We start from the raw sequence: 43,705 nt of genomic DNA on the forward strand, positions 1-43,705 counted from the left end.
ACCAGCTCATTGGTCTTGCCCGACATGGCCGAGACAACAACCGCAACCTGATTGCCGGCATCGACTTCGGATTTCACCCGGCGCGCGACATTCTTGATTTTATCGACATCGGCGACCGACGTGCCGCCAAATTTCATGACAATACGGGCCATGAAGTATCCCCGCTATGCTCGCCGTCCATCGGCTGTCCGAACGTGACGGCATGTGATCCGGTCTCAGCTCAGGATAGCATGCCGCACTCGCAGCGCTTTCCCTGATCCAAGCGGCGTTATCAATACTGCCATAATCCACATGAAACAAGCGTCAAGGATGCCGATAAATTGCGCAAACGCGATTTTTTTGGCCCGAAAATGTCCCGAGTTACCCAAACACGGCAAATTGCATCGCATATACTGCGAAAACTACCCAATATCCCTGAGCGTAGAACGATCTTTCCCGGGTGCCATTTGACAGCTCGGTATTGCCTTGCCGGTCGCGCGCGCGTAAACAGGGCATCATACAGCTAAAGTGTTTTACGCCTTCGGAGCCACACCATGTCGGACGCATCCGCACAAACCAGCCGCACCGCCAATGCCGATGAAATCGCACGTTTTTCTGCGATGTCCGAAAAGTGGTGGGATCCGAACGGTGTGATGAAGCCGCTGCACAAGTTCAATCCGGTGCGCCTGCAAATCCTGCGTGACAATATCTGCGCCCATCTGGGCCGCGATCCGGAAACCATCGAACCGCTCAAAGGCATCGAGATCATCGATATCGGCTGTGGTGCGGGTCTTCTGTCAGAACCGCTTGCCCGCATGGGCGCAAAGATGACCTCGATCGATGCATCGGAAAGCAATATCGAAGTCGCCAAAATCCATGCCGCGCAATCCGGTCTTGAAATCGACTATCGCTGCTGCACGCCGGAAATGCTGGCCGATGAAGGCAAACAGTTCGACATCGTCCTGAATATGGAAGTCATCGAGCATGTCGATGACCCGCAATTTTTCATGCAGGCCTGCGCATCGGTTCTTAAGCCCGGTGGCCTGATGTTTGTCGCCACACTGAACCGCACGATCAAGTCACTGGCATTGGCCAAGATTGGTGCGGAATACATTCTGCGCTGGCTGCCGGCCGGGACCCATGACTGGCGCAAGTTTGTGAAGCCGTCGGAAATGTCGGGATATCTGCGTGGTGCGGGTCTTGATCTTTGCGATATCACGGGTGTCGCCTACAACCCGATCAACGATACCTGGTCGCAAGCTCCGCGTGATCTTGATGTGAATTATATGGTGATCGCCCAAAAGCCCGACTGATCCGGAAACGCCTTATCAGTTCTTTTTGGTCTCGTCATCCCAGGGCAGCGCCATGACGTCGATGCCTTCATCGACCAGTTCGGTGGTTTCCTCGATCGAGGCCTGACCATAGATGCCGCGCTTTTCGGTTTCACCGTAATGGATTTTGCGCGCTTCTTCGGCAAACTTGTTGCCGACATTTTCGCAATTGCTTTCGACCTGTTTGCGGATTTCGGCAATGGCTTTTTGCTGCTGCTTTTCGGCGGCGACTTCTTTTTGGCGTGACGTGCGCAGGCGCGGCGCCATCAACGCCTTGCCAACATTCGACGTACCACATACCGGGCAGGACAAATCACCGCTTTCGGCCTGCGCCTCATAGGTCGCACCGTCCTTGAACCAACCTTCAAATTCGTGATCATGTTCGCATTTAAGCTGGAATAGAATCATGATGGTACTTGTATAAGCCGAACCTGTCGCAAAACGATAAGCATATCACATAGACATGATATGGCCCGCCTTGGCACAAATCACCAGTCCACGGGCGTCACACTGAATAAACAAGATTTACAAAAATGTCATCCCAATTGCCATCAAACTGGATCACACAGCATTGCCCTGCCCCAACGCTATCACGCAATCGCGCGCTTGATCTGGCATGCGGCAAGGGACGGCACAGTTTCTGGCTCGCCGATCAGGGATGGCAGGTCACAGCCCTTGATCGCGACCTTGCCCAAACGGACACCGATGCAAACCTGGCTATCAACTGGTTGGAAGCTGACCTTGAAACCGGTCACTGGCCCTTGGGCGATCAGCAGTTTGATCTGATCATTGTCACCAATTACCTGCACCGGCCGCTATTTGCCAAGCTGCGCGATGCGCTTCGCCCATACGGCATTCTGATCTATGAAACCTTCATGCAAGGAAACGAAGCGTTCGGTCGTCCCCGGTCACCTGCATTTCTATTAAAACCCAACGAACTGCAAACACACTTTCCCGGGTGGAATATCCTCGCCTTCCGGCAAGGGCAGGTGACATTTGATGGCACAGATCAGGTAAAAGCGGTCAAACAATTCATGGTCGTCCAGAAGCCCGATTAAAGTATTACGTTATAACATAACGATCACAATCACCTTACAGAACTTCTGGCATCTTTCATGGGCTATGTCAGCCTTTAGCCATGAGAGAGACAACCATGAACGATCAATACGAAATCATTGAAGACAGCGACGATATCCCGTCCAACCCGACGCACAACCCGCGCATTGATGACATGATCAATGCCCGCCTTTCGCGGCGCGGTTTTTTCAAAGGCCTGATGGCGACCTCCGCCGTTGTTGGCGCCGGGATTGCGACCCGGGGCATTGCAAAGGCCCAGTCGGCATCGACCCTGACCTTTAAATCAATCCCGCAGAAAATAACGCAAACCCACGCGGTCGCCGATGGCTACGACGCAAGCGTAATGATCCGCTGGGGTGACAAGGTTGTTGCCGATGCCCCGGCTTTTGTCGCGGGCCAGGTCGACGCACAAGCCCAGAACAAACAGTTCGGCTATAACTGCGACTATGTCGGCTATATGCCGCTTCCCGTGGGGTCGAACAATTCCGACCACGGCCTGCTGTGCATCAACCATGAATACACCAATGCTGAACTGATGTGGCCGGACCTGAAAGATAGCATGGATGCCACCGAAGAACAGGCACTGCATGAAATCGCCGCCCACGGTCATTCGGTCATCGAAGTCCGGAAATCGGGCAACAAATGGGAGGTGGTTGACGGTTCTGATTTCGCACGCCGCGTCTCCGCGCTTGACACTGAAATGCAGATCACCGGCCCGGCTGCCGGTCATGACCGCCTGAAAACCAAAACTGATCCGACCGGCACGCGCGTCATCGGCACCCTGAACAACTGCGCGGGTGGCAAAACCCCGTGGGGCACCATCCTGATCGCCGAGGAAAACTTCAACGGTTACTTTGGCGGCGACATTGCCAAAACCAGCGAAGAACGCAACTACAAGCGTTTGGGCATCAGCAAGGACAGCTGGTATTCATGGGTTAAGTATTTCGACCGCTTCAATGTCGAAAAAGACCCGAATGAGCCGAACAAGTTTGGCTGGATGGTTGAGCTTGATCCCTATGACCCGACCTCGATGCCCAAAAAGCGTACTGCTCTTGGCCGCTTCAAGCACGAAGGTGCCACGGTTATCATCAACAAGGACAACTCGGTCGTTGCCTATTCCGGTGATGATCAGCGCTTTGACTATCTTTACAAATTCATTGCTGCGAACAAATACAATCCTGATGACCGTGCTGCGAACATGGACCTTCTGGAAAACGGCACTCTTTATGTTGCCAAATTCCATGAAGATGGCAGCCTTGACTGGATGCCGCTGATCTTTGGCGAAGGGCCGCTGACCGTTGAAAATGACCTCAACAGTCAGGCCGACGTTCTGATCGAAGCACGTCGTGCGGCCGACCTTCTGGGTGCAACCCAGATGGACCGCCCGGAAGACGTCGAACCAAACCCGGTCAATGGCAAGGTCTATGTCATGCTGACCAACAACTCCAAGCGCAAGGAAGGCAACGCACCGAACCCGCGTGCGGCCAACCCGCATGGTCACGTGCTTGAACTCACGCCTCCGGGTGGGCGCGGCAAGGATGCCGATCACACAGCAAGCCGCTTTACCTGGGACATCATGATCGCTGGCGGCAACCCGTCGATTGCTGATGATAAGGCCGTATACCATCCAGCGGCAGAATCCTGGGTTTCCTGCCCGGACAACATGGCAATCGACCATCGTGGCCGCCTGTGGATTTCCACTGATGGCGCACCGAAGTCCGATATTCCTGATGGCATGCATGCCACCGATGTTGACGGCCCGGGCCGGGCTCTGACCAAGTTCTTCTTTGCCTGCCCGGTTGGGGCGGAGATGTGCGGCCCGGAATTCACCCCGGATGGAAAAACCCTGTTTCTGGCGGTTCAGCACCCGGCGGATGGATCGACTTATAACGAACCGAGCACCCGCTGGCCGGACTTCCAGGCGTCTTTGCCACCGCGTCCGTCGATTGTGGCTGTCACCAAGTCCGATGGTAACGAAATCGCCGGTTAACACTCTAAGACGGGTTGCTTCGACGCGCGGCGCAACCTGATCTGAACACAAAACCCCACCGGCGATGTTGCCGGTGGGGTTTTGTTTTTAATCAAACGCGGTCATTTGAATGCGCCTAGCCCCGGCAGCACCTTGCCTTTAATGCTGGTGCCCGGCGTGACTGTGGTTCTGGGCATCTTGCGCCTCAATGGCGACGACAATCTCGATCTCGTCGTCGCCAATTTCGACATGCATGTCGAAATGATCCCCGCGCACAAGTTCCTGCGAAAGGCCACTTAACCGAAAAGCAAGCCCTTCTGGGGCCAGCATCATATCACGCCCGGCCGGAACAATGACCTCGCCAAGCGGGACATAAACCGGGTCACCGTTTTGCATCTGAAAACCGACCAGAACTGCTTCCTCGGCAATATGAGACTCTGCCCCGGAAATGGTGACGTCATGATCGCCTTTGTTTTCGATTTCCACGAACACCAGCGCTTCGTCATCTGACGTCGCCCGGCTCCAGGCATGGACAAAGCGAACATCTTCGTTTTCTGCCACATGATCGGAACCGTGGTCATGCTCATGCTCATGCTCATGCTCATGCTCATGCTCATGCTCATGCTCATGCTCATGCTCATGCTCATCATGATGTTCGTCCTGTTTGTGATCGTCCGCAAATGCAGGCGATGTCATCAACATGCCCAAACAGGCAATCCAGGCCACTTTCATTTTCAAGGTCTCCTGATCTGACAATAAAATGGGGATCGGCACGGGACAGGTGGATTTACCCCCGCAAACCGGCCATTACCGATCGTCGCATGGTTAAAAAGGCCGGCAAAAGTGCCAACACCGACGTCAAACTGATAAAAGCAGCAACGATATGAAGTTCAGGCCAGTCCAAGGTCGCTTGCACCAGAATATCGGTGCGGGCCGTAATCGCCTGCGAAATCCCCCAACTTGCCAACACGCCAAGGCCAAGCCCCGATGCCGCACCAATCACAATCAGGAAAACCGCATAACTCCAGGTCAGGGCAAAAACGAACCTGCCCGGTGCCCCAAGGGCACGCAGCAGCGCAAGACGACGCGACAGCAATCGGGTCAGCATCATCAAACCGGCCAGAACACTTGCCGTAACAAGAACCTGTGTGATCACAGCCAGAACCGACATCAACTGGCGCACATCACCCATCAATGCATGGAGCCGGGCCAAAATGGCGCCCGGGAAAAAGGCCATCGTTTCGTCATTGTTAAAGGTGGCCTGCAATCCATAGGTCGATCCCAATGAATCCGCGCGCACCAGAACCGCCGGCGTTCCCGGAAAATAAGCCGGATCAAACGGCGGGCCAACAACGCCATCCCATTGCGGATCATGGCCAACCGCAAGACCATGCACCCCCCAGACGGCTTCGACCGGCACCAGAATGGCCCGATCCCAAGGCGTACCCGTCAGTGGCATCTTTCCGGTAATCGTATAAATCACACCTTGATGCGCATCGCTTTCAGCCGCGTGCCCGACACCGTGGGTCGGTGTGAATTGATCACCAACAGACAAAGCTACACGCGCACCGGCGATGGCCTCTTCCTCTCCGGCGAACATTCGGCCTTCGGACAGAGTTTCGCTCAGATGTCTCACAAATTGCGGTGTCGTGCCGACAACGGGCGCGTCTTTCCAGCTATCACCAAAGGCAATCGGCGCCACCAGCCGGGCACGGGGATGGCTTTCAATCGCGTGATAGGTTTCCCCGTCAATCAGCGGCATGTCGGATGCCTGCAAATAAACCGCTGCCAGCATGGCGGTGATTTCGCTGCCCGGTGCGGCCACGATCAGATCAAACTTGTCGGCTGCGCGTGCCGTCCCCTGCCGAAGCCCGCGTTCTTGTGCGATCAAGCCGACACCGATCCCGACTGATACCGCAATCAGGGCGACAAAAACGATGCTAAGCCAAACCTGCTGACGCACAAGCGCCATCAAAAGCGGCCGGATTTCAAAGCCCCGCAGAACAACCGCACCCAGCACAATTGCCGGCAACAACAGCACCAAGCCAACCAATCCGTCCTGCACAGCCACCGGCAGGTCATACCAGAATGCCATCATGCTGCGCTGTCCTGTATTCTGCCATCGACGATATCAATCACCCGATCGGCTTGCGCATGCATCGCCGGGTCATGTGTCACCGCAATCAGGGTACGACCATGATCGCGCGCAAGACGCATCAGATCAGCAGCCAGCCGATCCGCATGGTCCCGATCCAGGCTTGCGGTCGGCTCATCGGCCAGAACAATCGCCGGGTCTGCCGCAAGGGCGCGGGCAACCGCGATGCGTTGGCGTTCTCCACCGGAATAGGTCCCCGAAATGCGATGCTCGCCAGCAGACAGTCCAAGCTTTTCAAGCTGTTCTGTTCCGGTATTGCGAATGTCTGCCCGACGGTGTTTGGGCGCATAAAGGGCGGCGATACTGGCATTGCCAAACGCGCTTAGTTCTTCGAACAACAAGTGGTCCTGAAAGACAAACCCCACCTGATCACGGCGAAAGGCCGCGCGCGCGGGATCGTTCATGTCCGAAAGAACCTGATCCCCCCAAAGAACCCGGCCCGTCGTGATCGGCAGGATGCCCGATATGGCATAAAGAAATGTCGACTTGCCCGCACCTGACGGCCCGCGAACAGCCACCGCGGTTCCCGGCTCAATCGACAATGTTGGAATTTCAAGAAGGGTGCGACCGTCCTCACCCGATACGGTCAGCCCTTCGATCCGCAGCTGTAAGCCTGCCATCAAACCAGCTCGAAGGTTGATTTTTCAAGGCGCACCCGGCTGACAAACCCGGTTTCCGGATCCTTGTATCCGCCAAGCGACAAAACCCCGGAAACCGAAATGCGCCGGTTAAACGGCACGACGCGAAAGACGCGCTGGGTATAAACCGCCATGATGTCATCGGGCCATTCCGCCTCGGTCTCGCAGAACGGGCAAACAGCCATCGGACGTTTGGTCAGGACGAAAAAGGTACTGTCAGCCTTAAGCGGCGGCGCCATAAAGCCGTTTACCGTGATGCGTTCGCCTTGCAGTTCTTCGGCAAGCGGGGTGAAGCTTTGGTCTTTTTCGTAAAAATCACGCATCCGAAGTGCATCCTCGGCCCGAAGCAGGGTCGGTGTTGCCATAAAAGCGGCCCCAAGGGCGATGAACTGACGTCTTTGCATGATCATGTCCTGTTCGTATCTCCGGCCACCGCAGGCCAGTCTTACTTCAATCCGGGTAAATGGCGGAAAGGGCCAAGAATGGCCCTTTCCTTAAATCCTTGCGACAGGTGCCAACTTAGTTGGCGGTCGCGGCATGGTGCATCACATGGAAAATAACGTTCTGTTCGATCGTCCCTTCCAGAAGATGCGCCCACGGGCCTTTTGCATAAACAGCAACGTCTTCACCCGAATGGGTTTCAGACGATTTCGGGATCAGCGCCTGCTGGAGATATTCCAGATCAACAGCCTGTTCCTGGGTTACTTCCGGACGACCACCGTAATAGTTGCCATCCGCCTGTTTGGTCAGAACCGAACCGGCACCGTTCAGGTAACCTGCAACGGTGTAAGGCTTGCCATCGTCGGCCAGAAGCGGTTCACCGGTGTTTTCGGTCTTGTCGTTGCTGATATCCATGCAAAGGCCAAGGATATCGGAACCACGGCCGCAATAGCCGTTAAAGGCAATCGCATGTTCGTGGTCGGCGGTCACAACGATCAGGGTGTCTTCATCGTTGGTCAGCTCATCGGCAATCGCGATGGCTTCCTGGAAGGCAACGCCGTCACGAACGGTACGTGCAAGGTTACCGGCATGGTTTGCGTGGTCGACACGACCGGCTTCAACCTGCAGGAAGAAACCGTTCTGGTTGTTTGACAGCGACTTGATGGCCATTTCGGTCATCTGTGCCAGCGACGGCTCATCCGCACGGTCGGCTTCGTATTTCATGTGGCTGTCTTCAAACAGACCAAGGATCGGCTTGCCCGACAGTTCCAGTTTGCCTGCGGTCTCATCGTTCCAGGCATACTGAACGCCAGCGTCTTTCAGCTCGGCAATCAGGTCCTTGCCATCTTTACGGCGGCCTTTGCCACCTTCGTCGGTCTGTGCTTCTTCAGAAACGAAGAAACGACGACCGCCACCCATTGCCAGGTCAACGGTGCCGTCTTTCATTTTGGCAACCAGCTGCTGTGCAATGTCGGTCTGCTGGGTGCAGCCTTCCGGAACGCTGCCTTCCCAGTTACGGTCAGCCGAGTTGGAGTAAGCCGATGCCGGGGTGGCGTGGGTGATACGTGCGGTCGAAATGATACCAACCGACTTGCCTTTGGCAGCCAGGATATCGGAAATCGAGGCCAGCTCGTTACCGGCAACGGTCGAGCAATCGCCACGGACAACATTGGCATTCACACCAAGAACACCGGCCTTGGTTTTAACACCAGACATCATGGCGGTACCGGTACCGGCACTGTCCGGGGTCTGCGCGTTGGTGTTGTAGGTTTTCACCAGTGCCAGATACGGGAATGTTTCGTGCGGTCCAACGAACTCGTCACCATAACCACCGGCCTGCTGGCCTGCGAAAAGGCGGGTCGCATAGTTGGTGCCAACACCGTTACCATCGGCGATCAGAATGATGACGTTTTTGGCGCGGTTGGTAATCGGCTGTTTGGCGATTTCCTGCTGGATACGATCCTGAGCAGCGGTGAACCACTCGTTATTTGCCTGCGGAATTTCCTGCGCAGTCGCGGCCGTTGCAACCATGGTTGCAGCCAGCGCGAGAATTGACGGCTTCATGAGAACTTCTCCATTTCAATGCATATGCAGCGACAAGCCCATTTGCCCCTGCAGCCCAACTGCATTCCCCCCTACGGAAAGCAGGTAATGACAGCGGGGAATAGTTTTCTCGCGCAGGTGGAAAAGTCCAAAGACGGTTTGATGACAGTTGATGTTCAAATGAACATAAGTGGCTGTGACGCAGGGAAAACCTGATCGTCAACGCAAGATACCCCCGACACGCAAACACCCCGGCAGGTTAACCTGACCGGGGTGCTTCGTTGGGGCGCAGAATGTCTTATTTGAGCGGGGCTGCCATGTCATAGGTGCCGTCATTATCGTTAATCGCCATCCAGCTCTTATCTGATGCCGACTTGGCTTCGAGTCCCGTCCAGTTGCCTTCGGCGGTATCGATAAATCCGTCGATATCTTCATTCCAGAAGCCGACCACGGCTGGCGTGATGTTCAGATAAAGCTGCCCATCGACAATCCGCCAAAGGTTCGGGTTGGCAGGCACCTTACCGCCCTTGGCGATGCCGTATGCGCAGTGCCCGTCATAGGCCGGTGCATATTTGGCCGGGTCGGCCAGAAACATGTCGCGGTTTTCCTCGGACGCGAATGCCCAGGTCGCGCCGTTATAGTCTGCTGTGATATCTGCGCGGCCCGGAACGGCGTGGGGTTGGGTCATGCCGACATCCTTTTGCGCCAGACTGAAATAGGCGACCGCATCATATCCGCTGATGGCATAGCCGGTTTCATCAACATATTGCTCGCCAGCAATCGCAGCACCCGAAAGGCCGAACAAAACCGCTGATCCGATTAAAAACTGCTTGAACATCATCCTTGGTTCTCCGGTTGAAAATCCCTGATGCCCCAACTGTGCCCGGACAAGCTCAAAAAGCGAAATGACGTTGCGACACTGTTTCGTGAGCACGCGTGAGGATGCGACAAACACCATCATGCTTCCTATATGAAGCAAAGGGAATTGGCCCTTGACCTTAACCATTGTTGAGGAATTACGACGAAGGGAAACTAGAGACAAATCCACAAGAACAAGGAAACGCCATGAGTGCTGCATTTCTCGAACATGTGAATTTCACGGTCGCAGATCCGGTCAAAACCGCTGCCAACCTTTGCAAATGGTTTGGCTGGCATATCCGCTGGCAGGGCCCGGCCATTCATGACGGGCTGACCTATCATGTCGGCAATGATGACAGCTATGTCGCAATTTATGCCCTTGGCACGCCCAAGAACGGGCAGGAAAATTCCTATGCCACGATTGGCGGGCTGAACCATCTCGGCATTGTCGTTGAGGATTTGGACGCGACCGAGGAACGCATCAAGACGGACGGCATCAAGACCTTTAACCATGCCGATTACGAGCCCGGCCGCCGGTTCTATTTCCGGGATGAAAATGACATCGAATTCGAAGTGGTCAGTTACGCCTGACCACTTCGACTAAACCGGTTTAGCAGGGTTTATATTCCCGATCATTGCCAAGAGATGGCACCATCCGGCGGATTTCATCAACACGCGCGAGATCAATCTCGGCGGTAACAAAACCCGGATCGGTGCCACCATCGGCCAGAACCTGCCCCCACGGATCAATGATCAGCGAATGGCCAAAGGTCTGGCGATCGCCGGGATGATCACCGCACTGGGCAGCCGCAATCACAAAACAACCATTTTCAATCGCGCGCGCTTTCAAAAGCGTATGCCAATGCGCCTGCCCGGTTGTGCGGGTAAAGGCAGCCGGGATGCTGAGCATCTGCGCACCGGCCTTGGCGTAATCGCGAAACAGATGCGGGAAACGCACGTCATAGCAAATCGACACCCCGACCTTGCCAAATTCGGTCTCGGCCAGGCGGGCGCTATCGCCGGGTCGGAAGGTCTTGCTTTCGCGGTAGCTTTCGCCATTGGCAAGATCGACATCAAACATATGGATCTTGTCATAGGATGTAATGACCTTGCCATCCGAGCCAATCACGAAGCAGCGGTTCGCCACCCGGTCCTCACCCGGCACTTTGACATGCAACGACCCGACAATCAGGGTAGCTTTCAGCTCCTCTGCCAGATCGCAGAAGAAAACCAGACCGGGATGCTCATCCTCGGGAAAGGCGGCGGCTCGGACATTGGATCCGCCAAACGACATCATCGACACGTTTTCGGGAAAGGCGATCAGTCTGGCCCCGGCAGCACGCGCATCGCGGGCATAGGTCGCCGCACGCGCAAGGTTATCAGACATCACATCGCGCGAATTGACCTGAACACAGGCCGCAATGAAACGGGTCATGACGCAGTCTCCTTTTTATCGTTATCCATTGTCATGATGGGCACGACATCCCGCCCCGGCAATAGACAATTGGGATAGCGACGCGCGATTTATCAAGGGATGCACGGCCTTGGTTGCATTCCCCTGCCCCCATCAAAACCCAAAGATCACGATGCGAGCGTTTCCGATCCTGATTCAATTCTTTCCAAACCGGAAATTAGTGCATACAGTATTCCGTACACCTAACGAGGATCGAAGATGGAACCTCTTTCCGGCCGAAAAAGTCTGACTGACGAAGTGCATGACCGCCTGGTTGATGCCTTGTGTTCTGGTGCTCTCCCTCCCGGAACGCCATTGCGTCAGGAAGCCCTTGCCGAGGAACTCAATGTCTCGCGGCAACCCGTGTTGCAAGCTCTGGGGCTGCTGCGTCGTGACGGACTGGTTGAACCGATGGGTCGACGCGGATATCGCGTCGCACCTGTGGACGGTGATCTGGTGCGTCACGTTTATGACCTGCGAGAAGCGTTTGACGGGCTTGCCGCCCGTCTTGCAGCAGAATCCATGGCATCGGATCGGGAATCGGCTTTGCGGGCTGCCATCCAACAGGGACACCACGCTCTGGGCAGCGGCGACACCGCAGAACTTGTTGCAGCCGACGTCGCATTTCATCAAACGATCTACCGTTTGTCGGGCAACCCCCTATTGCCCGAAGCATCCGCTGCAGTCTGGCTTCAGATCAGACGCGTGATGCATGCCTATCTCCAGATCGGTTACCCCCGTGATCCGATCTGGACCGAACATCAGGCCATCGCCGATGCAATCTGTGTCGGCGATGGTCCTCTTGCCGAGAAACTGGCGCGTGATCATGGGCGCAATGCACGTGATCGTCTGATTTCCTGCATGGAAAAGCCAAGCTGACCTCCCCTCGCTGCCACCAACAGCCCCTCGCACCACCAAATCTGCTATAACGATACCAACTGCCAACGCTCCAACGTGGGCACAAAAGGCGGAACCATAAAAGAACGATAAAATTCCTGTCCGGGAGGAATTCCAATGAACCTTGATACAAAGCTGCGCCAGCGCGCTGATGATGGCAACCCCGTGCGGGTTGGCATCATCGGTGCCGGCAAATTCGGCTCGATGTTTTTAAGTCAGGCCGGGCATCATCCAGGCTATCACGTTCTGGGCATTGCCGATCTGAGTATTGACCGCGCCAAGACGGCCTTGCGCCGTGTGGGCTGGTCTGATGATCAGTTTGCCGCAAAGGACAGCGCATCGGCCTATCGCGATGGCACCACCTGGATTACCGAGGATGCCGATGCACTGATTGCCGCTGACGGGCTTGAAGTCATCATTGATGCCACCGGAAGCCCCGCAGCCGGCATTCGCTTTGGCCTTAAGGCTATCGAACATGGTCGCCACATCGTCATGGTCAATGTCGAGGCCGATGTTCTTGCCGGTCCCCTGCTTGCCAAACGGGCCGAGGCCGCCGGTCTTGTCTATTCCATGGCTTATGGCGATCAACCGGCTTTGATTTCGGAAATGGTTGATTGGGCACGTGCAATCGGTTTGCCTGTGACCTGTGCTGGCAAGGGCACGAAATACCTTCCGATTTACCATCATGTCACACCCGATGACGTCTGGCATCACTATGGCCTGACACCTGAACAGGCCCAGGCGGGCGGCATGAACCCGCAGATTTTCAACAGCTTCCTTGATGGCACCAAATCCGCCATCGAAATGGCAGCTGTGTCGAATGCCTGCGATCTGGTGCCGCAGGATTGCGGCCTGCAATTTCCGGCCTGCGGGGTGGATGATTTACCGCGTCTTTTGTGCCCACGTGAAAGTGGTGGGATCCTTGATCGCAAGGGCACGGTCGAGGTGGTTTCAAGCCTTGAACGTGATACCCGCCCGGTGTATCGCGATCTGCGCTGGGGCGTTTACGTGACGTTTGAGGCCCCCAGCGACTATGTCGCGCGCTGCTTTAATGAATATGGCCTGCTGACCGATCCAAGCGGTCAATATTCCACCATGTACAAGCCCTATCACCTGATCGGGCTGGAGCTTGGCATTTCGGTCGCATCCGCCGCCCTTCGCGGAGAAGCCACCGGTACGTCACGCGCGTGGTCGGGGGATGCGGTTGCGACGGCCAAGCGTGATCTCAAAGCCGGTGAAATGCTCGATGGTGAAGGTGGCTATACGGTCTATGGCAAACTGACCCCGGCCCAGACCTCCAAGGCGAACAATGCATTGCCGATCGGGCTTGCCCATCACCTCAAGATCAAGCGTCCGGTGGCGATGGATCAGACGCTCACCTGGGATGATGTCGAGTTTGATATCAAGGACCCGGCAATTGCCTTTCGCAAGGAAATGGAAGCCACCTTCAGTTGATCCCCAAATCATCAGACCAAAGAAAAACCCCGGCCAGATTGGCCGGGGTTTTGTATGTCAATCGCCATTATGCGATCAGGCAGAAAGCTTGCCTTCAAGCTTGTCCGCCGCTTCGAGCGCCATCAGCTCGTCACAGCCGCCAATATGTTCGTCATTGATGAAGATCTGCGGCACGGTGTGTTTGCCGTTGGCGCGATCCATCATTTCCTTTTTACGACGCGGTTCCATCATCACGTCGATCAGCTGGTATTTGGCACCCTTTTCTTCCAGCAGCTTGCGCGCACGCTTGCAATACGGGCACCATTCGGTGGCATACACTTCAACTTTTGCCATGTGGCATACATCCTTTCTTGGGCAACCGATCATCGCTAATGCCCCGGATTATCGGGTTTTCTGCGCTTAATACGGTGCGGAATTTCACTTAGATGAAGGCTGTATAACAGAAATCTTGCAGCGCGTCATCGCACGACACGTGCAACTGTGATCACAGATACGTGCATGGCGCCTGAACGCTTCAACGCCCGGACACAGGCATTGGCCGTTGCCCCGGTTGTCAGCACATCATCGATCAACACAACCCGCGCTCCGGCAAGGTTGCATTTGATGGCACGCAGTTCATCCACGTCAAACGCCCCGCCAACTTCGCGCTTGCGTGAAGATGGGCCAAGCCCGCCAAGACTTCGAGTATTACGGGCCCGCCTCAAAACAAGCCCGTCCCATGGCACACCGGTCATGCGCGCAAGCTTTGCCGCCAGAAGCCCCGACTGGTTATAGCGCCGTTTGAGCAACCGTTTGCGATGCAACGGCACCGGCACGATCAGATCGGCCTGATCCCAAATGCCTGCGCCGGCCTGATATAGCCAGCGCGCCAAAAGCGGCGTCAGATCACCACGATCGGCATGCTTGAACCGCAAAAGATAATCCCGGCTGTGATCATCATAAACCAGGGCGGCACGGGCCTGATCAAAGGCCGGTTTCCTTTGCAGGCAATTGCCACACAGCATCTGTCCGGCTTCTTGGGAATTACCGAGTGTGTTAGCCCTATCATCAAACTCGAACGGATAGCCGCAACAGGCACATTGCGGGGCAGAGATAAATCTTAACCCCGCCCAGCAATCCGCACAGACCGCATGGGTCGTATCGGTCACATCGCCACACCCCCCGCAACGCGGCGGCAGAATGGCGTTGATGCCAATACTTGCAACAGTGCGCACCCATTCGATCATCTGCAATACGACCCACGATCACCTCAAGGAAGGCACACCATAACACACGCAAGGATTGAATTAGCGGGAATCAAACAACACATTCGACCTCAACTCCGCAACGGCAAGATCGACAAAGCATCTCACCTTCGCCGGGGCCGTTTTGCCTTCTGGATAGACCAGATGCACCGGCACCGGGTCGGGGGCATAATCATCAAGCACGGAGCAAAGCTGACCCGACGCAATATGGGGGGCTGCCTGATAGGATAGAATGCGGGTAATCCCCCAACCATCAATGGCCGCATTACGTGCGGCCTCAATCGAATTGGTTTCCCAGCGGGCATTTGGCGAAAACTGCACCATCTTGCCTCCTGCACGTGTCGGCTTGAATTGCCAGTCAAGCCGTGCAGAGGAACCGGTTGTCGATATGATTTTGTGATCAGATAAATCAGCGGGCGTTTTCGGCCAGCCCTGATCCACCAGATAAACCGGTGACGCACAAACAAGCGGTTGCACCTGCCCGACCTTGATCGCGGTGAGCGATGAGTCAGAAAGGTGGCCAATTCGCACGGCAAGGTCGATGCCCTCTTCTGCGATATTGACGAAACGATCAAAAAGCAGAAGACGTGCGCGTATGTCAGGATATTGATCCAGATACTGACCAACAACTGGTGCGACATGCATCTGCCCGAACTGAACCGGTGCGGTGATGGTCAGCATTCCGCTTGGCTTGGCATAAGCCCCACCTGCTGCAGCTTCGGCTTCCTGCAGATCGGCAAGCAGCCGCTTGCAGTCAGTGTAATAGCGCGCACCGGTTTCCGTCAGTGTCACAGACCGGGTTGTACGGATTAAAAGCCGCGCGCCTATCATGTCCTCAAGAAAGGCAACGGCCCTTGTGACAGCTGGTGGACTTTGTCGCAACTCCCGGGCTGCAGCGGCAAAGCTGCGTGCTTCGACCACATGCACAAAGACATTCATCGCCTGAAAACGATCCATCACACAGCCCTTAGCCATTCCATTTAGTGGAATAGTAAATTCCAAATAAAGATAATTCTATCCCCAAACAGAAACAATCATACTACATCGTCGCGTTCATCCCATTTGAACGCCCCAAACGGAGGACGTCTTAATGAAACTGCATTATTTTTCACTTTCCGGACACGCCCATCGCGCTCATTTGTTCCTGAGCCTTCTTGGCATTGATCACGAGATCATCAATGTCGATTTTGCCAATGGCGCAAATAGATCCCCTGAATTTCTTAAACTGAACCCATTCGGTCAGGTTCCTGTTCTTGAAGACGGGGATTTTGTCATCTCTGATTCCATCGCGATCATGGTTTATGCTGCAAAAAAAGTCGGGGCCACCGAATGGCTTCCTGAAACCCCCGAAGATGCGGCAAAAGTTCAGCAGTGGCTTTCGGTCGCAGCGGGTCAGATCGCTTATGGTCCCTGCGCTGCACGTCTTCTAACGGTATTCGATGTTCCATTTGATGCAGACGAAGTGATCGAGCGTGCACATGGCATCCTAAAATTGATCGAGGATCGACTGTCGGCGAATGACTGGATCGCACTTGCACACCCGACTGTCGCCGATATCGCGCTTTACAGCTATATCGCTAACGCGCCAGAAGGTAATGTCGACCTTTCCGCGTATGCGAATGTACGCCGCTGGTTGACTCGCATCGAGGCATTACCGGGTTTTGTACCGTTTGAACAGACGAACGCCGGACTTCGCGTCGCTTCATGACACACCATCACGAATTGTGACAGACCATGATGATGGATTGGGCCGGTCATTTACGTCATTTCACCCTTTTCGCGACCTTTGCAAACCACACAGACCGGCCCATCAGAATTTTTATGCTAAGCAGGCCCAAAATGAACACGCCCGTCATAACATCATCCACATTTGCGTCAGAAGATAACGAGGAAGGCCCCTGGCACCAGGGCGAAATCCGTATGCAGGAACTGGCCGGTGTGCGAGAAGAAATGGTGGATGTCGGAAAACGCGTATTCCGTAATCACCTGATCGAACAACATCGTCAGTTTTATCCACAACTTCCCTTTGCCGTATTTGGCACGGTGGATGAAAATGATGATGTCTGGGCAACATTGCGCGCCAATCATCCCGGCTTTCTGATTTCAGAGGACCCAAATCACCTGATTGTCAAACTTCCCCGCGACTCAAGCGACCCGGCAAATAGCGGCATGGAAGATGGTCAGGCCATTGGTATGATCGGGATCGAGTTACACACACGACGGCGCAACCGGTTGAATGGCAAAATTATACGTCAATCAGATGACCAGTTTGCAATTCGCGTCGGGCACAGTTTTGGCAATTGCCCGCAATATATCCGGCGGCGAAATTTTAAATTTGTTGGCGATCCCTTTACGGTTCCATCGTTGCATCCTGAAACATCGACGGAATTAACGACGCGGGCACGCGATATGATCGCAAAGGCCGATACTTTTTTCGTCGCGACCTTTGTGGACCGTGATGGCAAAACCCGCGAAATCGACGTATCCCATCGTGGCGGAAAACCGGGCTTTGTCCGGCTTGATTCCCAGGGAACACTGACCATTCCCGATTTTGCAGGCAACCTGTTTTTCAACACATTGGGCAACATTCTATCCAACCCAAAGGCCGGGTTGGTCTTTGCCGATTTTGCCAATGGTGATCTGCTACAACTAACCGGTGATGCAGAAGTCATCACCGAAGGCCCGGAAATTGATGCCTTTTTGGGGGCAGAACGCTTATGGCGGGTTTTCCCACGCAAAATGGTCTGGCGGGAATCTGCGTTGCCGATTCGTTGGCATACAACAGAAAACAGCATATCCCCCAACAGCCTTCTGACCGGTGATTGGGAAAGTGCCGAAAAGAGGCTATCCGCCGGTAAAGCTGGAAATGCCTGGCGTTGTTTTCGAATTGCGCAAATCTCGCAGGAAAACCATCTGATCCGGTCCTTTCATCTGGAACCTGCAGATCAGGACGGCACTCTGTCCTTTCAGCCCGGCCAGCATCTGCCAATCCGGGTCAACCCGCAGGGTCATGACAAACCATTGTTGCGAACCTATACGCTTTCAAGCTCTCCATCTGATGAGAAATATCGTATAAGCGTGAAACGCGAAGGTGCAGTATCAAGCCATCTGCATGACAAACTGAATATTGGCGATACAATCGAGACAGGCGCTCCTTCCGGCGACTTTTTCCTAAAAATAGCGATAGAACGACCAGTGGTTTTAATGGCTGGCGGCATTGGTATCACACCCATGATATCCATGATACGTCACGCTGTTTATGAGGGGTTGCGCACACGTCATTTTCGCGCAATCTGGCTGTTTTATACTGCCCGCAACATTTCTGACCGTGCTTTTGATGATGAAATCACAGAACTCGTTAACGCGGCACAAGGAAACATTCGCCTCATCCGTGTTCTTCACGACACCAATGGCGCGACACCGCGCAAGGATTACGACGCATCCGGCTTTATCGACATGAACTTGTTGCGGTCGGTATTGCCGTTTGACGATTTCGATTTTTACCTGTGTGGTCCGCCGCCTTTTATGCAAGGCATTTATGACGGCCTTCGTGGTTTAAACATCGCCGACAACCGCATTCACGCAGAGGCATTTGGCCCGGCCTCACTGACACGCACACCCTATCGCGACGATGGCCTGCCCGATCTGCCGGTTGCCAGTACGAAGCCAGTATCGGTCGAGTTCACGCAATCAAGAACCTCCGCAGTTTGGCAACCGGATGCAAACAAGACTTTGCTTGAACTCGCCGAGGATGCGGGCCTTGCACCTGAAGCAAGCTGTCGCGGCGGAAGCTGCGGCACATGCCGAACCAAAGTCACCCAAGGTAGCGTAACCTATAAAAACCGGCCAAGCGCAAATGTTGGCGTGGACGAAGCTTTAATCTGTTGTGCCGTACCGGCAGAGCCGGAAGATGGGAGACACACACCTTTGGTTCTCTCCATATAGGCTGATCAGATTTGCGGTTCTTCGATTGCAGCAGCGGGATCAAAGCTCTATCTAGTGTCAGAACCTATTACAATGATTTTAGCCGGAGCTTCCCGCCCCATGGCCGATCCGATCACTGTCTTTGATCGAGACATCCTGAAACTGCGCCGCGACCGCGCGGCAACCAAGGCGCAGGACTATAACTTCCTGTTTGCCGAAACGGCCGAACGCCTTGCCGATCGCCTTGATGACACCACCCGCAAATTCCCGCTCGCCGTCGATCTTGGCTGCCATAGCGGGGAGCTTGGCCAGATCATTGGCCAACGCGGCGGCATTGAAACCATTTATCAGAGCGATATTTCAAGCGGTTATGCTACAGCTGCACGGGCCAATAACGCCAAGGGCACCCTTGTCGCCGACGAGGAATTCCTGCCCTTTGCCGAAGGGTCGCTTGATCTGATCATCTCAAACCTGTCACTCCATTGGGTCAATGATCTGCCCGGCATGTTGCTTCAGGCGCGCCGTGCGTTGAAACCCGATGGGTTGTTCCTTGCCTGCCTGCTCGGCGGCGAAACGCTCAAGGATCTGCGCGAGGCGCTTATGACAGCAGAGGCCGAAGAAGAAGGCGGTGTCTCGCCGCGCGTATCCCCGTTTGTCGATGTGAAGGATGCCGGGTCGCTTCTGCAACGCAGTGGTTTTGCCCTGCCGGTGGTCGATGCCGATGATATCTATATCGACTATCCCGATGCGCTGAAACTGATGCGCGACCTTTCGGGAATGGGTGAAAGCAACCTGATTGCCAAACGGTCCAAGAAATTCACCAAACGCAGCACCCTTGCCCGCGCTGCCGCCATCTATCACGAACGCCACGCGCGCGCAGATGGCCGCATCCATGCCAAGTTTCAGGTGATCTATCTGACTGCCTGGGCCCCGGATGAAAGCCAACCCCAACCGCTGCGTCGTGGATCAGGGCAGGTCAGTCTGGTTGATTTCCTGGGTGATGACGCGAAGAAGCAGTAACGCCAGATCACAGGATCATTTCCCAGCCGACGCCATATCGCGGATCTTGGTCGCCTTTTCAAAGTGATCAAGTTCGTGGGTCTTGATCCACCATGTTGCGGCCTCCATCAAGGTATCCGGATCATCATTGCGATTGGCAAAGAATGCATAGAAGGACAGGCCAACTTCCGGCCCCTTTTGCGCGATTTTCCGATCACAAACAGCAATGATTTTTTCGCGCAAGCTTTGACGCATGATGGCTCCGTGAAAGGCTTATGGCTTCAAGGGGTTGATGTATGACCGGTTTGCCGCAAAATTGGCAGCCTGATACCGCCCCTCACATGACAGTTTCTGTCAGGACAGATTTGCGAAGGACCCCAGATGCATCTCCCAAGCCCGCTGATCCACGGCAAGCTGATCAAGCGTTACAAACGGTTTCTGGCCGATGTCGAACTTGATAGTGGCGAGGTGATCACAGCCCATTGCGCCAATCCGGGCGGCATGATCGGGCTTAAGGAGCCCGGCATTGATGTCTGGCTGTCGCAGTCCGACAACCCGAAACGCAAACTGAAATACAGTTGGGAGCTTTGCCAGATCGGGGATGCCTGGATCGGTATCAATACCGCGCACCCTAACGCGATTGTCGAAGAAGCCATCCTTGCCGGCAAAGTCCCGGAACTCGGGGGTTATGAAAACCTCAAGCGCGAAGTCAAATACGGCAAGAACTCGCGGATTGATATCCTGCTGTCTGATCCCGAGCGCGGCCTTTGTTATGTCGAGGTCAAAAACGTCCATCTCAAACGTGATGAAGATGTCCCCGGCCTTGCCGAATTCCCCGATGCTGTCACCGCACGCGGGGCAAAGCACCTTGATGAAATGGCCGATATGGTCGCCGAAGGCCATCGGGCGGTGATGTTTTATCTGATCCAGCGCACCGATTGTGACCGCTTTACCTTGGCCACCGACATCGATCCGCATTACGGCGAACGGTTCAAGGCGGCGCGTGACAACGGGGTTGAGGCCATTGCCTATGACTGCGCGATTGATACCAGTGCGGTGACGGTGCGCGACGCATTACCCATCACCGGATTATAAGCATCAAACCCCGCGCATATCAGCCAATCCTTGCCAATCATGGCCGGTGGCTTTATGTCATTGGGCTATAAAACAGTTATATACCTAGCCGAGTTTAAGGAGATTTTCGGGTGGCGAACGGAACAGTCAAAATTCACGGCCCCGAAGCATTTGAAGGCATGCGCGCCGCTGGCAAGCTGGCAGCAGAAGTGCTTGATATGATTACCCCGCATGTGGTTCCGGGCGTCACCACCGGTGAGCTTGATCGCCTGTGTGATGAATATATCCGAGATCACAATGCGATTTCGGCCTGCCTTGGCTATCGCGGTTTTCCGAAATCCACCTGCACGTCCATCAACCATGTGGTCTGCCACGGCATTCCCGGTGACAAGAAACTGGCCAATGGCGACATCATGAATATCGATGTCACGGTCATTCTTGATGGCTGGTATGGCGATACATCGCGCATGTATATCGCAGGCACGCCGAAAGTCATGGCGCAGCGTCTTGTTGATGTGACTTATGAGTCGCTTTGGCGCGGCATCAATGCCGTCAAGCCGGGTGCGACCCTTGGCGATATCGGCCATGCCATTCAGTCCTATGCCGAAAGCGAGCGTTTTTCGGTTGTGCGTGATTTCTGTGGTCACGGGCTTGGTCAGGTGTTCCATGATGCGCCGAATGTCTTGCATTACGGCAAGCCGGGCGAAGGTATCGTTCTGGAACCGGGCATGATCTTTACGATTGAGCCGATGATCAATCAGGGAACCTATGCGTGTAAAATTTTGCCCGATGGCTGGACAGCCGTGACGCGAGACCGCAAACTGTCTGCACAGTTTGAACATTCGCTCGGCGTGACGGAAAACGGGTTTGAAGTGTTTACCCGATCCCCCGCCGGTCTGGAAAAGCCGCCCTACGATCTTGGCAAGGCTGCCGAGTAACGGGCACGCAACAAGGGGAAGCAGATTTGAGCGAAAAACAAGATCGCAAAGCTGCTTCCACTCCTGCCCAGCAGACCGTGTCTGAAATCGATGATGGCACGCGGGTCTTTTTCGATCAGGCCCGAAGCGCGCACACATCTGGCGCAAACGCCGTATCGACACCTGACGCGCCCCTATCCCCAAAAGCCAAACCTGCAAAACCGCATTATCACGGCCATCGCCAACGGCTGCGTGATCGCTTCATAAAGGGCGGTGCCACCGCCCTTGCCGATTACGAATTGCTTGAGCTGATGCTGTGCATGGCGATGCCGCGTGGGGACGTCAAACCACTGGCAAAATCCCTAATCGCGCAGTTTGGCAGTTTTGCCAATGTGCTGGCCGCGCGGCCTGAGGAGCTTAAAACCGCCAAGGGCCTTGGTGAAGCCGGTATTGCCGCCATCAAGATCGCCGAGGCCAGTGCATTGCACCTGTCGCGTGAACGCGCGATGGAACTGCCGGTGATCGCCAGTTGGGAACAGCTGATTGACTATTGCCGGGCCCGGATCGGGCATCTGAAGAACGAGGAACTGCATCTGCTGTTTCTTGATCGCAAGAACCGGCTGATTGCCGATGAATGCCATCAACGCGGTACGGTCGATCACACGCCGGTCTATCCGCGCGAGGTCATCAAGCGTGCGCTTGAACTGCACGCATCCGCCCTTATTCTGGTGCATAACCATCCAAGCGGCGATGCCACCCCGTCAAAGGGTGACATCGACATGACCCGCAAGATCGTTGATGCCGCCAAGGCGATGGAAATCACGGTTCATGATCACATCATCATCAGCCGGGCCGGATATAATTCCTTTAAGACGCTTGGCCTGATTTAACCAGTTGTCCGCTCAGAAGTTATAAACCAACACCAGACCGGCACTCAGAACATAGTCATCTTCGATGATCGAACTGTCGGTATATTCATCGGGCAGAAAGCGAACGCCACTGGTCCCGACCACGGCAAACCGTTCAGTCACCGGATAGGTCACGCTGAAATCAAGGTGCGGGATAAAGGCCGCATCTGGGGCATAGAACCCACGATCGCTGCGCACTTCATTGCGACGGACACCGACATTGTAATCAACCAGTTCCTCGCTCTGCCAGGTTACGCCACCGCCGACATTAAAGCGGAACTTTTCATAGTTGGTCGGCAGGTAATAGCCGACATCAATCTCATGCCCGCCATAAGCATCATTCAGATCGGTCAGATAGTTCGCCCGAAATTCCCCACGCCAAAGACGCAAAGATCCGCCAATACCGGCCTCAAACGCCATGTCACGTTCTTCAAGCCCGTTGAGATAGCTTGAGTCCCCCGGATCAAACGGCTCCATACGAAGCCCGCCCAGTAGGGAAACACTGGCAAAATCGTTCTTCCAGACTTTGGCATCAATACCATCGAGACCAACATGAAGCCGTTCAGCATCGTAAGCCAGGACAGGCAGCGCACTAAGATCGACACTGTCCGCCCCGCGATAGGGATTGCTGCTCACCCGGCCGATGGCGCCGAGCTGCCAATTGCCGCCAAGCCAAGGCTTTAATGCATCCTCGGTTTGTGGATTGACCTGTTCGCGAATGATTTCTCTTTGACCGGGCGTTGCGGTCTGGGCGTATGCCTGCCCGGAAATGGCGGCGGTTAAGGTGATGGCAATAACGGAGGATTTCAGAAGAAGGTGGGAAAAGGGACGTAAATTCATATACCTAAGCATCCTTGGTTTGATGGATGCAGAGATAGTCTCATTTAGCGGCGGCGCAAGCGTCCGGCTCTACAGGATCGAACTTCGCGCCCGCTTATTGGGCGTTCGAATGCGCATTCGGACGTTCTCAGTCACGCACAGAAAAGCTGAACTGCGCGATATCGACGTCATCACACTGATCTTCACGCAGATATTTCCGACCATATTCCTCATACATGCCACTGGTCAGGAACAACTCGAACAGGTCACTATCGATCTGTCCCTTGTCGCGCATGTCAGCCAGGATCGAGATACATTCAGACAATGTCTTGGGCCGCTTATAGGGGCGGTCGACCGCTGTCAGGGCCTCGAAGATATCGGCGATCACCATCACCTTTTCGAGGATCCCCATATCATCCCCCGTCAGACCGCGTGGATAGCCTGACCCGTCCATTTTTTCATGATGGTTGCCGGCAATGGCGGGAATGCGTTGCAGTTCCTTGGGGTATGGTAATTGCGCGAGCATATCCTGGGTAATGACGACATGGTCGTTGATCACCTGACGTTCTTCAGAGGTCAGTGTGCCGTTCGGAATCGAGAGGTTATAGACCTCGCCGCGGTTAAAGCCGTCATAGATATCGGCCTCACGATCCATCAGAAGGCTCTCGGTTCCCGGTGCCCGGAGTTCCGCCAGTTCGGCATCATCAAGACGTTGATTTTCGGCCCAGGACAAACCGATGGTGCGGTCAAAATAGCGCGTCCATTTCTGCTCTGCGATGTCATGCAGCGCAAAGATGGTGTCGGTATCAAGTTCCGTATCACCGATATTGGCATCGGCCACCATGGCGAACTGGGTTTCAAGTTCTGTCACGCGCTTGGCAAAATCGGCCTCGCACTGATCGGCGTCCTCGCCATCGAGCTTGCGTTTGAGCATCTCGATCTCGGCATCGCGCCTGAGCACTTCAAAGCGCGTGCGGACTTCGTGGATGCGGTTATGGATGGTTTCAAGCTTGGTGGCTTTTTCCATGACATGATCGGGGGTTACGATCTTGCCGCAATCATGCAGCCAGGCCGAAAGATCAAGCTCGTACCATTCCATGTCGGTCAGGTAGAAATTGGAAAACGTTCCCTTCCGGTCATCGACAGCCGCCTGGGCCAGCATGCGGGCAATGATCGGCACCCGCGAACAATGGCCCGCCGTGTGCGGGGATTTGGCATCAATCGCATGACCAAGAACACGTACGAAACTTTCCATCAGGTCCCGCTGTGCGACCAGAAGGCGGCTGTTTTCGATCGCCACCGCGGCCTGGCTCGCCAGTGCCGTAATGATCGGCTCGATCGTCGGGTCAAAGGAAATGACATTGCCCGCGTTATCACGCGCATTGATCAGCTGCAGGACGCCAAGCACCACACCACTGGTGTTTTTAAGCGGCACGGTCAGGAAGGATTTGGATCGATACCCCGTTTTGGCATCAAAGGCCCGGGTGCCGGTAAAATCAAATCCCTCTGCACTATAGGCATCATCAATATTGATTGACTTGCCGGTCAGCGCGACATAGGTCGCGATATTGGCGTAGTTCGGGCGGCCCTGTTCATCATAAAGCGGCAAGGGCGGGAACGGTTTTTCGCTTTCGCGGCCGGAAACAAAGAACGTATCAAGCGTATCATTGACCATGATGCGGAAATGAAGCTCGCTCTCTTCGCGGTTCACGAGATAAAGCGAGCCACCATCCGCATTGGTGAAGTCGCGCGCGGCCATGAGGATTTTCTGGTTCAGCTCTTCGCGGCCTTGCGATGCCGAAAGCGCGATCCCCAGTTCCACCAGTTCCGCCAGATAGTTTGCGTCTGTCTTGCGGACCTGTTTCACATCTTTCTGATGATTTTTGGCCCCGTCGCGTTCACGCGCCATAAAAATTCCATCCACTTCGCATTCGGATCAACCGCGTCGTCGCAGATACGTACTTCCTGTTTACACTGTATATTGCTAATACGTTGCTATTTTTCTAACAGGCCAGAGATTTTTGATGGGTAAAATCACCTCACAATCCTGCCATACCCGTCTGCAGGGTTGCCAATTTGCCCGGAATGGACTATCCGACCCCGTGAAAGCGTGCCGGCGCCGTGATCGTGCAATTGATTACGCATTCCGATCATCGAGATCCTTTTCCGGCACCCAACCATATTGCCCGGAGGCGACCGCATGATCCCCCGTTATTCCCGTCCGCAGATGACATCCATCTGGGAACCGGCGAACAAGTTCCGTATCTGGTTCGAAATCGAAGCCCACGCTGCTGACAAACTGGCTGATCTGGGTGTTATCCCGGCAGACTCAGCCAAGCTTGTCTGGGAAAAAGGCGACAAGCCCTACACTCAGGACCGCATCGATCGCATTGATGCCGTCGAAGCCGAAGTCAAACACGATGTGATCGCGTTTCTGACCGAACTGGCCGAACAGGTTGGCGAAGAAGCCCGCTTTGTCCATCAGGGCATGACCAGCTCGGACGTTCTTGATACCTGCTTTAACGTGCAGCTTGCCCAGGCAACCGACATCCTGCTTGAAGACATGGACAAGCTTCTGGCTTCGCTTAAAAAGCGCGCCTATGAAACCAAAGACGTTCCCTGCATGGGCCGTTCGCACGGCATCCACGCAGAGCCGGTGACCTTTGGTCTGAAGCTTGCGACCTTTTATGCGGAATTCAAACGTAACCGTGATCGTCTTGCCGCTGCCCGCGATGAAATCGCGACCTGCGCGATTTCCGGCGCAGTTGGCACATTCGCCAACATCGATCCGAGCGTTGAAGAACATGTTGCAGACAAACTTGGCCTGAAACCGGAACCGGTTTCGACCCAGGTGATCCCGCGCGACCGTCATGCAGCCTATTTCGCAGCCCTTGGCGTGATTGCATCGTCGATCGAGCATCTGGCAACCGAAATTCGCCACCTGCAACGCACCGAAGTACGCGAAGTTGAGGAATTCTTCTCCAAGGGGCAAAAAGGCTCCTCGGCAATGCCGCACAAGCGCAACCCGGTCCTGACCGAAAACCTGACCGGCCTTGCCCGCCTGGTCCGCTCGATGGCGATCCCGGCAATGGAAAACGTTGCCCTTTGGCATGAGCGCGACATTTCGCACAGCTCGGTCGAACGCAACATCGGCCCGGACGCGACCGTAACCCTCGATTTCGCGCTGATGCGCCTGACCAACGTTGTTGAAAACCTTGTCGTCTATCCGGAACGCATGGACGAGATCCTCAATCAGATGGGTGGTCTGGTCTTCTCGCAGCGTGTTCTGCTGACCCTGACCCAGCATGGTGTTTCGCGCGAAGATTCGTACCGGATCGTTCAGCGCAACGCGATGAAGGTCTGGAACCGCGAAGGCGATCTTCTGTCGCTGCTGAAAACCGACGAAGACGTGACTGCGAAAATCCCGATGGATACGCTCGAAGCGCTGTTTGACCTTGGCTACCACACCAAGCATGTCGACACGATCTTTGCCCGCGTCTTTGCCGACTAAGCAAGACACGGATGACGCCAAAAGCCCCGGTCATCTGGCCGGGGCTTTTTTATTGGCCGAAACACGTCCTTCTTTCATCCCTTTGACATTGCGCCCTCTTTTTCCTGACCTATATCGAAAACAGGAAAACTTGCCCGAATGTCTGGCACGTATGTTGCTCAACATTTCATGGGGCAAGACTGCCTGCCACACACAACAAAGGGACAAAAAATGAAACTGAGCATCGAAGGATGGGATGACGGTGCGCCGATCCCGGCCAAATTCGCATTTGGTAAAATTCCGGCAGAAGGCCGGTTTGAAACATCCGATAATATCAGCCCGGCCATGAGCTGGTCCGATGTGCCGGCCGGCACCAAATCATTTGCCCTGATCTGCCATGACCCGGATGTTCCGTCCTCGGGTGAAGAAGTCAATATCGAAGGCAAACAAGTCCCGGCAAGCCTGCCACGTGTTGATTTCTATCACTGGGTGCTGGTCAACATCCCGGCCTCGACCACAAGCTTTGCCGAAGGCGTCGGCGCAAACGGCATTACACCAAAAGGCAAACCGGCGGGTGTTAAGGCACACGGTGAAACCGGCCTGAATTCCTATACCGACTGGTTTGCGGGCGATGCGGATATGGGCGGTAATTATGCCGACTATGACGGCCCCTGCCCGCCCTGGAATGACTCGATCATTCACCACTATCATTTCACGGTCTATGCGCTTGATACCGACAAGATCGAGCTGCCGGAAAACTTTACCGGCCCGGACGCCCTTGCCGCCATCGAAGGCCATGTGCTCGATAAGGCCAGCTATATGGGCACCTACACCATGAACCGTGATCTCTGATCTGACGGCACGCTGCTTTTTCAACCCCGGCCAGCAATGCTCGGCCGGGGTTTGTTATGAAATGGCCAATTCGCTGGCCTCGCTTAACAGCCAATCGCGAAATTGCCTGACCGGTGCACGCAACTCGCGATTCTTGGGCCAGACCAGATAATAGCCCAACGCCACCTTCACGACCTGGTCTGGAAACAGGTGGACCAGTTTGCCTTCGGCAATGTCTTCTTCGGCCAGTAACGGATTGGCCAAAACAACACCCTGTTCGTGAATGGCCGCTTCTATCGCCATGGATGTCTGATCGATTTCCACACGCTTGATGCCGCGCACTTCCGGTTCTGAAAGCCCGGAAAATGTGCCCAGCCATTTTTCCCACCACGCATGCAGGATGTCATTAAGCAAGGTCGCGCGTACAAGATCATCGGGCGTCTCAAGCCCCATTTTGTCGCGATAGGACGGCGCGCAAAAGGCTGCTGCCTGCCCCTGATAAAGCAACACGGCTTCAAGGCTTTCATTCTTGCCATCGAAATAGCGCACCGCCAGATCGACCGGATCGTGGTCAAAATCAAGCAAAATGGACGATGACCCGACATGCAACGTGGTTTCCGGATGGGCGATCAAAAAACGTGACATCCGTTTGGAAAACCATTTTGCCGCAAAGCTCGGCGGCATGACAAAGCGCACCGCGTGATTTGACTGATCGCGCAAATGATGGCTGGCATCGCGGATCTGCTGCAAGGCCGGGGCAATGCGCGCGGCATAGGCCAGACCATCTGCGGTTGGCGTGATCTGCCGGACCCCGCGCGTAAACAGCTCAACCCCAAGCCATTCTTCAAGCTTGCGGACCTGCTGCCCCACCGCACCGGGCGTGACATTGAGTTCGTCAGCCGCCAGCGCAAAGCTTTTCAATCGCATGGATGCCTCGAACGCAGGCAGTGATTTAAGCGGCGGATAGGATCCCATAACGTATTTTTTCTATTTCATAAGCCAGATACTATGATTTGTGAAATCTACCGGGAAATCTGACAATGGACTATAATTTTTACAAACTGGTCCGCCACCATGAAAAACAATGCCTATATCGTCTTTGGGTTTCTTGCCCTTGTCTGGGGCATGACCTTTCTGTTTAACAAGACCGCAAGCACCCTGATTACCCCGACGCAGATTGCAACCGTTCGGGTCATCATGGGCTTTCTGCCGGTTTTTGCCGTGGCCATGATCGGGCGGAAGCTCAAATGGCGGCATTTGCGCTATGCGCATCATTTTATCGCCATGTCGGTTCTGGCAGGCAGCCTTTACTATTTCAGTTTTGCTAAGGGTATCCAGCTTCTGCCATCAAGCCTTGCCGGCATGCTGAGCGGCGCCATTCCGATGATTTCCTTTGTCACCGCAGCCATCTTTTTGCGCGACGAGCCGATCAATCGGCGCTCCATGGCTGGCCTTTTGTTTGGCTTTGTCGGCGTCGCAATGATCGCCCGTCCTTGGGATGCCAGCATTTCGGCACATGATCTGGCCGGATTTGGTTATGTCGGGCTGGGGTGCCTTTGCGTCGGACTGTCCTTTGTCTATGCCCGCCGGTTCCTGAGCCCGCTTGGCATCTCGCCGCTTGCGCTGTGCACCTATCAGCTGGGCATTGCGTCGCTGACATTGCTGATAACAACCGATTTCACCGGTGCGACGGCGATCTTTGATAACGGGTGGATTGCCCTTGGTCTGTTCTTTGGGCTTGGCCTGTTCGGGACGGGCATTGCCTATCTTTGTTACTATTACGTGGTCGCCAATCTCGGTGCCGTCAAAGCCGCGAGCGCGACCTATATCCCGCCGATCATCGCCGTTTTGACGGGATCGCTTATCCTGGGTGAAACCGTTCGCCTGCTTGATTTGGTCGCGATGGCGGCAATCATGACCGGGGTCGTCGTCATGCAGTCCGGCCGACCACGCAAGACGCTATCAAACAGCGTGAACTCCCTGCCATCCAAGCTCCAAACGGTTGCTAACCGCTAATCGCCGTGAAGAGCACTGAAAGATCAAAACAAAAAACGGCCCGTGAAATCCCGAGCCGGGATTTGAGCGCGAAGCTGAACGGTCTTTAGTCTTTGATGGTGATGTCAAAGGGTCCCGGAACGGGCCATATCTTCCAGTGCCATTTTCACGGCCTGGGCACGGTTCGAGACGTTCAGTTTACGATAGATGTTTTTCAGGTGGTACTTCACGGTGATCTCGCGCAGGTCAAGGTGACGTGCGATGTCCTTGTTCGGACGCCCTTCGGATAAAAGGGCCAGAACTTCACGTTCACGCGGTGTCAAACGCGCAAAGTCACCTTCATTGCCAAAGCCTCCGGCAAGGCGACTGTCACTGTCACTCGACCCCGACATACTGTCACTCATGTCTGTCAGGATTGACGATGGCAGATATTTGTCGCCTGCAAGCACAAGCTGCACGGCATTTGCCAAGGCCTGCCCGCGAAGGGTTTTGGGAATAAATCCATGTGCCCCGGCCTCAATTGCCTTGCGAACATCGTCGCTGCGATAGGCACCAGAAAGCAGAACCACGAAGGTCGAGTCGGCCACTTGTTCCAAAGTGCGTTTCAGACCTTCGAGGCCATTCATGCCCGGCATGCGCAGATCAAGCAGCACAAGATCAAACGTATTGTTTGCTTCTATCAGCTCAAGTGCGGGGTCCAAAGACCCTGCTTCGGCCACTTCGCAGTCATCGAAATACTGTTGGAACAGTAGCGAGATTGCTTCACGAACCAGATCGTGATCGTCCGCCAAAAGGATACGCAATGCTGTCGCCTTTCATCTACCTAACCGGCTCCTTCACCTACCTGCGAAGGATACCACACCAAAAGGTTGCACCTACTCAATTTTTCGGTCTGGGGAGCTCAGGATACGAAAGCCAGCACGTATTAGCAAACGAGAAGTTTTCCAAGCACATGCCGTATCGTCAAATCACGACAAAACTTCGGCGCGCGCAACCGGGCGTAGTTCATCAAGCTTCGCATTCAAAGCCGAGGCCGTGACATCGATATTTTTGCTGCCAAAATCAGCCAGCAGCAACGCAACAACGCCGTTCTCACGCGGGTTGGCAACAACCTCGCCAATGATCTTGCGCGTGTAATCCTGACATTCTTCCGAGCTCATGCCCATCTGTTCGCCGGCCCACTGGACCAGCATTTTATAAAGATGGGTCTCGACGCGGAAATCCTGTTCAAGATCAAAGCTGTATTTTGCTTCGAACCCGCGTTCACGATCATTAAAGCTGCTCATTTCCATCCCTCCTGATATTTGATCACGTTACAAGTGGGGCTGCACCGTTCAACCTATTGTCGATCATAGTGTTTTATATGACAACAAATGATCTCGTTTTCACCCCTTTGTTCGACACTTTTGAATTTGACAAAATGCGCTTTGGCACGCTTTGATCTGGCTCATGTGTACAGTCATTATTTTACGCCGCCCCGACCATGACTGGCCGGTGCTGATTGGCGCCAATCGCGACGAAATGAACAACCGCCCCTGGAAAGCCCCAGCGCGCCATTGGGATGATCGCCCCGATGTCATCGCCGGGCTTGATGAAACCGCCGGCGGCACGTGGCTTGGTGTCAACGAGGATGGCGTGGTTGCCGCCGTGCTGAACCGCTATGGCACACTTGGGCCGGAAGATGGCAAACGATCTCGTGGGGAACTGCCGCTTGACGCGCTTGATCACGCCGATGCCATTGATGCCGCCCAGGCGCTTGCCGAACTGGATGGGCATGCTTATCGCCCGTTTAACATGGTGATTGCGGATAACCGGGATGCCTATTGGCTGGCCAACCGCGGCACCGGCAAGATCGAGATCACCGAAATCCCCGAAGGCATGTCGATTCTGACCGCCCATGATCTGAACGATAGCGAAAACAGCGCACGCACCAAACGCAACCTGCCGCGTTTCATCAGCGCCCCCGCCCCCAATCCCGAAGCCGATGACTGGTTTGCCTGGCAGGCGTTGCTGGCCGATACCGGGACCGAGGCCCCGGACCCCGAACATCACGACATTCGGGCCGATGCCATGCTGGTGCGCAGCAATATCGGATTTGAGACGGTTTGCTCGTCGCTGATCGGGCTTCCGGCGATTCGCACAAGCGAACACGAATTGCCCCGTCGGCCGGTCTGGCTTTTTGCCGAAGGCCAACCCGACAAAACGCCGTTCCATCCGGTCGATGTATAAGGTGGAATGATCGCAAATTTCGCCGGACCACAAAGGGTTAGGTGAAAAGTTAAAGTCGGTCAGTCGTCGGAGCGCGACGGTTGCAAATTTCGATTATCAAGTTTGCATAAATAGAGCTTAAGCGACAATTGAGTTTCTCGCCAAGCACTGCTATACGGAGGGCGCGAATTTCAGGGTGCCTGCCCACACAAGCAGCAGGCCTAGATGTGAAAGATCCCGCCAATGTCCAGAAAGCAGCCCATCTACGAGGGTAAAGCCAAGGTTCTTTACGAAGGTACGGAGCCCGGAACGATCATTCAGTATTTCAAGGACGACGCCACGGCGTTCAACGCCCAGAAGCGCGGCACGATTGCCGGCAAGGGTGTCCTGAACAACATGATCACCGAATTCGTCATGACTCGTCTGGCAGAAATCGGCATTCCGACCCACTTCATTCGCCGTCTGAACATGCGCGAACAGGTTTGCAAGAAATGCGAAATCGTTCCTGTTGAAGTCGTGGTCCGCAACATCGTTGCCGGTTCGATGGCCAAACGTCTTGGCCTTGAAGAAGGCGAACGCCTGCCGCGCCCGATTGTCGAGCTCTATTACAAGGACGACGATCTTGGTGACCCGCTGGTGACTGACGAACACATTCTCGCTCTGGGCTGGGCAAGCGCCGAAGAGCTTGAGGAAATCGTTGGCATGACGCTTCGCGTCAATGACTACCTGTGTGGTCTGATGCGCGGCATCGGTCTGAAACTGGTTGATTTCAAACTTGAGTTTGGCCGCGTATGGGAAGGTGACTTCCCGCAACTCGTACTGGCCGATGAATTCAGCCCCGACAACTGCCGCCTTTGGGATGCGATCACCAACGAGAAGATGGACAAGGACCGCTTCCGCCGTGATCTTGGCGGTGTCGAAGAGGCCTATCAGGAAGTCGCACGCCGTCTCGGTGTCCTGCCTGAGTCCGCCGAAATAGAGCAGCTGAACAAAGACGAAAACAAATGATCCCAAGGCCGCGTTCGCGCGGCCTTTTCTTATGGCTGGTCGATGCCCATTCCGTCGGACAGCGTTTTGTTTGCAAACAGAACCCCGCGCGAGACCCGCGCATGCGAACTTAAAGGAGCTTCTCGTGAAAGCACGTGTTCATGTCACCCTGAAGAACGGTGTTCTTGACCCGCAGGGCAAAGCCGTTCACCACGCCCTTCAGGGCATGGGTTTTGATGGCGTCAATGACGTCCGTCAGGGCAAATTCATCGAACTCGAACTGGATGGCACCGATGCCGCCAAGGCCGAAGCCGAGGTCAAGGAAATGTGCGAGAAGCTTCTCGCCAATACCGTGATCGAAGATTACAGCATCGAGCTGGGCTGATCACCACTGATCACCAGGACGGGGCTTTGCCAGGCTTGGCCTTTGTCCATCGGGATTAAGTAACGGACACTAATCGAGAGACGGTATTCCATGAAATCCGCTGTCATCCTCTTCCCCGGCATCAACCGGGAGAATGACGCCATCGCAGCATTGCAACAGGCCACCGGCACCGAGCCGACCCTGGTCTGGCATGGCGACACCGAGCTGCCCAAGACCGACATCATCATGGTCCCGGGTGGCTTTTCCTATGGTGACTATCTGCGTTGTGGCGCAATGGCTGCCAACTCGCCAATCATGCGTGCGGTTGCCGATCGCGCCAAACAGGGTGTCACCACCATTGGCGTTTGCAACGGCTTCCAGATCCTGACCGAAGCAGGCCTGCTGCCAGGTGCTTTGATGCGCAATGCCAGCCTGAAATTCATCTGCAAGAACACGCATCTGAAAGTCGAAAACGCCGATACGCGCTTTACCAATCTTTATGGTGCAGGTGAAATCGTCGAATATCCGGTTGCTCATCACGACGGCAACTTCTTTGCCGACAGCGAAACGCTTGACCGCCTTGAAGGCGAAGGTCGTGTTGTGCTTCGCTATTGCGATGTCGATGGCAAGATTGATCCGGCGACCAACCTCAATGGTTCACAGCGCAACATTGCCGGCATCATCAACGAGGCCGGTAACGTCCTTGGCATGATGCCCCACCCCGAGAACGCAATCGATCCGCTGCATGGTGGCACCGATGGCCGCAATCTGTTCAAAAGCATGGTGGAGGCAGCATCGTGAGCACCAACGATTTCAACAGCACCCCGATCACGCCGGAACTGGTCAAGGAACACGGCCTGAACGAAGAAGAATACAAACTCGTTCTCGAAATCATGGGTCGCGAACCCAACATCAACGAGCTTGGCATTTTCTCGGTCATGTGGTCTGAGCATTGCTCGTACAAATCATCGAAAAAATGGCTGAAAATCCTGCCGACCAAGGCCGACTGGGTCATTCAGGGGCCGGGCGAAAACGCCGGTGTCATTGATATCGGTGATGGCCAGGCTGCCGTTTTCAAGATGGAAAGCCACAACCACCCGTCCTTTATCGAACCCTATCAGGGGGCGGCAACCGGTGTTGGTGGCATCATGCGTGATGTCTTCACCATGGGGGCACGTCCGGTTGCAAACCTCAATGCACTGCGTTTTGGCGAGCCCGATCATCCGAAAACCCGCCACCTGCTTAGCGGTGTGGTCGAAGGCATTGGTGGGTATGGCAACTGCATGGGCGTTCCGACCATTGGGGGCGAAACCAACTTCCACGCGTCGTACAATGGCAACATCCTAGTCAATGCGATGACCGTGGGTCTGGCGAATGCAGACAACATCTTCTATTCGGCGGCGGCTGGCATCGGAAACCCCGTTGTTTATGTCGGCTCGAAAACCGGTCGTGACGGTATCCATGGCGCGACCATGGCCTCGGCCGAGTTTGATGATGACAGCGAAGAAAAGCGTCCTACCGTTCAGGTCGGTGACCCGTTCACCGAGAAGCTTCTGCTTGAAGCCTGCCTTGAGCTGATGGCAACCGACATGATTGTTGCCATTCAGGACATGGGCGCTGCTGGCCTGACCTCATCCTCGTTCGAGATGGCCTCCAAGGGCGGCGTTGGTGTTGAACTGTGGCTTGATAAAGTTCCGATGCGCGAAGAAGGCATGACGCCCTATGAGCTGATGCTCTCAGAGTCGCAGGAACGTATGCTGATGGTTCTGAAACCCGGTTGCGAAGATGCCGCCAAGGCGATCTTTGACAAATGGGAACTCGACTTTGCCGTCATCGGTACGCTGACCGACACCAAGCGCATGGTTCTGAAATGGCACGGCGAACTTGCCGGGGACCTGCCGATTGATCCGCTGGCCGAAGCATCGCCGGAATATGATCGTCAGTGGGAACCGACCCCGAAACAGGATCGCATCGATCCGGCCAGCCTTTCAGGCAAGATGAGCCACATCGACGCGCTTAAAACCCTGATCGCATCGGCCGACCTCGCATCGCGTCGCTGGATCTGGGAACAGTATGACCATCTGGTCCGTGGTAACACGGTGATCCGTCCGGGTGGTGATGCCGGTGTTGTCCGTGTCGAAGGCACGAACAAGGGCCTTGCGGCCACCACCGACTGCACCCCGCGCTATGTCATGGCCGATCCGGTCGAAGGCGGCAAACAGGCCGTCGCCGAAGCTTATCGTAACCTGGTTGCCACCGGCGCCAAGCCGCTTGCCATTACGGACAACATGAACTTCGGCAACCCGGAACGCCCGCGCATCATGGGTCAGTTCGTTGGCGCCTGTCAGGGTATTGGCGAAGCCTGCATCACGCTGGAATTCCCGGTCGTGTCGGGCAACGTGTCGCTTTACAACGAAACCAACGGTATCGGCATCATGCCGACCCCGGCCATTGGCGGCGTTGGCCTGATTTCCGATCTGGGCCATCATGCCACCATCGGGCTCAAGCGTGATGACAGTGCACTGATCATGATCGGTGCAGCGACCGGTGAACTGGGTCAGTCACTTTATCTCAAGACCATCGAAGGTCGTGAAGAAGGCGCACCGCCGCCGGTCGATCTGGGTGCTGAAAAGCGCGCCGGTACGGTCATTCACGAACTCATCGAACTGGGTCTTGTGCGCACCTGCCACGATATCGCCGATGGCGGCCTGCTGGTCACCGTTGCCGAGATGTGCCTTGCGGGCAATATCGGTGCCGATGTCTTCCTGCCGGAAAGTGGCAGCGAAATCGCATGGCTGTTTGGCGAAGACCAGGGCCGTTACGTGATCGCCACCCGCGATCCGGACAAGGTCCTGAACGCGGCAAGCAGTGCGAATGTAGCAGCCGCCATCATCGGTCAGGCCGGTGGCGATGCTCTTTCCATCGATGGGGACGCCAAAGTGACCCTTTCCGAACTGCGCGAGTTGAACGAAGGCTGGATGCCTTCCTTCATGGCCGAAGCGGTTCAGTAAGCGAACTAAAAACCAACAAAAAACCCCGCCGGAGCAATCTGGCGGGGTTTTGTTTTTAACTAAGTATCGAGAAAATCCCAGTCTTCGCCGAGCATCCATCTAACTGCACTAAGCTTCCCATTAATGACCCCCCACTCGAAATCGCTCCATGGCCCCAAGTTTTCAAGTCCAAGCTCTTCTTCTGTTCTTTTTGCGGCTTCCAAAGCACTCTCCCATACCGCACGTCTAATAGTTTGTCCTTTGTCTTCCTGAGGGCTCAAGCTGGCCTCATCATCAACAATACTCACGAGGTTATCTTCTATAGCCAATCGCATATTCCAGTGACGATTGTACCAAACCTGTTTAAACAGAAACGTTTCGATCTCAAGTAATTCGCTTCTAAATCTCGTTTTTTCGAAATCTTCGAGTAGAAACAAATGTTCACTTAGCTCGTAAGGTACATATTGCCTCAAGACTTCTGATAAAGAGATATAGTATCTCGAATCATCACCATCAAATAAGCTCTGGAAATCAGGGTGTGGCTGTTTTTCATCACCATCATGACATGAAAAGTCTTTCGTATTGTGAGTCACAAAAACACTTTTCTCACCACGAGCACAAAGCGAAATCAATGAACTGTATGTTTCAATAATTACTGCGTCTGCAATATTGTTTTTAGACCTATGAAAAGGAGCCTTACGAGCCAAAGCGCGTTCCGCTGCACGCACGGTAATTTCATCGTTTCTGTCGAGTTTTCGCGCTTTCGATATGATCCTCTCAACAGTCTCCAGTGCGCTCGAGTTACCGTGATCAAATTTGTTCGTGTGATCTGAAAAATCGTCGATCAACCCCAGCAACTTTGTCCAGTCTTCACTCGAGTTAGTCTGAAGGATCACATCACGTGCATTTTTAACAGTTTGTTTGAGCCTTTTTGAAGCATCTGCGACCACTCTTTCTTTGTTTTTTTCAAACTCCTCAATCACCAACTGAGGCAAGACCAATTCGAACACCTTTGCGTCATGCAACTCTTCGAGAAGATCAGCTATAGTTTTCTGTCGAAAATCTCTAGCAAGATCCAACAAGACACATGTATCAAGCATCAAATTAATCACAGTGACCTTCCTCAGTTAGTAGAAGAATTGTTCAATCGTGCACTTGTGCTACCAAAAGTTAAACCCCGCCAGAGAATTCTAGCGGGGTTTTGTTTTCTTAGTCTCTGTATTAATCGCTTATTTAAAATTGATCTTGGGGAACAGGCCCTTTTTCTTCGGGGCCTCTGCCGGACCAACGCGTTCCTCGACGGCTGCTGCGATCTTGTCGGCAATGGCGCCATACGCCTTGGCGTGATCGCCATCGGGCTCTGTATCGACAATCGGTTTGCCTTCATCCGCCCCCAGACGGATTTTAAGATCGAGCGGGATTTCACCGAGGAACGGCACGCCGAGCTCATCAGCCGCCTTATGCGCCCCACCATGATCAAAGACATGGTCGACATGGCCGCATTCCGGGCATTTGTAATAGGACATGTTTTCGATCAGGCCAAAGACCGGGACATTGACCTTGCGGAACATGTTAAGCCCCTTGCGCGCATCCAGAAGGGCAATGTCCTGTGGGGTAGAAACAATGACCGCCCCCGTAACCGGGACGCGCTGCGCCATGGAAAGCTGAATGTCGCCGGTGCCTGGCGGCATATCAACCACGAGCACATCAAGGTCGCCCCAGTCGGTATCGCGCAGAAGCTGTTCAAGCGCGCCCATCGCCATCGGACCACGCCAGATCACCGGCTGTTCCTCATCGACCATGAAGCCGATCGACATGATGCGCATGCCAAAGGCCGACGGCGGAATCATTTTGCCCTGATGTTCCTTGGACGGTGTCGGCTTGGCATCGCGAAGCCCCATCATGCGCGGCAGACTCGGTCCATAAATATCCGCATCAAGCAAACCGACCTTAAGGCCCTTGGCGACCAGCGAAAGCGCCAGGTTGACGGATGTTGTGGATTTACCGACCCCGCCCTTGCCCGATGCAACCGTAACGATGCTGCGCACGGTTGGCAGGTCAAGCGGCATCTGCCCGCCGCCCTGCGGGCGCTGGCCCGGTTGGGCGGGTTGTGACGGGCGGCTTGGTTGGGATTGCGGTGCCGCTTGCTGCCCAGATGCCTTGGGGCGTTCTGCAGTGAGCGCCACGCGGGCGGTTGTGACCCCGTTCACAGCAGCCACCGCCTTTTCGGCGCTTTGGCGCAAATCTTCGAGTGCAGGACCACGATCCGGGTCGACTGCGATCATGACATTGACGACTTCATCATGAATATCAATGCCTTGCACCATACCCTTGGCTGTGATTGATTGGCCGTCGACCGGGTCGATTACGGCATCCAGTGCGGCAGTAATCTGTTCACGGTTGAGCGAAGTCATATTGCGGTCTCCAAATTTTGGCTTAAGTCCGTGGTCACACAGAACTTGCAGGCGCGTATCATTGTTTTGCAAGGCAAGCTGTCATATAAGGCCTAAGGGCATGCTCCGTCCAACAAGATTTCGTGAGTTTGCTTTGACCTGCAATCTGTTGCACTCCCGGTTGGCGTATCACAGATTGGTTGGGTCGATGGTGTGAAAAGTCTGATTGACCCGGGATAGGGAAATGGATCGGCACACTGGATCTCGTTGGACGGAGCATGCATTGGGGCAAGCCCCCAAGCTCGGTAAACAAAGATAAACACCGAACGGCAAGAAGAGGAAGAAACTCGATGCCTTGGAATAATCAAGGGGGCGGCGGCCCCTGGGGCGGCGGCGGAAATAACGGTGGCGGCCAGAACCCGTGGGGACAGCGTCCTTCGGGTGGCGGCGGCGGCGGAAATACGCCCCCCGATTTTGATGAAATGATTCGTAAAGGCCAGGAACGCCTGAAACGGCTGTTCCCCGGTGGTGGCGGATACAAGGGCTTTGTCCTGATTGGTATCGCTATCCTCGGGTTGTGGCTTTTGACCGGTTTCTACCGCGTCCAGCCGGGTGAACAGGGTGTCACACTTCTGTTTGGCAAATGGGTTGGTACGACGGGCCCGGGTCTGAACTACTTCCTTCCGGCCCCGATTGGCGAAGTCATCAAGCCGAACGTTGAACGGACCAACCAGATCGAGGTTGGCTATCGCGGTGCGGGCACCGTGACGGCAAACGGTTCGCGTGATGTGCCTGAAGAAAGCCTGATGCTGACGGGTGATCAGAACATCATCGACATCGACTATGTCGTTCAGTGGCGTATCAGCGATGCTGGTGCCTATCTGTTTAATGTGCGTGATCCGGAAAACACCATCAAGCTGGCATCAGAAAGTGCGATGCGTGAGGTGATTGGTAAAACCAACCTCGAAGAAGCACTGACGGTTGGCCGTGTCCGGGTTGAGGAACAGACCCGTACTCTGCTTCAGACCATCATGGATGGCTATGAGTCGGGTATTTTCATTGCAGAAGTGAAAATGCAGAAGGTGGACCCGCCGCGTGACGTTATTGATGCGTTCAACGACGTGCAGCGTGCCCGTCAGGACCGTGATCGTTCCCAGAACGAAGCACTGGCCTATCGTAACGACATCATCCCGCGCGCAAAGGGTGAAGCAGAACGTCAGGTCCTGCAGGCCCGCGCCTACAAGGACCGTGTCACCAAGGAAGCAGAGGGTGAAGCAGAACGCTTTAACTCGATCTACGATTCCTTCCTGACCGCCAAGGATGTGACGACGCGTCGTCTGTATCTTGAAACGATGCAGGAAATCCTTGCCAAGTCCGACAAGGTGATCATGGAACAAGGCGCTCAGGGTAGTGGCGTCGTCCCGTATCTTCCGCTTCCGGAAGTTCAGAAACGCGCGAATGCAGGAGGCAACAACTAATGGCAAGTCCTAAACTTATTGCCGCTGGCGTCGTCCTTGTTATCGCTGCTGTTGTTGGTTCGATGTGCGTATTTACCGTACGTCAGGATCAGCAGGCACTTGTTCTTCAGTTCGGTAATCCGGTCCATGCGGTGTCCGAACCGGGTCTGCATTTCAAACTGCCGATCCAGAATGTCGAATATTACGAGCGTCGTATTCTCGAACTTGATCCGCCGGTTCAGCAGGTTCTTCTGTCTGACCAGAAGCGTGTCAATGTCGACAGCTTCGCACGTTGGAAAATCATCGATCCGCTGATCTTCCGTCAGCGTGCGACCAACTCTGCCAACTTTGTGCAGCTGTTTGGTCAGCGCCTGAACTCGGTCATCCGTGGTGAACTGGCACAGGCCCCGCTTGTGACGCTTCTTTCGGACAACCGGGCCCAGATCATGGAAAAGATCCAGGCAACGCTTGTTGATCCGGCCGAAGAATTTGGTGTCGAGCTGATCGACGTTCGTATCGGTCGTACCGACCTGCCGCAGGAAACCTCGCAAGCGGTGTACAACCGTATGCGTTCTTCGCGTATTGCCGAAGCCGCACAGCTTCGCGCAGAGGGTGAAGAGCTCAAGGCGAAAATTCAGGCCGAAGCAGATCGTGAACGGATCGGCATCATCGCCGAAGCCAACCGTCAGGCAGAAGTCCTGCGTGGTGAAGGCGATGCACAGCGAAACGTCATTCTGGGCAAGTCGTATGGCAAGGATGCGGAATTCTTCGAATTCTATCGTTCGCTCGAAGCCTACAAAACGGCGCTGGATAATGGTTCGACCATGGTGCTTTCACCAGACAGCGAGTTTTTCCAGTACTTTAATAAGTCTGGCCCGGCGACAAGCCGCTAGACAAAACATGGGGGCGACCGGCATATTGGCCTGGTCGCCCTTTTTGTTTTTATAAATTCGATCTGTCAGGCGAAGGTCTGAAAGATCACAAAGAAACGCCGGAACGTCCTTACTCATGAAGGAACTTGCAACAGCCATACTTCTGGCCATCGCGTTGGAAGGGATGCTCTACACGCTGTTTCCCGGCGGCCTTAAAAGGGTGATGGAGCTTGTTCAGGAAATTCCTGAATCGCAGTTGCGTATTGGCGGATTGATTGCCGCCGTCGTCGCCATTGGCGGAATATGGGCAGTCCGGACCTGGCTTTAACAGGGCTTTAGGATCAGGAACACCGCCGCACTCAGGCCCTTGCGCCATGATGTTGTGCTCACAATTCCTTGATTTTTCCCAGTGCCGCCCAATTTCTGCCAAAGTCGGGGTTAATTTGAGAAGGGTCTAAACTTCGTTCAATGCTTCAAATGGCGTCAGAACAGGCAAGAACTACTAGGAAATCGCTGCAGCACGGGGAGGTCCCCCGTGCAAAGGGATTGACGAAGAAGGTCGCAGAATGTTCTGACGTCCTATGGATCGGAGGAATTTGCACAGGATATTGCGTCGTTTCATCTTGCAAGGCAGCGAGCCTTGCTGCGAAGAAACTCCTTATCCCCGCACAAATTCCTCTCGACCATTTAAAGCATTGAACGGAGTTTAGACCCTTTTTAAGCGACGGGTGAAGTACAGTCCCGCCGCACGCTGCATAAAGAGAATGACAAATACCGTGAACGCGGCAACGAACAGGATCAGACACATGCTAGACGCATTATACAACCCGGTGCGGACGAAGGTAACCGCAGCACTGGTGATTGTTCTCCTTGGCGTGACCAGTGTTTCGCAGATCGCGAATGCCCGCCCCGCTCCTGAGAGTTTCGCAGACCTGGCAGAAAAGCTTCTGCCCAGTGTTGTAAACATTTCCACAAGCCAGATGGTCGCCGAACGACAGGGACCGGACTTCCAGTTCCCTCCCGGATCGCCGTTTGAAGACCTTTTCCGTGATTTCATGGACCGCAACGGTCAAGGTGGCCAGGGCGGACAAGCTCCGCAACGCCGCCGTGCAACCGCGCTTGGTTCCGGTTTCATCATCTCGGCTGATGGCTATATCGTTACCAACAACCACGTGATTGACGGTGCGGATGAAATCACCGTCCGTTTGCATGACGGTGACACGCTTGACGCCGAACTGATCGGCCGTGACCCGAAAACCGACGTCGCCTTGCTCAAGGTCGAGCCGGAAGAAGACCTGCCGTTTGTTAAATGGGGTGATTCCGATAATTCGCGCATTGGCGATTGGGCCATGGCGATCGGCAACCCGTTCGGCCTTGGCGGTACGGTAACCGCGGGCATCATTTCCGCACGTAACCGCGACATCAATCAGGGCCCGTATGATGATTTTATTCAGACGGATGCCTCGATCAACCGTGGCAACTCCGGCGGTCCGCTGTTTAACCTTGATGGCGATGTCATTGGCATCAACAGTGCGATCTATTCGCCGTCCGGTGGTTCGGTCGGGATTGGCTTTGCCATTCCGTCGGGCATTGCACAAAGCGTTGTCGACCAGCTGAAAGAATATGGCCGTACCCGTCGTGGCTGGCTCGGTGTTCACATCCAGACCGTGACCGAAGACATCGCAGACTCGGTTGGTCTTGATGATGCAACCGGTGCCATGGTTGCCGGTGTATCGGAAGATGGCCCGGCTCAAGAAGCTGGCATCAAGCAGGGTGACGTCATCCTGACCTTTGATGGCAAGGAAGTTGAAAGCATGCGTCGCCTGCCGCGCATTGTGGCAGAAACCCGCATTGGCAAGGATGTCGATGTCGAGATCTGGCGCGATGGCGAAAAGCAGACCGTTCAGGTCGAGCTTGGCGAACTTGAAGAAGAAATCGTCGCCGCAAGTGCCACGGACGCCGAAGAACCGGAACCCGCGGCCGTTGCCGAAGCCAGCATCACCGAACTTGGCATTAAGATCGCCAATGTCGATGAAAGCTTGCGTCAGCGCTTCAACCTTGCCGAGGGCACCGAAGGTGTAATCGTCACCGAGGTTGCCGGTGACAGCTATGCCGCCGAGAAAGGTGTTCGCCCGGGCGACATCATTATCGAGGCATCGCACAGCTCGGTTAGCTCTGTTGAAGACGTTGTCGATGCGGTCGAAACCGCGATTGATGACGACAAACGCACCATCCTGATGTTGATCGAAACATCGGCTGGCCCGCGTTACTTCGGCCTGACCCTGTCGGGCGACGAATAAGCCACCGGCTTAAACACGCATCAAAAAAGGGCGGCCTGATCACCAGGCCGCCCTTATACATTGAGAGGCACGAACATTTGGTATGATGTTCGTGCCTCTTTTCATTTGGGAGCCTGCGTATACGCAGGCTCCCGGATC

44 protein-coding genes (1 of these 44 running past the window's edge) are annotated in these 43,705 nt (G+C 54.8%); 24 read left to right on the plus strand and 20 right to left on the minus strand.

Going from position 1 to position 43,705, the window contains the following annotated elements; all coding sequences use genetic code 11:
- A protein-coding gene (locus ACXAIA_RS18315) for an aspartate kinase (RefSeq protein WP_475346763.1) crosses the window boundary here: on the minus strand, nt 1-152 show its start. It extends 1,069 nt beyond the left edge of the window; only the first 152 of its 1,221 coding nucleotides appear in the window; its start codon is at nt 150-152; its stop codon lies beyond the left edge, outside the window.
- Between the two features lie 381 nt (nt 153-533).
- Between ACXAIA_RS18315 and ubiG the strand changes: the two genes are divergently transcribed.
- A complete protein-coding gene (ubiG, locus tag ACXAIA_RS18320) occupies nt 534-1,292 on the plus strand; it encodes a bifunctional 2-polyprenyl-6-hydroxyphenol methylase/3-demethylubiquinol 3-O-methyltransferase UbiG (RefSeq protein ID WP_475350615.1) in 759 nt (252 codons plus the stop codon).
- A 15-nt stretch (nt 1,293-1,307) separates the two neighbouring features.
- Here the strand turns inward: ubiG and ACXAIA_RS18325 are convergent, their stop codons facing one another.
- Nucleotides 1,308-1,718 carry a DUF1178 family protein gene (locus ACXAIA_RS18325; RefSeq protein WP_475350616.1) on the minus strand — a complete coding sequence of 137 codons (411 nt, stop codon included), beginning with the start codon at nt 1,716-1,718 and terminating at the stop codon, nt 1,308-1,310.
- A 125-nt stretch (nt 1,719-1,843) separates the two neighbouring features.
- Here ACXAIA_RS18325 and ACXAIA_RS18330 point away from each other — a divergent pair, with 125 nt between their 5' ends.
- Together ACXAIA_RS18330 and ACXAIA_RS18335 are read left to right on the plus strand one after the other, a co-directional pair.
- Nucleotides 1,844-2,368 carry a class I SAM-dependent methyltransferase gene (locus ACXAIA_RS18330; RefSeq protein WP_475350617.1) on the plus strand — a complete coding sequence of 175 codons (525 nt, stop codon included), beginning with the start codon at nt 1,844-1,846 and terminating at the stop codon, nt 2,366-2,368.
- 95 nt (nt 2,369-2,463) lie between these two features.
- On the plus strand, nt 2,464-4,377 hold the full coding sequence (locus tag ACXAIA_RS18335) for a PhoX family protein (protein ID WP_475350618.1): 1,914 nt from the start codon (nt 2,464-2,466) through the stop codon (nt 4,375-4,377).
- Nucleotides 4,378-4,515: 138 nt separating this feature from the next.
- On the opposite strand, the gene ACXAIA_RS18340 is transcribed toward ACXAIA_RS18335, so the two are convergent.
- From ACXAIA_RS18340 to ACXAIA_RS18365, 6 genes are all read right to left on the minus strand, one after another.
- Nucleotides 4,516-5,088 carry a copper chaperone PCu(A)C gene (locus ACXAIA_RS18340; protein WP_475350619.1) on the minus strand — a complete coding sequence of 191 codons (573 nt, stop codon included), beginning with the start codon at nt 5,086-5,088 and terminating at the stop codon, nt 4,516-4,518.
- A 55-nt stretch (nt 5,089-5,143) separates the two neighbouring features.
- A complete protein-coding gene (locus ACXAIA_RS18345) occupies nt 5,144-6,454 on the minus strand; it encodes an ABC transporter permease family protein (protein ID WP_475350620.1) in 1,311 nt (436 codons plus the stop codon).
- Complete coding sequence (locus ACXAIA_RS18350; protein ID WP_475350621.1) at nt 6,451-7,131, minus strand: ABC transporter ATP-binding protein; 681 nt, start codon at nt 7,129-7,131, stop codon at nt 6,451-6,453. Before ACXAIA_RS18350 ends, ACXAIA_RS18345 begins: the two co-directional genes overlap by 4 nt.
- Nucleotides 7,131-7,553 carry a hypothetical protein gene (locus ACXAIA_RS18355; protein WP_475346770.1) on the minus strand — a complete coding sequence of 141 codons (423 nt, stop codon included), beginning with the start codon at nt 7,551-7,553 and terminating at the stop codon, nt 7,131-7,133. Before ACXAIA_RS18355 ends, ACXAIA_RS18350 begins: the two co-directional genes overlap by 1 nt.
- 115 nt (nt 7,554-7,668) lie before the next feature.
- Nucleotides 7,669-9,153, minus strand: coding sequence for an alkaline phosphatase (locus ACXAIA_RS18360; RefSeq protein ID WP_475350622.1), 1,485 nt, complete (start codon nt 9,151-9,153; stop codon nt 7,669-7,671).
- A 277-nt stretch (nt 9,154-9,430) separates the two neighbouring features.
- Nucleotides 9,431-9,973: a YHS domain-containing (seleno)protein gene (locus tag ACXAIA_RS18365; protein WP_475350623.1), complete on the minus strand. Its 543-nt coding sequence runs from the start codon at nt 9,971-9,973 to the stop codon at nt 9,431-9,433.
- 224 nt (nt 9,974-10,197) lie between these two features.
- Here ACXAIA_RS18365 and ACXAIA_RS18370 point away from each other — a divergent pair, with 224 nt between their 5' ends.
- The gene (locus ACXAIA_RS18370; RefSeq protein WP_475350624.1) at nt 10,198-10,581 is read left to right on the plus strand and encodes a VOC family protein; all 384 of its coding nucleotides are present in this window, start codon (nt 10,198-10,200) and stop codon (nt 10,579-10,581) included.
- A 19-nt stretch (nt 10,582-10,600) separates the two neighbouring features.
- Here the strand turns inward: ACXAIA_RS18370 and ACXAIA_RS18375 are convergent, their stop codons facing one another.
- Nucleotides 10,601-11,425 (minus strand): carbon-nitrogen hydrolase family protein, encoded by an 825-nt coding sequence (locus ACXAIA_RS18375; protein WP_475350625.1) that lies wholly within the window; start codon nt 11,423-11,425, stop codon nt 10,601-10,603.
- A 237-nt stretch (nt 11,426-11,662) separates the two neighbouring features.
- Here ACXAIA_RS18375 and ACXAIA_RS18380 point away from each other — a divergent pair, with 237 nt between their 5' ends.
- Together ACXAIA_RS18380 and ACXAIA_RS18385 are read left to right on the plus strand one after the other, a co-directional pair.
- Nucleotides 11,663-12,322 carry a GntR family transcriptional regulator gene (locus ACXAIA_RS18380; RefSeq protein ID WP_475350626.1) on the plus strand — a complete coding sequence of 220 codons (660 nt, stop codon included), beginning with the start codon at nt 11,663-11,665 and terminating at the stop codon, nt 12,320-12,322.
- A gap of 135 nt (nt 12,323-12,457) precedes the next feature.
- Nucleotides 12,458-13,795: an NAD(P)H-dependent oxidoreductase gene (locus tag ACXAIA_RS18385; protein ID WP_475350627.1), complete on the plus strand. Its 1,338-nt coding sequence runs from the start codon at nt 12,458-12,460 to the stop codon at nt 13,793-13,795.
- Between the two features lie 75 nt (nt 13,796-13,870).
- Here ACXAIA_RS18385 and grxC read toward each other — a convergent pair whose 3' ends face one another.
- The 3 genes from grxC to ACXAIA_RS18400 all read right to left on the minus strand — a co-directional run bounded on the left by grxC (nt 13,871) and on the right by ACXAIA_RS18400 (nt 15,996).
- The gene (gene grxC, locus ACXAIA_RS18390) at nt 13,871-14,128 is read right to left on the minus strand and encodes a glutaredoxin 3 (RefSeq protein WP_475346777.1); all 258 of its coding nucleotides are present in this window, start codon (nt 14,126-14,128) and stop codon (nt 13,871-13,873) included.
- 125 nt (nt 14,129-14,253) lie between these two features.
- Nucleotides 14,254-15,021: a ComF family protein gene (locus ACXAIA_RS18395; RefSeq protein ID WP_475350628.1), complete on the minus strand. Its 768-nt coding sequence runs from the start codon at nt 15,019-15,021 to the stop codon at nt 14,254-14,256.
- A gap of 60 nt (nt 15,022-15,081) precedes the next feature.
- Entirely contained in the window at nt 15,082-15,996 is a 915-nt protein-coding gene (locus tag ACXAIA_RS18400; RefSeq protein ID WP_288350534.1) for a LysR family transcriptional regulator, read from the minus strand.
- 133 nt (nt 15,997-16,129) lie between these two features.
- On the opposite strand from ACXAIA_RS18400, the gene ACXAIA_RS18405 reads away from it, so the two are divergent.
- The 3 genes from ACXAIA_RS18405 to ACXAIA_RS18415 all read left to right on the plus strand — a co-directional run bounded on the left by ACXAIA_RS18405 (nt 16,130) and on the right by ACXAIA_RS18415 (nt 19,983).
- Nucleotides 16,130-16,747, plus strand: a complete 618-nt coding sequence (locus ACXAIA_RS18405; RefSeq protein WP_288350533.1) for a glutathione S-transferase family protein — start codon at nt 16,130-16,132, stop codon at nt 16,745-16,747.
- Nucleotides 16,748-16,773: 26 nt separating this feature from the next.
- Nucleotides 16,774-18,984: a pyridoxamine 5'-phosphate oxidase family protein gene (locus ACXAIA_RS18410; RefSeq protein ID WP_475350629.1), complete on the plus strand. Its 2,211-nt coding sequence runs from the start codon at nt 16,774-16,776 to the stop codon at nt 18,982-18,984.
- A gap of 99 nt (nt 18,985-19,083) precedes the next feature.
- Nucleotides 19,084-19,983 (plus strand): methyltransferase domain-containing protein, encoded by a 900-nt coding sequence (locus tag ACXAIA_RS18415; RefSeq protein ID WP_475350630.1) that lies wholly within the window; start codon nt 19,084-19,086, stop codon nt 19,981-19,983.
- A gap of 15 nt (nt 19,984-19,998) precedes the next feature.
- Here the strand turns inward: ACXAIA_RS18415 and ACXAIA_RS18420 are convergent, their stop codons facing one another.
- Nucleotides 19,999-20,217: a DUF6500 family protein gene (locus ACXAIA_RS18420; protein ID WP_475350631.1), complete on the minus strand. Its 219-nt coding sequence runs from the start codon at nt 20,215-20,217 to the stop codon at nt 19,999-20,001.
- A gap of 126 nt (nt 20,218-20,343) precedes the next feature.
- Here ACXAIA_RS18420 and sfsA point away from each other — a divergent pair, with 126 nt between their 5' ends.
- From sfsA to radC, 3 genes are all read left to right on the plus strand, one after another.
- Nucleotides 20,344-21,057 carry a DNA/RNA nuclease SfsA gene (gene sfsA, locus ACXAIA_RS18425; protein WP_475350632.1) on the plus strand — a complete coding sequence of 238 codons (714 nt, stop codon included), beginning with the start codon at nt 20,344-20,346 and terminating at the stop codon, nt 21,055-21,057.
- A gap of 110 nt (nt 21,058-21,167) precedes the next feature.
- Nucleotides 21,168-21,974: a type I methionyl aminopeptidase gene (gene map, locus ACXAIA_RS18430; protein WP_475350633.1), complete on the plus strand. Its 807-nt coding sequence runs from the start codon at nt 21,168-21,170 to the stop codon at nt 21,972-21,974.
- A gap of 26 nt (nt 21,975-22,000) precedes the next feature.
- The gene (gene radC / locus ACXAIA_RS18435; RefSeq protein ID WP_475350634.1) at nt 22,001-22,843 is read left to right on the plus strand and encodes a RadC family protein; all 843 of its coding nucleotides are present in this window, start codon (nt 22,001-22,003) and stop codon (nt 22,841-22,843) included.
- Nucleotides 22,844-22,855: 12 nt separating this feature from the next.
- Here the strand turns inward: radC and ACXAIA_RS18440 are convergent, their stop codons facing one another.
- Nucleotides 22,856-23,701 carry a MipA/OmpV family protein gene (locus ACXAIA_RS18440; protein WP_475350635.1) on the minus strand — a complete coding sequence of 282 codons (846 nt, stop codon included), beginning with the start codon at nt 23,699-23,701 and terminating at the stop codon, nt 22,856-22,858.
- 127 nt (nt 23,702-23,828) lie between these two features.
- Nucleotides 23,829-25,589: an HD domain-containing phosphohydrolase gene (locus ACXAIA_RS18445; protein ID WP_475350636.1), complete on the minus strand. Its 1,761-nt coding sequence runs from the start codon at nt 25,587-25,589 to the stop codon at nt 23,829-23,831.
- A gap of 291 nt (nt 25,590-25,880) precedes the next feature.
- Here ACXAIA_RS18445 and purB point away from each other — a divergent pair, with 291 nt between their 5' ends.
- Both purB and ACXAIA_RS18455 read left to right on the plus strand, forming a co-directional pair.
- Nucleotides 25,881-27,191 (plus strand): adenylosuccinate lyase, encoded by a 1,311-nt coding sequence (gene purB, locus ACXAIA_RS18450; RefSeq protein WP_475350637.1) that lies wholly within the window; start codon nt 25,881-25,883, stop codon nt 27,189-27,191.
- A 210-nt stretch (nt 27,192-27,401) separates the two neighbouring features.
- Nucleotides 27,402-28,022 carry a YbhB/YbcL family Raf kinase inhibitor-like protein gene (locus tag ACXAIA_RS18455; RefSeq protein ID WP_475350638.1) on the plus strand — a complete coding sequence of 207 codons (621 nt, stop codon included), beginning with the start codon at nt 27,402-27,404 and terminating at the stop codon, nt 28,020-28,022.
- A gap of 54 nt (nt 28,023-28,076) precedes the next feature.
- On the opposite strand, the gene ACXAIA_RS18460 is transcribed toward ACXAIA_RS18455, so the two are convergent.
- A complete protein-coding gene (locus tag ACXAIA_RS18460; protein ID WP_475350639.1) occupies nt 28,077-28,976 on the minus strand; it encodes a LysR substrate-binding domain-containing protein in 900 nt (299 codons plus the stop codon).
- Nucleotides 28,977-29,075: 99 nt separating this feature from the next.
- On the opposite strand from ACXAIA_RS18460, the gene ACXAIA_RS18465 reads away from it, so the two are divergent.
- A complete protein-coding gene (locus tag ACXAIA_RS18465; RefSeq protein WP_475350640.1) occupies nt 29,076-30,017 on the plus strand; it encodes a DMT family transporter in 942 nt (313 codons plus the stop codon).
- A gap of 104 nt (nt 30,018-30,121) precedes the next feature.
- Here ACXAIA_RS18465 and ACXAIA_RS18470 read toward each other — a convergent pair whose 3' ends face one another.
- Both ACXAIA_RS18470 and ACXAIA_RS18475 read right to left on the minus strand, forming a co-directional pair.
- Nucleotides 30,122-30,799 (minus strand): response regulator, encoded by a 678-nt coding sequence (locus ACXAIA_RS18470; protein ID WP_475346793.1) that lies wholly within the window; start codon nt 30,797-30,799, stop codon nt 30,122-30,124.
- 165 nt (nt 30,800-30,964) lie between these two features.
- Entirely contained in the window at nt 30,965-31,282 is a 318-nt protein-coding gene (locus tag ACXAIA_RS18475) for a DUF1476 domain-containing protein (protein WP_475350641.1), read from the minus strand.
- A 163-nt stretch (nt 31,283-31,445) separates the two neighbouring features.
- Here ACXAIA_RS18475 and ACXAIA_RS18480 point away from each other — a divergent pair, with 163 nt between their 5' ends.
- From ACXAIA_RS18480 to purL, 5 genes are all read left to right on the plus strand, one after another.
- A complete protein-coding gene (locus ACXAIA_RS18480) occupies nt 31,446-32,225 on the plus strand; it encodes an NRDE family protein (protein WP_475350642.1) in 780 nt (259 codons plus the stop codon).
- Between the two features lie 222 nt (nt 32,226-32,447).
- Nucleotides 32,448-33,212 carry a phosphoribosylaminoimidazolesuccinocarboxamide synthase gene (purC, locus tag ACXAIA_RS18485; RefSeq protein WP_475350643.1) on the plus strand — a complete coding sequence of 255 codons (765 nt, stop codon included), beginning with the start codon at nt 32,448-32,450 and terminating at the stop codon, nt 33,210-33,212.
- A 124-nt stretch (nt 33,213-33,336) separates the two neighbouring features.
- Nucleotides 33,337-33,576, plus strand: coding sequence for a phosphoribosylformylglycinamidine synthase subunit PurS (gene purS / locus ACXAIA_RS18490; protein WP_475346797.1), 240 nt, complete (start codon nt 33,337-33,339; stop codon nt 33,574-33,576).
- Between the two features lie 90 nt (nt 33,577-33,666).
- On the plus strand, nt 33,667-34,356 hold the full coding sequence (purQ, locus tag ACXAIA_RS18495; RefSeq protein ID WP_475350644.1) for a phosphoribosylformylglycinamidine synthase subunit PurQ: 690 nt from the start codon (nt 33,667-33,669) through the stop codon (nt 34,354-34,356).
- Nucleotides 34,353-36,566 carry a phosphoribosylformylglycinamidine synthase subunit PurL gene (gene purL, locus ACXAIA_RS18500; RefSeq protein WP_475350645.1) on the plus strand — a complete coding sequence of 738 codons (2,214 nt, stop codon included), beginning with the start codon at nt 34,353-34,355 and terminating at the stop codon, nt 36,564-36,566. Before purQ ends, purL begins: the two co-directional genes overlap by 4 nt.
- Before the next feature lie 59 nt (nt 36,567-36,625).
- Here purL and ACXAIA_RS18505 read toward each other — a convergent pair whose 3' ends face one another.
- Together ACXAIA_RS18505 and ACXAIA_RS18510 are read right to left on the minus strand one after the other, a co-directional pair.
- Nucleotides 36,626-37,657: a PIN domain-containing protein gene (locus ACXAIA_RS18505; protein ID WP_475350646.1), complete on the minus strand. Its 1,032-nt coding sequence runs from the start codon at nt 37,655-37,657 to the stop codon at nt 36,626-36,628.
- 117 nt (nt 37,658-37,774) lie between these two features.
- Entirely contained in the window at nt 37,775-38,959 is a 1,185-nt protein-coding gene (locus ACXAIA_RS18510; RefSeq protein WP_475350647.1) for an Mrp/NBP35 family ATP-binding protein, read from the minus strand.
- Between the two features lie 329 nt (nt 38,960-39,288).
- On the opposite strand from ACXAIA_RS18510, the gene hflK reads away from it, so the two are divergent.
- The 4 genes from hflK to ACXAIA_RS18530 all read left to right on the plus strand — a co-directional run bounded on the left by hflK (nt 39,289) and on the right by ACXAIA_RS18530 (nt 43,567).
- Nucleotides 39,289-40,416, plus strand: coding sequence for an FtsH protease activity modulator HflK (gene hflK / locus ACXAIA_RS18515; protein WP_475350648.1), 1,128 nt, complete (start codon nt 39,289-39,291; stop codon nt 40,414-40,416).
- Complete coding sequence (gene hflC / locus ACXAIA_RS18520; protein WP_475350649.1) at nt 40,416-41,288, plus strand: protease modulator HflC; 873 nt, start codon at nt 40,416-40,418, stop codon at nt 41,286-41,288. The genes hflK and hflC overlap by 1 nt, the downstream gene beginning before the upstream one ends.
- Nucleotides 41,289-41,403: 115 nt before the next feature.
- Nucleotides 41,404-41,595 (plus strand): DUF2065 domain-containing protein, encoded by a 192-nt coding sequence (locus tag ACXAIA_RS18525; protein ID WP_008891737.1) that lies wholly within the window; start codon nt 41,404-41,406, stop codon nt 41,593-41,595.
- Nucleotides 41,596-42,073: 478 nt separating this feature from the next.
- A complete protein-coding gene (locus ACXAIA_RS18530) occupies nt 42,074-43,567 on the plus strand; it encodes a DegQ family serine endoprotease (RefSeq protein WP_475350650.1) in 1,494 nt (497 codons plus the stop codon).
- Nucleotides 43,568-43,705 lie beyond the last annotated feature (138 nt).

The sequence above is a fragment of the Thalassospira sp. ABL2_045 genome (genome assembly GCF_056161285.1).

Coding starts and splice junctions, on each gene's coding strand:
- ubiG (WP_475350615.1), top strand. CDS start 534: ATGTCGGACGCATCCGCACAAACCAGCCGCACCGCCAATGCCGATGAA.
- ACXAIA_RS18325 (WP_475350616.1), bottom strand. CDS start 1,718: ATGATTCTATTCCAGCTTAAATGCGAACATGATCACGAATTTGAAGGT.
- ACXAIA_RS18330 (WP_475350617.1), top strand. CDS start 1,844: ATGTCATCCCAATTGCCATCAAACTGGATCACACAGCATTGCCCTGCC.
- ACXAIA_RS18335 (WP_475350618.1), top strand. CDS start 2,464: ATGAACGATCAATACGAAATCATTGAAGACAGCGACGATATCCCGTCC.
- ACXAIA_RS18340 (WP_475350619.1), bottom strand. CDS start 5,088: ATGAAAGTGGCCTGGATTGCCTGTTTGGGCATGTTGATGACATCGCCT.
- ACXAIA_RS18345 (WP_475350620.1), bottom strand. CDS start 6,454: ATGATGGCATTCTGGTATGACCTGCCGGTGGCTGTGCAGGACGGATTG.
- ACXAIA_RS18350 (WP_475350621.1), bottom strand. CDS start 7,131: ATGGCAGGCTTACAGCTGCGGATCGAAGGGCTGACCGTATCGGGTGAG.
- ACXAIA_RS18355 (WP_475346770.1), bottom strand. CDS start 7,553: ATGCAAAGACGTCAGTTCATCGCCCTTGGGGCCGCTTTTATGGCAACA.
- ACXAIA_RS18360 (WP_475350622.1), bottom strand. CDS start 9,153: ATGAAGCCGTCAATTCTCGCGCTGGCTGCAACCATGGTTGCAACGGCC.
- ACXAIA_RS18365 (WP_475350623.1), bottom strand. CDS start 9,973: ATGATGTTCAAGCAGTTTTTAATCGGATCAGCGGTTTTGTTCGGCCTT.
- ACXAIA_RS18370 (WP_475350624.1), top strand. CDS start 10,198: ATGAGTGCTGCATTTCTCGAACATGTGAATTTCACGGTCGCAGATCCG.
- ACXAIA_RS18375 (WP_475350625.1), bottom strand. CDS start 11,425: ATGACCCGTTTCATTGCGGCCTGTGTTCAGGTCAATTCGCGCGATGTG.
- ACXAIA_RS18380 (WP_475350626.1), top strand. CDS start 11,663: ATGGAACCTCTTTCCGGCCGAAAAAGTCTGACTGACGAAGTGCATGAC.
- ACXAIA_RS18385 (WP_475350627.1), top strand. CDS start 12,458: ATGAACCTTGATACAAAGCTGCGCCAGCGCGCTGATGATGGCAACCCC.
- grxC (WP_475346777.1), bottom strand. CDS start 14,128: ATGGCAAAAGTTGAAGTGTATGCCACCGAATGGTGCCCGTATTGCAAG.
- ACXAIA_RS18395 (WP_475350628.1), bottom strand. CDS start 15,021: ATGATCGAATGGGTGCGCACTGTTGCAAGTATTGGCATCAACGCCATT.
- ACXAIA_RS18400 (WP_288350534.1), bottom strand. CDS start 15,996: ATGGATCGTTTTCAGGCGATGAATGTCTTTGTGCATGTGGTCGAAGCA.
- ACXAIA_RS18405 (WP_288350533.1), top strand. CDS start 16,130: ATGAAACTGCATTATTTTTCACTTTCCGGACACGCCCATCGCGCTCAT.
- ACXAIA_RS18410 (WP_475350629.1), top strand. CDS start 16,774: ATGATGATGGATTGGGCCGGTCATTTACGTCATTTCACCCTTTTCGCG.
- ACXAIA_RS18415 (WP_475350630.1), top strand. CDS start 19,084: ATGGCCGATCCGATCACTGTCTTTGATCGAGACATCCTGAAACTGCGC.
- ACXAIA_RS18420 (WP_475350631.1), bottom strand. CDS start 20,217: ATGCGTCAAAGCTTGCGCGAAAAAATCATTGCTGTTTGTGATCGGAAA.
- sfsA (WP_475350632.1), top strand. CDS start 20,344: ATGCATCTCCCAAGCCCGCTGATCCACGGCAAGCTGATCAAGCGTTAC.
- ACXAIA_RS18440 (WP_475350635.1), bottom strand. CDS start 23,701: ATGAATTTACGTCCCTTTTCCCACCTTCTTCTGAAATCCTCCGTTATT.
- ACXAIA_RS18445 (WP_475350636.1), bottom strand. CDS start 25,589: ATGGCGCGTGAACGCGACGGGGCCAAAAATCATCAGAAAGATGTGAAA.
- purB (WP_475350637.1), top strand. CDS start 25,881: ATGATCCCCCGTTATTCCCGTCCGCAGATGACATCCATCTGGGAACCG.
- ACXAIA_RS18455 (WP_475350638.1), top strand. CDS start 27,402: ATGAAACTGAGCATCGAAGGATGGGATGACGGTGCGCCGATCCCGGCC.
- ACXAIA_RS18460 (WP_475350639.1), bottom strand. CDS start 28,976: ATGGGATCCTATCCGCCGCTTAAATCACTGCCTGCGTTCGAGGCATCC.
- ACXAIA_RS18465 (WP_475350640.1), top strand. CDS start 29,076: ATGAAAAACAATGCCTATATCGTCTTTGGGTTTCTTGCCCTTGTCTGG.
- ACXAIA_RS18475 (WP_475350641.1), bottom strand. CDS start 31,282: ATGAGCAGCTTTAATGATCGTGAACGCGGGTTCGAAGCAAAATACAGC.
- ACXAIA_RS18480 (WP_475350642.1), top strand. CDS start 31,446: ATGTGTACAGTCATTATTTTACGCCGCCCCGACCATGACTGGCCGGTG.
- purC (WP_475350643.1), top strand. CDS start 32,448: ATGTCCAGAAAGCAGCCCATCTACGAGGGTAAAGCCAAGGTTCTTTAC.
- purQ (WP_475350644.1), top strand. CDS start 33,667: ATGAAATCCGCTGTCATCCTCTTCCCCGGCATCAACCGGGAGAATGAC.
- ACXAIA_RS18510 (WP_475350647.1), bottom strand. CDS start 38,959: ATGACTTCGCTCAACCGTGAACAGATTACTGCCGCACTGGATGCCGTA.
- hflK (WP_475350648.1), top strand. CDS start 39,289: ATGCCTTGGAATAATCAAGGGGGCGGCGGCCCCTGGGGCGGCGGCGGA.
- hflC (WP_475350649.1), top strand. CDS start 40,416: ATGGCAAGTCCTAAACTTATTGCCGCTGGCGTCGTCCTTGTTATCGCT.
- ACXAIA_RS18525 (WP_008891737.1), top strand. CDS start 41,404: ATGAAGGAACTTGCAACAGCCATACTTCTGGCCATCGCGTTGGAAGGG.
- ACXAIA_RS18530 (WP_475350650.1), top strand. CDS start 42,074: ATGCTAGACGCATTATACAACCCGGTGCGGACGAAGGTAACCGCAGCA.